We start from the raw sequence: 56743 nt of genomic DNA, 5'->3' as shown, positions 1-56743 counted from the left end.
TGCAAACTTTACACAGAGGCCACTAACGGTTCGTTTGGAGCCGTTCAGTCAGCATGAAACCGATTCAGCTGCCCTTGGGTGTGCGTCTGCGTGATGACGCCACCTTTATCAACTACTACCCAGGCGCCAATGCCGCTGCACTCGGCTATGTCGAGCGGCTCTGCGAAGCCGACGCCGGGTGGACCGAAAGCCTGATCTATCTGTGGGGCAAGCACGGCGTAGGGCGTACTCACCTGTTGCAGGCCGCGTGCCTGCGTTTCGAGCAGATGGGCGAGCCAGCGGTTTACCTGCCCCTGGCTGAGTTGATGGACCGTGGCATCGGCATCTTCGACCACCTCGAGCAATACGAGCTGGTGTGCCTGGACGATCTGCAAGCGATCGCCGGCAAGGCAGACTGGGAAGAGGCGCTGTTTCACCTGTTCAACCGCCTGCGTGACAGCGGTCGGCGTTTATTGATTGCCGCCTCGACTTCCCCACGTGAACTTCCGATCAAGCTGGCTGACCTCAAGTCGCGTCTGACCCTGGCGCTGATCTTCCAGATGCGCCCGCTGTCCGACGAGGACAAACTGCGCGCCTTGCAATTGCGCGCGTCGCGTCGCGGCCTGCATCTCACCGACGAGGTGGGGCATTTCATCCTTACCCGTGGCACACGCAGCATGAGCGCCTTATTCGATTTGCTCGAGCAACTCGATCAGGCTTCCTTGCAGGCTCAACGAAAATTGACGATCCCTTTCCTGAAAGAAACGTTGGGCTGGTAACCCATTGAATTGACGGGGTTCGGCAATTTTCAGGCGCCAGAAAACCTGCGTTTGAACCGTATTGGTCACGCATTTCAATCGATAAATGGAATTACGGCTTAGATGGCATAGTCCAAGCGGGAAGTCACATAGACCACGATTGAATTTGCAAATCGATGTGATAGAAGGCATAGTCTCGGCTTCTTTACATACCAGCCACGGTCGTGCCCATGCTAAATCGCTTCGCACCCCTCGTGCCTCTCGCACTCGTTACCCTGTTGTTTGGTTGCGCCTCCCACCCTCAACAGGTGGCAGAACAGCAAAAACCACAGGTTCAAAACCAGGCCAAATTTGTTGCTGCACAGTCTGCTTCTGTTTACGAAGAAGAGCTGGCAACTGAAAAAGAATTGGCCAATTTCTCCGGCAGCAAGCCTTACCAGCTTCCAGTTCTCGCCGACAGCATCCTCGAACGCGGCATGTCCCTGATCGGTACCCGTTACCGTTTCGGCGGTACTTCCGAAGCCGGTTTCGATTGCAGCGGTTTCATCGGCTACCTGTTTCGTGAAGAGGCGGGCATGAACCTGCCACGCTCCACTCGCGAAATGATCAACGTGAATGCACCGTTGGTCGCGCGCAACAACCTCAAGCCCGGTGATCTGCTTTTCTTTAGTACGGCTGGTCGTGGTCGCGTCAGCCATGCCGGTATCTACTTGGGCGATAACCAGTTTATCCACTCCAGCAGCCGTCGCAGTGGCGGTGTTCGAGTCGACAACCTGGGTGATAGCTACTGGAGCAAAACCTTCATCGAAGCCAAGCGCGCACTCGCCATGGCCCCGACGACGGTTACCGCTAGCAAGTAAACTTAAAGTGATACTTGAAGTTTGACGTGTAAGCGCTAGAATCCCTGGACATTGTTGTAATCCGTTCGCGCGAGCTTTGCTTGCGCGTTCTGGTTTTCAGCGTTCGGCAGCGAAAAGCCGCATCCAGACCAGGATTGTTCTGCACATGTCGACCTCGGCCCGCCTGATTCTTATTGTTTGCGCCGCGCTGCTCAGCGCCTGTGCAAGCCGCCCACCGCCGCCCGCGCCTGTCGCGGTGAAGCCTAAGCCGGTGTTCAACTATTCCACCCAGAATTTCTCGCCTGCGGCTGAAGATGTGCTCTTCCGCGCGCTGGGCCTGGTCGGCACGCCTTATCGTTGGGGCGGCAACACGCCGGACTCCGGGTTTGATTGCAGCGGTTTGATTGGTTTTGTGTTTCGCGACGCTGCCGGCATCTCATTGCCGCGTACTACGCGTGAACTGATCGTAATGCGCGCCCAGGACGTCAGCGAGCAGAACCTGCAGACCGGCGACCTGCTGTTCTTCGCCACCGGTGGTGGTTCACAGGTCAGCCACGCCGGGATCTACGTGGGGGAAGGGCGCTTTGTGCACGCGCCGCAAACGGGCGGTACGGTGAAGCTGGATACCTTGTCCAAGGCGTACTGGCAGAATGCGTACCTGAGTGCCAAGCGTGTGTTGCCGGCGAATCTGGCACGTAATCCCTAGCGGCAGCTACGAGCTGTCAGCTGCAAGAAGGCGCAATGCCTGCTTGCAGCTTCAAGCGTGAGGCTTGCTGCTCCGCTATCTAGCGGCCGACACCCGCCATACCTTATTCCCCACATCATCGGCCACCAGCAAATCCCCCTGCTGATCAATCACCACGCCCACCGGGCGGCCCATGGCTTTCTCGTCCTTATCGAGGAACCCCGTCAGCACGTCCACCGGCGGCCCTTTAGGCTGCCCACCCTCGAACGGCACGAAGATCACCTTGTAGCCACTGTGCGGCTTGCGATTCCACGAACCATGCTGGCCGATAAACGCGCCGTTACTGAACTGCGCAGGGAGTTTGCTGCCCTCGGCAAACGTCAGCCCCAGGGATGCGGTGTGCGGGCCTACCGCGTAATCCGGCGCGATCGCCTTGGCCACCAAGTCCAAATTCTGCGGATTGACCCGCACATCCACATGCTGCCCGTAGTAGCTGAACGGCCAGCCATAGAAGCCGCCATCCTTGACCGAGGTGATGTAGTCCGGCACCAGGTCGCTGCCGATTTCGTCACGCTCGTTGACTGCCGTCCACAACTTACCGCTCTGCGGCTCCCACGCCATACCGTTCGGGTTGCGCAGGCCGGAGGCGAAGATGCGGTGCTCGCCGCTGGCGCGATCGACTTCCCAGATCGCCGCCCGGCCTTCTTCCGCTTGCAGGCCGTTTTCACCGACGTTGCTATTGGAACCCACGCTCACGTACAGCTTGGTGCCGTCCTTGCTGGCCACCACGTTTTTCGTCCAGTGGTGGTTCAGAGGCCCGCCCGGCAGGTCGACGACGTTGGTGCCGGCTTGCTTGATCGCAGTGTCACCCGGTTGATAGGGGAAACGCAGCAGCTTGTCCGAGTCAGCGACGTACAGGTCGTTGCCGACCAGTGTCATGCCAAACGGCGAATTGAGATTCTCCAGGAATACCGTGCGCGTCTCCGCGACGCCGTCGTGGTCGGCGTCACGCAGTAGCGTGATGCGATTCGGGCTCGGCACCCCGGCGCCAGCGCGGCCCATGACTTTCTCCATGACCCAGCCACGAACGCCCTTGGCGTCATCCGGCTTGGGCGGCGCGTTGGTTTCCGCTACCAGCACATCGCCATTTGGTAGCACATACAGCCAGCGCGGATGGTCCAGGCCTTCGGCAAACGCCGCAACCTGGGTGCCGGCGGCGGCCGTTGGCTTCACGCCCTCGGGCCAACCGATGGCGGGGGCGATATTGACGGTGGGGATCAGGGTTTTGTTCGGTTCCGGCAACTTGGGCGAAGGCCCGGTACCGTCGGAGACCTGGAGGGTGGAGCTTTCACCGCAGGCGGCGAGGGTGCCGGCGACCAGGATGAGTAGGGCAAGTCTTGTTTTATGCATGGTGTTCTCCTTAATACCTGTAAGGGTAGAGGAGGTCGGCGGTGCGATGGTTCAAGTGCAAGGTCAGCTTTCATTGACGCTCCACCCCCAACCCACTAACCTTCGCGGCTTGTTCCAGGTGCTCTGTGACCAATGGGTCGACCGAGTGAAACAGGGAAGCCGGTGAGTGAGCGCACTTGTACACAGTGCTGCCGCGATTCCGGCGCTGCCCCCGCAACGGTAAATGAGTCAAGACGCTGCCTTTTGCCACTGTATCGCCAGCGATATGGGAAGGCGTAGCGTTGGCCTGCGCGCTCTCTATACGAGGGCAACGGCGCCACTCATGAGCCCGGAGACCGGCCTGTTACATCCAACAGCATCACGGTGGGCGATGCTTGGCTGTCTGTTTTTCTTTTTTCCTGCCCGCCGTTTTTGTCCAGCCCCAACGGAGAGCTGTCATGACCGATTCCCCCGACCGCGACGAACGCCACCTGGCGCGCATGCTGCGCAAAAAAGCCGTGATCGACGAACGCATTGCCAATTCCCCCAACGAGTGCGGCTTGCTGCTGGTGCTCACCGGCAACGGCAAAGGCAAGAGCAGCTCCGCGTTCGGCATGCTGGCCCGGGCCATGGGCCACGGCATGCAGTGCGGCGTGGTGCAGTTCATCAAGGGGCGTCACAGCACCGGTGAAGAGTTGTTCTTCCGCCGATTCCCCGAGCAAGTACGTTTCCACGTCATGGGCGAAGGCTTCACCTGGGAAACCCAGGATCGCCAACGTGACATCGCCGCGGCCGAAGCCGCCTGGGCTGTGTCCTGCGAACTGCTGCAAGACCCGAGCATCGGCATGGTCGTGCTGGATGAGCTGAACATCGCCCTCAAGCACGGCTACCTCGAACTGGACCAGGTGCTCAGTGACTTGCAGGCCCGCCCGCCGATGCAGCACGTGGTGGTCACCGGCCGTGGCGCCAAGCCTGAGTTGATCGAAATGGGTGACACCGTCACCGAAATGGGCATGCTCAAGCACGCGTTCCAGGCCGGTATCAAGGCACAGAAGGGCGTCGAACTTTGAATCAGCCCCGTCATTGCCCGGCCGTATTGATCGCCGCACCGGCGTCCGGCCAGGGCAAAACCACCGTCACCGCGGCGCTGGCCCGATTGCACCGCAACCTGGGTCGCAAGGTGCGCGTGTTCAAATGCGGCCCGGATTTCCTCGACCCGATGATCCACGAGCGCGCCAGCGGTGCGCCGGTGTATCAATTGGACATGTGGATGGTGGGCGAGCAGGAAAGTCGCCGCCTGCTGTGGGAAGCGGCGGGCGAGGCCGACTTGATCCTGATCGAAGGCGTGATGGGTTTGTTTGACGGCACCCCTTCCAGCGCCGACCTGGCGCGACACTTCGGCGTGCCGGTACTGGGCGTTATTGACGGCACGGCCATGGCCCAGACCTTTGGCGCCTTGGCCCTGGGCCTGGCGCGTTATCAGCCGGACTTGCCGTTCGCCGGGGTGCTGGCCAACCGCGTTGGCACGCTGCGTCATGCGCAATTGCTGGAAGGCAGCCTCACCGAAGGCCTGCGCTGGTACGGCGCGTTGTCCCGCGAGACCGGTATAGAGCTGCCTAGCCGTCACCTGGGCCTGGTGCAAGCCAGCGAACTGAATGACCTTGATGTGCGCCTTGACGCCGCCGCCCAAGCCTTGGGCAGCAGTTGCGAAGTGGCCTTGCCGCCGCCGGTGACCTTTGCTGCACCGGAAGTGATCGAGGCCGAGCCACTGCTCAAGGGCGTGTGTATTGCCGTGGCCCGCGACGAAGCCTTCGCTTTTACCTACGGCGCCAGTCTTGATCTGCTGCGGGCCATGGGCGCCGAGCTGAAGTTTTTCTCGCCCATTCACGATCGCGCATTGCCTGATGCCGACAGCCTCTACCTGCCCGGCGGTTACCCGGAACTGCACCACCAGGCGCTGTCGGAAAACACCCCAATGCTCGACGCGATCCGCGCTCACCATGCGGCCGGCAAACCCTTGCTCGCCGAATGCGGCGGCATGCTCTACCTGCTGGACTCGCTCACCGATGTCGACGGCACCCGCGCCGAACTGGTGGGCCTGTTGCAGGGCGATGCGGTGATGCAAAAGAAACTGGCGGCCCTGGCGCTGCAAAGCGTCGAGTTGCCGGAAGGCACACTGCGTGGTCACACCTATCACCATTCGCTGACCAGCACCGACTGGCAGCCGATTGCCAGGGGGTTGAGCCCCAATGGTGGGCGCGGGGCTGAGGCGGTTTACCGTCAGGGGCGGATGACGGCTTCTTACGTGCATTTTTATTTCCCGTCGAATCCAGCCGCTGTAGCCGCACTGTTTGCGCCAGACCGTGATGTCGCTATCGCAGGCAAGCCAGCTCCCACATCGACAGTGTTCACAGATCAAAATGTGGGAGGGGCGGTGCGACGATTCGACTTGCCCGCGAAGAGGCCATGACGGACAACGCCTTCCCCCAGGCCGACCGCGACGCCGTCTACCGCGCCATCGCCGAACGCCGTGACATGCGCCACTTCAGCGGCGGCGCTGTCGCCCCCGAATTGCTGCACCGTCTGCTCCAGGCCGCGCACCAGGCCCCCAGCGTCGGCCTGATGCAGCCCTGGCGCTTCATCCGCATCAGCGATCGCCAACTGCGTGGGCAGATTCAGCAGTTAGTAGAAGAGGAGCGCGTACGCACCGCCGAAGCCCTGGGCGAGCGCTCCGACGCGTTCATGAAGCTCAAGGTCGAAGGCATCCACGACTGCGCCGAAGTGCTGGTGGCGGCGCTGATGGATGACCGTGAGCGGCACATCTTCGGCCGTCGTACCTTGCCGGAAATGGACATGGCCTCGCTGTCCTGTGCCATCCAGAATCTGTGGCTGGCGGCTCGCGTCGAAGGCCTCGGCATGGGCTGGGTTTCGCTGTTCGAACCCCAGGCCCTGGCCGATCTGCTCGGTTTGCCGCCCGGCGCGAAACCCCTGGCCGTGTTGTGCCTGGGGCCGGTAACCGAGTTCTACCCGGCACCGATGTTGCAACTCGAAGGCTGGACCGAGCCTCGGCCGCTGAGTGACATGTTGTATGAGAATGTGTGGGGAGTGAGTCAATGAGTGTGGCCTTGCTGTGCGTCGCTGCAGTGGCGCTGGATGCGCTGCTGGGCGAACCCAGGCGCTGGCATCCGCTGGTGGCATTCGGCAATTTCGCCGGGCGCATCGAGCAACGTTTTAACTCCGGTGGCCGTGGCTGGCGCAGCCATGGCGTGACCGCTTGGTTTATCGCCGTAGTGCCGCTGACCCTGCTGGCCACGGCGTTGTCGTGGGCGCCGTATATCGGCTGGGTAGTGGAGATTCTGGCGCTGTATTGCGCCCTCGGCATGCGTAGCCTTGGCGAGCATGTGATCCCGGTGGCCCAGGCCCTGCGCAGCGATGACCTGGAGGCAGCCCGCAAGCGCGTCAGCTACTTGGTCAGCCGCCAGACCAGCGAACTGGACCGCACCGAAGTCGCCCGCGCCGCGACCGAATCGGTGCTGGAAAACGGCAGCGACGCAGTCTTCGCCGCGTTGTTCTGGTTTGTGGTGGCGGGCGTGCCGGGCGTGGTGCTTTATCGCCTGAGCAATACCCTCGACGCCATGTGGGGTTATCGCAACGAACGTTTTGAGCGCTTTGGTTGGGCCGCGGCAAAAATCGACGATGTGCTGAACTACATTCCGGCACGCTTGGTCGCCTTGACCTATGCCGTGCTCGGCAAGACCCGTCTGGCGCTCAAATGCTGGCGCACCCAAGGCCCGACCTGGGACAGCCCCAACGCCGGCCCGGTGATGGCTGCCGGTGCAGGCGCGCTGGGCGTTGAACTGGGCGGCGCGGCGATCTATCACGGTGAAGTGCACCAGCGCCCGCCGCTGGGCGAGGGCCCGGCGGCGGATGCGGACGCCATCGACCGGGGCTGGCAACTGGTGCAGCGCGGCGTATGGTTGTGGCTGCTGATCTTATGCGTCGGGGGGCAATTTTATGCTTGAGCACGGTGGCCGGCTGCGCAAGGCAGCGATTCAGTACGGAATTGCCGAAGCTGACTGGCTCGACCTGTCCAGCGGCCTGGCGCCCTGGCCCTGGGCGATCCCCGAGATCCCGCTGCGCGCCTGGGCGCGTCTGCCGGAAACCGATGACGGCCTGGAGCAGGCCGCCAGCGAGTATTACGGCGCAGCGCATCTGTTGCCAGTAGCTGGCTCCCAGGCGGCGATTCAGTTGCTGCCACGTCTGCGTCGCGCCGGCAAGGTCGGGGTATTGTCGCCGTGCTATGCCGAACACGCCGAAGCCTGGCGCCGTGCCGGTTACGTGGTGCGCGAAGTGCTGGAGCAGGAAGTCGACTTCTTTCTTGATGGCCTTGACGTGCTGGTGGTGGTCAACCCCAACAATCCCACCGGCCTGAGCCTGAACCCGCAACGCTTGTTGGACTGGCACTCGCGGCTGGCCCAGCGCGGCGGCTGGCTGGTGGTGGACGAAGCGTTCATGGACGTGACTCCGGAATTGAGCCTGGCGGGCCAGGCGCATCAGGTCGGCCTGATTGTGCTGCGCTCGTTCGGTAAATTCTTCGGCCTGGCCGGTGTGCGACTGGGCTTCGTACTGGCCGAACGCAAGCTGCTCAAGTTGCTGGCCGAGCAGGTTGGCCCTTGGGCGGTCAGCGGGCCGACGCGGGTACTGGGCCGAGTCTGCCTACGCGACACTGCCGGGCAGGCGCAGCAACGCGCGCGCTGCATCGAGGCGAGCCAGCGCTTGTTTACCGCGCTCGAGCGCCACGGCTTTCAACCTCAGGGCGGCTGCGCCTTGTTCCAGTGGCTGATCACGCCGCACGCCGAACGCATGCATGAATTCATGGCCCAGCGCGGCATCCTGCTGCGCCTGTTTGTCCATAACAGCAGCCTGCGTTTTGGCCTGCCGGATACCGACGCCGACTGGCAACGCCTGGACGAAGCCCTGGCCGCCTATAAGGACGCGACATGAGTACGTTGATGGTGCAAGGCACGACGTCCGACGCCGGCAAAAGCACCTTGGTGACGGCGCTGTGTCGCTGGTTGGTGCGCCAGGGCGTGCCAGTGGTGCCGTTCAAGCCACAGAACATGGCGCTCAACAGCGCCGTGACGGCCGAGGGCGGCGAGATCGGTCGTGCGCAAGCGGTGCAGGCCCAGGCGGCCAACCTGGCGCCGCACACCGATATGAACCCGGTGCTGCTCAAGCCCAACAGCGACACCGGTTCCCAAGTGATCATCCACGGCCGCGCTGTTACCAGCATGAACGCGGTGGCCTATCACGACTACAAAGCCATCGCGATGCAGGCGGTGCTGGCCTCCCACGCACGGTTGAGCCAAGCCTACCCCGTCGTGATGGTGGAAGGCGCTGGCTCCCCGGCGGAGATCAACCTGCGCGCCAATGACATCGCCAACATGGGCTTCGCCGAAGCAGTGGATTGCCCGGTGCTGCTGATCGCCGATATCAATCGCGGCGGGGTGTTTGCCCATCTGGTCGGCACCCTGGAACTGCTTTCGCCCAGCGAGCAGGCACGGGTCAAAGGCTTCATCATCAACCGATTTCGCGGCGACATTGCGTTGTTGCAACCGGGGCTGGACTGGCTGGAAGCGCGCACCGGCAAACCGGTGGTGGGCGTATTGCCTTACGTGATGGACCTGCATCTGGAAGCTGAGGACGGCATCGATCAGCGCCAAATCGATAAGGCTGCGCAGGTACTCAAGGTGGTGGTGCCGGTGCTGCCGCGCATCAGCAACCATACGGATTTCGACCCGTTGCGTTTGCATCCCCAGGTGGACTTGCAATTCATCGGGCCAGGCCAGCCGATCCCTGCTGCCGACCTGATTATCCTTCCAGGCTCGAAAAGCGTGCGCAGCGACCTGGCTTATCTGCGTGCCAACGGTTGGGACACCGCCGTGGCGCGGCACTTGCGCTACGGCGGCAAGGTGCTCGGCATTTGCGGCGGCTTGCAGATGCTCGGCGAGCAGGTGCATGACCCGTTGGGCCTGGAAGGGCTTGCGGGCTCCAGCGATGGCCTTGGGTTATTGGCGTTCAGCACCACCTTGGAAGAAGAGAAACAGCTGCGCAACCTACGCGGTCGCCTGTTACTGGAAGATGCCGACGTCAGCGGTTATGAGATCCATGCGGGCGTGACGTCTGGCGATGCCTTGTCGAACGCCGCTGTGCGCCTCGATGACGGCCGCAGTGATGGCGCGCAAAGTGCAGACGGGCAGATCCTCGGCACTTACCTGCATGGCTTGTTCGAAACCCCGGCCGCGTGCAGTGCGCTGCTGCGTTGGGCGGGGTTGCAGGATGTGCAGGAGGTCGACTACCACGCCTTGCGCGAGCGCGATATCGAGCGCCTGGCCGATTTGGTGGAAAACCACCTGGACACCGAGCTGTTACGCAAACTGTGTGGGATTTGATGGTGTGCACACGATCCCCCTGTGGGAGCTGGCTTGCCTGCGATGGCATCAACCGGGTCTCCCTGATACACCGAGGTGACTGCATCGCAGGCAAGCCAGCTCCCACATTTGACCGCGTTGTAAAAAAAGGTGTGACGCTATGCTCCAACTGATCCTCGGCGGCGCCCGCTCCGGCAAAAGCCGTCTTGCCGAAAAGCTCGCCATCGACAGCGCTTTGCCGGTCACTTACATCGCCACCAGCCAACCTTTGGATGGCGAGATGAATGAGCGTGTCGCCTTGCATCGTCAACGTCGCCCCGACCATTGGGGCCTGGTCGAAGAGCCTATCGAACTGGCGCGGGTGCTGCGCGAAAACGCGGCTGCCGAGCGCTGCCTGCTGGTGGATTGCCTGACCCTATGGCTGACCAATCTGCTGATGCTGGAAGACCCGGAGCGCTTGGCTTTGGAGCGCGATCAACTGCTGCAAACCCTGGCCTCGCTGCCGGGTGAACTCATTTTTGTCAGCAACGAGACCGGTCTGGGTGTCGTGCCGCTGGGCGATCTGACTCGCCGCTATGTGGATGAAGCCGGTTGGCTGCATCAAGCCTTGGCCGAGCAATGTCAGCGTGTGGTCCTGACCGTTGCCGGCCTGCCCCTGACTTTGAAAGGTACTGCGTTATGACTGACACCTGGTGGCTCAACCCGTGTAAGGCGAGCGACGCTCAAGCGTATGAACACGCCCTGGCGCGCCAGCAGCAATTGACCAAGCCGGCCGGTTCCCTCGGCCAGTTGGAAGCGCTCGCGGTGCAATTGGCCGGCTTGCAGGGCCAAGTCAAACCGTCGGTGGATCAGCTATGGATCGCCATCTTCGCCGGTGACCATGGCGTGGTCGCGGAAGGCGTGTCGGCGTTCCCACAGGAAGTCACCGGGCAGATGCTGCATAACTTTGTCACGGGTGGCGCGGCCATCAGCGTGTTGGCGCGGCAGCTGGGGGCGCAGTTGGAAGTGGTCGACCTTGGCACGGTGAATCCGTCCCTGGACCTGCCCGGTGTACGCCACCTGAATATTGGCGCGGGCACCGCAAACTTTGTCAACGGCCCTGCGATGACCGAGGTCCAGGGGCAATTGGCCCTGCAAGCCGGCCGCGACAGCGTGCATCGTGCATCGGTAAACGGTGCGCAGTTGTTTATCGGCGGCGAGATGGGCATCGGCAACACCACCGCTGCCAGTGCGCTGGCGTGTGCCTTGCTCGACTGCCAGGTCAGTGATCTCACGGGGCCGGGCACCGGATTGAATGCCCAGGGCGTCAGCCACAAGGTGGCCGTGATCGAACGTGCACTGGCGTTACACGCCGGACAGCGCGGTGATGCATTGCACACCCTGTTCAATCTCGGCGGCTTTGAGATTGCAGCCCTGGTGGGCGCGTATCTGGCGTGTGCTCAAGAGGGCATCGTGGTGCTGGTGGATGGGTTTATCTGCACTGTCGCCGCACTGGTCGCGACGCGCTTGAACCCAACTTGCCGGGAGTGGCTGATGTTCGGCCATCGTGGTGCCGAGCCAGGTCATCGTCATGTGCTGCAAAGCCTCGACGCGCAACCGCTGCTGGACCTGGGCCTGCGCCTGGGCGAAGGCAGTGGCGCAGCGCTGGCCGTGCCGTTGTTGCGCCTGGCCTGTGCGGTGCACGGGCAGATGGCGACCTTCGCCGAAGCCGCCGTGGCAGACCGCCCGGCATGACCTTGCGCCTGGACCTGCTGCGACACGGCGAAACCGAGCTAGGCGGCGGCTTGCGTGGCAGCCTGGACGACGCACTCACCGTCAAGGGCTGGGCGCAGATGCGCGCGGCGATAGTGGAGCAGGGGCCGTGGGACCGCGTGGTCAGTTCGCCGCTGCAACGGTGCGCGCGGTTTGCCGATGAATTGGGGGCTCAGCTCAATTTGCCGGTAACGCTGGAAAAGGCGTTGCAAGAGCTGCACTTTGGCGCCTGGGAAGGGCAGAGTGCGGCAGCCTTGATGGAGACCGACGCCGAAGGGCTGGGCCTGTTCTGGGCCGATCCCTACAGTTTCACGCCGCCGGAAGGGGAGCCTGTCAGTGACTTTTCCGAGCGCGTTTTGGGTGCTGTCGCACGCCTGCACCAGGCTTATGCGGGTGAGCGCGTGCTGTTGATCAGTCATGGCGGCGTGATGCGTCTGTTATTGGCACAGGCACGCGGTTTGCCCCGGGAGCAACTCTTGAATGTCGAAGTCGGCCACGGTGGGTTATTCAGCCTGCAAGTTTGCGCTGACGGCGTGCTGAAGGCGCTGGAGTGATCATGCTGCCATTCTGGATCGCCCTGCAATTTCTCAGCAGCCTGCCGATTCGTCTGCCGGGCATGCCGCAGCCTCAGGAGCTGGGACGTTCACTGCTGTTTTATCCGGTGGTGGGGCTTTTGTTCGGCGTGCTGTTGTGGGCCTTGAACACGGTATTGATGGGCGCGCCGCTGTTGCTGCATGCCGCGCTGTTGCTGACGGCCTGGGTGTTGCTCAGCGGCGGCCTGCACCTGGACGGTCTTGCGGACAGCGCCGATGCCTGGTTGGGCGGTTTCGGCGACCGCGAGCGTACGCTCACGATCATGAAGGACCCGCGCAGCGGGCCGATTGCCGTGGTCACCCTGGGGTTGGTGCTGCTGCTCAAGTTCACCGCCTTGGTGGCGTTGATCGAGCAACATGACGGTGCAGCGCTGATCCTGGCGCCGCTGATCGGACGCGCATCGATGCTGGCGCTGTTTCTGACCACACGCTATGTGCGTGCCGGAGGATTGGGCCAGGCGTTGTCGGATCATTTACCGAGGATCGTCGGCCAACAGGTACTGATCCTCAGCGGCCTGGCCTGCATCCTGATCGGCGGCTTCAGGGGTGGGCTTGCGGTATTGCTCGCTGCACTCTGCTTCATGGGCCTGCGCCAACTGATGGTCAATCGCCTGGGCGGCACCACGGGTGACACCGCTGGCGCCTTGCTGGAGCTGCTGGAAGTCGCGGTTCTGGTCGCTCTGGCGCTGTAACACTTTCTTGCATTTCCTTAATCGCGGGTATATACACGTTCCATGCTTGCCTCCCAGTGTTTATGTACCAACCTGCGACGTGCCGCCCGTGGCGTCAGCAGGCATTACGACGGCGCCCTTGATGGCTTCGGGATCAACGTCGCCCAGTATTCGTTGCTGTGCAACTTGCAGCGGCTCGATCAACCGAGCATCTCCAGCCTGGCGGAAGCCATGGGACTTGACCGCAGCACCTTGGGGCGCAACCTTCGGGTGTTGGAAGGCGAAGGCCTGGTGCAACTGGTGGAAGGCGATGACCTGCGCAATCGCCTGGTGATGCTGACGGCGGACGGTGAAGCACGACTCGCTGCAGCTTTACCCGCCTGGGAGGCGGCGCAGCAAAAATTGATCGATCAACTCGGCGCGGAAAAACGCGAAACCTTGTTGGCCTTGCTGGACGAACTCGCCTGAACGCGGGTTTTTTCGACTATAAGCGGGTATATACCCGCGAGCGGAGAATAAGAAATGACTTCCATGTGGCGCACCAGTGGCTGGATTCTTGTGGGGAGTGCGCTGATCCTGGCACTGTCGTTGGGTGTGCGGCACGGTTTCGGCCTGTTCCTGGCGCCGATGAGCAGCGAGTTCGGCTGGGGCCGTGAGACCTTCGCCTTCGCGATCGCTTTGCAGAACCTGATCTGGGGTTTGGCGCAGCCGTTTACCGGCGCCCTGGCCGATCGGTTTGGCGCCACTAAAGCGGTGTTTGTAGGCGGTATCCTGTACGCCGTGGGCCTGGTGTTGATGGGCATGTCTGATTCGGCATGGTCGTTGTCGCTCAGCGCTGGCTTGTTGATTGGTATCGGGCTGTCCGGCACCTCGTTCTCGGTGATTCTCGGCGTGGTCGGCCGCGCCGTGGCCCCGGAAAAACGCAGCATGGCGATGGGAATCGCGAGTGCTGCCGGTTCGTTCGGTCAGTTCGCCATGGTGCCGGGCACACTGGGTTTGATCAGCTGGTTGGGCTGGTCCGCCGCATTGCTTGCGCTGGGCTTGATGGTGGCACTGATTCTGCCACTGGTCGCCATGCTCAAGGACCGGCCACTGCCGGTGATGACCGGTCAGCAAACCTTGCGTGAAGCCTTGAAGGAAGCGTGCTCTCACTCCGGGTTCTGGCTGTTGGCCTTTGGCTTTTTTGTTTGCGGTTTCCAGGTGGTGTTTATCGGCGTGCACCTGCCGGCGTATCTGGTGGATCAGCACTTGCCAGCCACCACAGGCACCACGGTGCTGGCACTGATCGGGCTGTTCAATATCTTCGGTACCTACACTGCTGGCTGGCTCGGCGGGCGCATGTCCAAGCCGCGTTTGTTGACAGGGTTGTACCTGCTGCGTGCGGTGGTGATCGTGGTGTTTCTTTGGGCGCCGGTTACCGAAGTTACGGCCTACGTGTTCGGCATGGCCATGGGCTTCTTGTGGCTGTCCACTGTGCCGCTGACCAACGGCACAGTCGCGACGCTGTTTGGTGTGCGAAACCTCTCCATGCTTGGTGGGATAGTGTTCCTGTTCCACCAACTCGGTTCGTTCCTGGGGGGCTGGTTGGGTGGGGTGGTCTATGATCGAACCGGTAGCTACGATTTGATCTGGCAGGTGGCAATTCTGTTGAGCCTGCTCGCCGCGGCCTTGAATTGGCCGGTGCGTGAGCGGCCAGTGGCGCGATTGCAGGCGCAGATGGAGGCGGCATGAGCATAGCGATACGTGGTTTAGTCGTTATCGCGGGGTTGATCCTGGTGCTGCTGGCCTGGTGGGGCTGGCAGAACGGCGGTCTCGCGTTGATGCAGTTGGGTATGTCGATCTGTTAACTTCATGGTCTGATTATTTTCAAGGACACACGACATGCAGATGCGTTGGCTCGCTGTACCCGTCTTGATGGCTGTCGGCAGTGCCGCCCTGGCTGCCAGTTGCCCGCCGCTGCTGGAAGGCCAGTTGCCCAAGCTGCGCGCCAAGGAGTCCATCGACCTGTGCGAGCGGTTTGCCGGCAAACCCTTGGTCATCGTCAACACGGCGAGCTTCTGCGGGTTCGCCCCACAGTTCAAAGGTCTCGAAGCCTTGTACCAACGCTACAAGGGCGAAGGGCTGGAAGTGATCGGCGTGCCCTCCGATGACTTCAAGCAGGAAGCCAAGACCGGCGAAGAGACGGCTAAAGTCTGCTATGTGAATTACGGCGTGACCTTCACCATGACCGAACCACAGAAGGTCAAGGGGCCGGATGCGGTACATCTGTTCAAGGTGTTAGCGCAGCAGACCGACGCGCCGCCGAAGTGGAACTTCTACAAGTACGTGGTGGATCGGCAGGGCAAGGTGATTGCCAATTTCTCCAGCCTGACCAAGCCGGACAACCCGGACCTGATCAAGGCGGTGGAAGAGGCGATTGCTTCCAAGCCTTGATTGTCAGCCGTTAAAAAGCCCCGCCTCCTTTGCAGGAGAGCGGGGCTTTTTTACACCTGTCTGGATCAGAAGGTGTAGGTCATGCCCAGGCCGAAACCATTGGCACTGTTTTCGTACTTGGCGCGGTAGCTCGCCGTCGACGGTGCATCAGCGGTCTGGTTGACCTTGATGTCTTCTTCTTTCAGGTAGGAGTAAGCCAGGTCGACGGTCATGTTATCCATGACTTTGTAGCCCAGGCCAACGCTGAAAATCGTACGGTCGCCAGTCGGGATGCGCGGCGAGCGGTCAGTATTGTTGGTGGGCGACTGGTCGAACGTCAGGCCGGTACGCAGCACCACTTGCTTGGTCAACTGGTAGGAGGTACCCACCGCGTAGGCCCAAGTGTCGTGCCAGTTTTGTTCTTCGGTGATGGAAGTGAGTTGGCTTGTTGCCAAAGCGCCGCCAGCGGCTGTAACGCCTTCGTTGTTGACGGTGATTTCCTTCAGGCGGCTCCAGCGCGTCCAGGTAGCACCGCCATACAATTTCCAGGCATCGGTCAGGTCTTGAGTGACCGACAGGTCGTAGGACTCAGGCGTGTCGATTTTCAGCGAAGCATCGTAACGGTTGTTTCGCAAAAACGGTTGAGTCGCCGTAGGGCCGCTGACGGTGGTGTGGCCTTCAAGCTTGTACTTGACCTTCGAGTGGTAGGTCAGGCCGACACGGGTGGTATCGGTGGCCTGGACCAGTACGCCGACGTTGAAGCCCAGCGCGGTATCGTCACCCTTGATCTTGACGTTGGTATCGCTGACGGCAGGGTTCAGCGTCCTGTCCGATTCCAGTACACCGGAAATCCGGTTGATGGTCGGGCCAAAGCCGATGGATACGCGGTCGTTGAAGGCATAGCTGACAGTTGGCTGGAAGGTCATGACCTTCACTTCGCTCTTGCTGCCGAAGCCACGGCCCTGGAAGCCGTTTTCATAGTCGGTCACCAGGCCAAACGGTGCATATACACCGAAGCCGATGGCCCACTGATCATTGAGTTTGTTGGTGTAGAAACCGAATGGCACCGCGGTGAACGGGACCATGTCGCCTTTATTCGAGCCGCGCGAGTTGCCGCCGGTGTCGCTGATGTCAGTCGAGGCATCAATTGCTGCAACGCCACCCGTGATTTGCTGGCCATTCAGGCGAGCCATACCGGCAGGGTTACCGTAAACAGTGCTTGCATCATCGGCAGAAGAAGAGCGACCCGCGAAACCGGTACCCATCCCGCTCACGCTTTGTTCGTTCAGCGCGAAACCGCTTGCAAACAGTTGGGAGGAGGCCATGGCAACGGCGAGGCTAAGTGTGGTCTTGAGCATTACTTTTTTCATTATTAGAACTCCGAGTGATCACCGCTGCGGAAAGTATCAATAAATTTAACATCGCGCTATAGGCTGAAACGTAGGAGATAGAGCGGTTTTGTAGGACAATCAGACCAGAATTCAGGTTTATTGACGAATCTTGCAAATTGCCCGGTCAGCAAACCACGTGATTCATGGGTGAAACACAGGTTTGCCAGGCTTGAGTGAAATCGCGCAGACGTCCCTGAGGGTGAAAAATTTCTTTCCAGATACGCGCCATACCCAGCACATCACCCGGCGGGGGCAGTGCGAGAGTGTGTTGTTCGACTAAAAGCCAGGCAATGGCCGTGGCGTAGCGCAGGTTAACCGTCAGTTCGAGTTGCGGCGCGCTGAGGAACGCATGCTGGCTGGCCAGGCCGCGCACTAGGCTCGCGCGATCGGGGTCCAGCGCGAGGTAATCGTCCCACAAGGCGCGATGGCGAGGTTCGGTGATGCTGTACAGGCCGTGTCCACGCCGGTCATGCAAGGCGGAACCCAATTCCGATTGGCTGGCGGCAATGCCCAGCAGCAAGGACTCAGCCGTTTGGTTATGGCGGCCGAGGTAAAGCAAGGTCGGCCGGATCACATAACGACACAATTCGCTGGCAGCGATACCCATACACGCCTCAATCCGTGAAAGTGGTCGGCGAGTCCTGAGAAGGGGGCTTGGCAGCGTTGGATCGGGTCTCAGGCCCGCCGGAAGCGGATCAAGCCGCTTGAGTTGAAGTGTAGTGTCATATTCGTGATGTAAAGGACTGTTTTTAAAACATCTTCTGCATTTAGTTATAACGGTTATATCTATTTGAACTTAGGGCAAAAGGTTGATACTCAAATCGCAGGCAATAAAAAACCCTGCTTTTTGAGCAGGGCCTTTTGTGTTTCAGCGACTCGGGTCGATCAGGCAACCAGTGCCTGACGGGTACGCTCGATCACGGCCTGCAGCGGTTCTGCGCTGGAGTATTGATCGGGGTACAGGCGTTCGCTGTGACGTGCGATGCCGTGTTCGTTAACCAGGGTGAAGCTGAAGCAGCCTTTGCGAGCGGCCATGATCAGGCAGTTCATTGGGGCAAAAGCGTTGGTGAGGGTGCGAATGGCATCCTGAGTATGGATTTGAGCGTTCATCTTATGGGTGTTCCTACAAATGACACGGATTAAGAGCCGTGCCTTATTAAAACGTTCCAGTGACGTTGATCACTATTGATCAAACGAAGAACCCGACTGGAACAAAGCAGCCAGTTTGAAGCGCTAATAATTTAGGCGCGCTTGGGCTGGCAGGTAGGTACTTAGGAGGGCAGGCAACACAACAGGGGCAAAGGTTCTGGGCCCGGGGTGAAGATCCTGATCAATTTGCAGGCTGGTTCGGTCAGAGTATTGAAACTTCGCGACACCCTTTGCTTGTTCAAAGGCCGTGTCGTCGCAAGTGATACCTGGAAACCATCGAGGTGGTCGATCCCGTGTTGTTCAGGGGAGTTGTTCGACCAGAATTGACTTTCAGCTTGGTACTAACGCCGCGGATAGTAACGGATTGAATCAGGTAAGGGAAGTGTGTTGGCCAAAAAACTTCAATTAACCGCCCAGCAGGCCTCGATAGAACAACACGGTGATCGCCGCTGCCAGCGAGCAGCCCAGTCCGTAGGCGGCGAGCGTCAAGCGCAGGGACTGGCCGGTCTCGACCACCTTCATCACATCGGCCATGTCATTGATGCGGCCTTCGCCCAATTCAATGCACAGGCTCACGGCAGTGAAAGCCGCCGACAGCAGGATAGCGATGGCAAATAGCGCGCCATCCGGGGAGGGCAGTGCCGCATTGATTCCCAGGGAAGCGGAGCAGATGGCCAGTAGCAACACGGCGAACAACAGCATTCCTTTCATCGACTCACCCACCGTTGCGTTTTAGGGCGGGGAGTGTGGCGAGCCAGCAAAGATTTGAAAAGTCCCTGTTTTGCCCTGGCGGTAACATTATTGCGGCGAATTGCTTCAAGAAAAGCCGGCGATATAACCAGCGGATGGGTACTTGTGCACATTAGTTGCGGGGTGTGTAACCGCGCTGTCAACTGCACTGCAGAGCCACCAGTTGCCTGCAATGGAAATTTAAGTCAATGAAAAATCTGGCTTTTTTTTATTGGTGAAAAAATCGTCAGTTTGACTGCGACCCCCATGCCATGGGGCTTTGCGCGAGTTAAAGCAGGGTTGTCCACTGAGTTATCCACAGCTTCTGTGGATTGTCCCGAGCGCTTGCTCTAGAACGGGCGTACAGAGTTTTTTCAGCTTTACCTGTACGAAAAAAAGAGTAGAGTGGCGCGCCTTCCGTTCTGTCCCACAGTGCTTTATGAAGTTTCGCTCAGTATCACCTTCTGTTACCGACACTCCTCAAACTGTTACCGCTCCCAAACGCTTCTCCTTGAAAGTTGCCTTGTGGTTGCTCGACAGCCCCCGCCTGGGTCACAACACCAACGTCAAACGCTTCGCCGGGCGTTTGCTCAAGCAGCCGGCCCGTGAAGGCGTGGTTGCCGCCCAAAGCCGCCTGGGCCAACTGATGTGCCGTGAGTGCGGAAATGCCCGCGACCGCCGCATCGGCCACGACCTGCTGCGCCTGGCGGCCCGCGCCGGTGACCGCCGCGCCCAGCGTGAACTGGGCCAGGTCGAAGACTGAGCTGTCCTCAGGCCCTGTGCTCCGCTAACCTTGCTTTTTTTCGGTGATGGCAGACATGTCTATGGTTTTTGACTGGACCAGTATTGCCCTGGGCCTTGCTGGCGCAGCTGTGCCTTTATTGGCCGTGTGCTGGCAGCTTCAGCGCCGGCTGACCGCGCGCATGACCGGCTGGGAACTGCTCGAAGAGCGCCTGGCGACCGCGCAACTGGCCCAGGAAGGCCTCGCCGCACAGTTGGATGCCAGCCGCGATGAGATCAGCGATCTGAGCCAGGCCAACGCGGCCAAGCAGGCTGACTTGGCCGCTGTGCGCCGCGAAGTCGAACTGCTGCAGATCGACCGCGACAACGCGCGCGACGCCGCCCACGCCTGGAACCTCGACCGCAGCGCCAGGGAGACCGAGCTCCGCCGCCTCGATGCGTTGTCGGCCGCTTTGCGCGCAGAACTGCGTGAACAGCAGGATAGCCATCAACAACGCCTAGCCGACCTGCAAGGCTCTCGGGATGAACTGCGTGCACAGTTCGCCGAACTGGCCGGCAAGATCTTCGACGAGCGTGAACAGCGCTTCGCCGAAACCAGCCAGGAGCGCCTGGGCCAACTGCTCGACCCATTGAAAGAGCGCATCCAGTCCTTCGAAAAACGCGTGGAAGAGAGCTATCAGAGCGAGGCGCGCGAGCGTTTTTCCCTGGCCAAGGAGCTTGAGCGCCTACAGCAACTGAACCTGCGCCTGTCAGACGAGGCCACCAACCTGACCCGCGCGCTCAAGGGCCAGAAAACCCAAGGCAACTGGGGCGAACTGATCCTTGAGCGGGTGCTGGAGCATGCGGGCCTGGAGAAAGGCCGCGAGTACCAGACCCAGGTCAGCCTGAAGGGCCCGGACGGCGAGCGTTTCCAGCCCGACGTGCTGATCATGTTGCCCGGCGACAAGCAGGTGGTGGTGGATTCCAAGGTCAGCCTCACCGCGTATCAACAGTACGTGGCCGCGGATGATGATGTGATCGGCCAAGCAGCGTTGAAGCAGCACGTGCTGTCGTTGCGCAACCACGTCAAAGGATTGGCCGGTAAGGATTACAAACGCCTGGAAGGCTTGCATAGCCTGGATTTCGTGTTGCTGTTCGTGCCGATCGAAGCAGCGTTTTCCGCTGCGTTGCAGGCCGAACCGAATCTGTTCCAGGAAGCGTTCGACCGCCATATCGTGATCGTCAGCCCGACCACGTTGCTCGCTACCCTGCGCGTGATCGACAGCCTGTGGAAGCAGGAGCGCCAGAGCCAGAACGCGCGAGAAATCGCCGAGCGTGCGGGGTGGCTGTATGACAAGTTCGTGCTGTTTATCCAAGACCTGGATGAAGTAGGTAACCGCTTACAACAGCTGGATAAGGCTTACAGCTCGGCGCGAAACAAGCTGACAGATGGACGCGGAAATCTGGTCAGCCGGACCGAGCAATTGCGGTTGCTTGGTGCTCGGGCCAGCAAGAGCTTGCCGGCGGATTTGTTGGAGCGGGCGATGACCGATTCAGACGGTGTTGCCCATCTACCTGAATAAGATGCGGTTGGTGTGGGAGCTGGCTTGCCTGCGATAGCGGTCGTGAAAGATCCACCGTTATCGCAGGCAAGCGAGCTCCCACATTTGACCCAGTCGGACCGGCCTACAGCGGCAAATGCCGACTCAGCAAAGCCCGCAACGCCGCCGGCTTGACCGGTTTAGCCAAATAATCCAGCCCCGCCGCATGCACCTCGGCCATCATCTCCGGGCGGCCGTCGGCACTGATCACCACGCCGGGAATCGGCTCCGCCAATTGCGCGCGCAGCCATCCCATCAACTCAGTACCGGTTTCGCCATGGTCCAGGTGGTAGTCCACCAGGGCCAGTTGCGGGCGCACGCCATCCGCCAGCAACGCCGCGCATTGCGCCTGGTCCGTCGCGGTCCACACTTCACACCCCCACCGCGTCAACAGGCTGCGCATGCCGATCAGAATGCTCTCTTCGTTATCCACGCACAGCACCTGAGCACCGCTCAGCGGCAGGCCGGTTTCCTGTGGTGTCTTGACCTGCGGGCTGGCCTGGTTGCGCGCCAGTGGCACGCGCACACTGAATACGCTGCCTTTGCCAGGCCATGAGCGCACGCTCAGGCGATGGCCCAGCACACGGCACAGGCCGTCTGCGATGGCCAGGCCAAGCCCCAGGCCTTTCTCCGCGCGGGTCTGGTGGCTGTCCAAACGCTTGAATTCTTCAAAGATCACTTGCTGTTTATCCAACGGTATCCCGGGGCCACGGTCCCACACTTCCAGGCACAGTTCGCCCTTGCGTCGACGTACGCCCAGCAGCACCGGGCCGTCGGCATAACGGAAGGCGTTGGTGAGAAAATTCTGCAGGATTCGCCGCAGTAACTTGATGTCGCTGTCGACACGCACTCGACTGCCGCGCAGGCGGAAGCGCAGACCCTGCTCCTGGGCCAGCGCCTTGAACTCTGCCCCCAAAGTGTCGAACAGCTCGTTGAGTACAAAAGGCTGGCGCTGCGGATTGATCTTGCCGTTTTCCAGGCGTGAGATATCCAGCAGGTCGCTGATCAGGTCTTCGGCGGAGCGCAGCGAGCTGTCCAGGTGCTGCACCAATTGCCGGGCTTCGCCGGACAGGCCTTCGTTCTGGTGCGAGAGGGCGGCGGAGAACAGGCGTGCAGCGTTCAAGGGCTGCATCAGGTCATGGCTGACCGCCGCCAGGAAGCGCGTCTTCGACTGGCTGGCGGACTCGGCCACGCCCTTGGCGTCGGTGAGCGCTACGTTGAGCTGCGACAGCTCATGGGTGCGCTCGGTCACCCGTCGTTCCAGGCCTTCGTTGGCCTCCGTGAGTGCCTGCTCGGCTTCGCGGAAGGCGGTAATGTCAGTGAAACTCATGACGAAACCGCCGCCGGGCATCGGGTTGCCGATCAGCTCGATCACCCGCCCATTGGGGAATAAACGTTCAGAGGTGTGCGCACGGCCCTGGCGCATCCAGTGCAGGCGGCGCGCCACGTGAACCTCGGCTTCGCCCGGCCCGCACAGGCCGCGTTCGGCGTTGTAGCGGATGATGTCGGCAATCGGCCGACCGACGCTGATCAGCCCGTCCGGGTAGTTGAACAACTCCAGGTAACGCCGGTTCCAGGCCACCAATTTGAGGGACTGATCGACCACGCTGATGCCCTGGGTGATGTTCTCAATAGCACCTTGCAGCAATGCGCGGTTGAACTGCAGCACTTCCGACGCTTCATCGGCGATGCGTACTACGTCCTCCAGCTGCATCTCGCGCCCTTCGATGGCGGCTTTCACCACCGCCCGGGTCGACGATGCGCCGAGTACACCCGCCAGCAACCGCTCCGTGTGGGCGATCCACTCGTTGTCTGCGTTCTGATTGGGGTTGAAGCCTTTACCCTGGCGATAGGCAAAGCGGATGAAGCTTTGCTGTGCCCGTTCCTCACCCACGAAGCGTGCGGCCAGGCTGAGCAAGTCGCTGATCTGCACCGACAGCATCGAGCGTGCGGTGGCGCGCTGGCTGATTTCCTGGCCGATAAACCGCCCGGCTTGCCAATGCTCGGAAACCCGCGTGCGGGACAGCATCGACACCCACACAAACAGCGTAAAGTTACCCGCCAGGGAGAACACCGTGCCCAAGGTCAATGAGGTGACGGACAGACCCAGCGGGTGCGAATGCATCCACGTCAGTCCTGGGAAAAGGCTAAGGGACCAACCCAGGCTTTTCGCCGTAACCGGTAGGACCAAGGTGTAGAACCACAGGAAAGTGCCCGCAGCGAGCCCCGCGAATACACCGCGTCGGTTGGCTTGCTTCCAATACAGTGCGCCGAGCATCGCCGGCGCCAGTTGGGTGACGGCGGCAAAGGCGATCTGGCCGATGGTCGCCAGGCTCGCGGTTGAGCCCAACAGGCGATAGCTCACGTAGGCCAACAGCAGGATGATCACGATGCTGACCCGGCGTACCGACAGCATCCAGTGGCGGAACACTTCGAACGGTCGCTCGGCGCCGGAACGGCGCAGCAGCCAGGGCAGCAGCATGTCGTTGGACACCATGGTCGACAAGGCAATGCTCGCCACGATCACCATGCCGGTGGCCGCTGAAGCGCCGCCGATAAACGCCAGTACGGCGAGTGCGGGATGGGCTTCGGCCATCGGCAGGCTGATCACGTAGGAGTCGGGCATTACCGAGCTGGGCAGCATCATCTTGCCGCCCAAGGCGATCGGTACTACAAACAGCGCGGCAAGAATCAGATACGCGGGAAACACCCATTTGGCCAGGCGCAGATCCTGAGGGTCGATGTTCTCCACCACCGTGACATGGAACTGCCGAGGCAGGCAGATGATCGCCATCATCGCGACACCGGTCTGCACCACCATGGACGGCCAGTTGACGGTCTCTTTCCAGTATTCATCCAGGCGGGGGGCGAGCATCGCTTGGCTGAACAGGTCGCCGAATCCGTCGTACAAGCCGTAGGTCACAAACGCGCCGACCGCGAGAAACGCGAACAGCTTGACGAGGGATTCAAACGCAATCGCCAGCACCATACCGCGGTGGTGCTCCGTGGCGTCGAGGTTGCGTGTACCGAAGACAATCGTGAACAGCGCCAACACCAGTGACACGATCAGCGCGGTGTCTTGAGCACGAGTGCCGGTGGTGTCGGCGCCAGCGCCGATCAGCAGATTGACGCCCAGCACGATGCCTTTGAGTTGCAGCGCGATGTAGGGCAGTACCCCCACCAGGCAGATCAACGCGACCACCACCGCCAACGATTGGGATTTACCGTAGCGCGCGGCGATAAAGTCGGCGATGGACGTGATGTTTTCCTGCTTGCTGATCAAGATCATCTTTTGCAGGACCCAGGGTGCCAACACCAGCAACAGCACCGGTCCCAGGTAGATCGGTAAAAATGCCCACAACTGTTCGGCGGCCTGACCTACAGCACCGAAGAAGGTCCAACTGGTGCAATACACGGCCAGCGACAGGCTATACACCCAGGCACGCATGCGCGGCGGCAGTGGCGCACGGCGACGGTCACCATAGAAGGCGATGGCAAACATTATGGCCATATAGGCCAGGGCAACGGCGGCGATCAGCCCGCTGGACAGCGTCATGGTAACTCCGAGCATGGGAACACCCGGGCATTCCAGGCCCGGTTGGACAGTCTCGCATGATGCTCGGGGTTAGTCAGTGTCGACCAAGGTCGGGTGAGTGGTTCGTGTGGGCGCCCGCGGTGCGACGCCACGACTTGCCCGCAACGCAGCGACGCGTTCTCTGAATGAACCTGCGGTGTATCTACACATTTTCAATGTCATAGCACGTAGCAGCTGTCGAGCCCCGGCGAGGCTGCGTTGGCGGCTTGTCTGACACACCGCTGACGCAGCCTCGCCGAGGCTCGACATCTGCTACGCAGAGGACTTGCTCGCAGGCAAGCCAGGCGCCGCCGTTATCGAGGCGGCAGGGTCTTTTGGCGCAGGATGTAGATCGTCACCAGCACGGCACTGGTCAACATGAAGCCACGTGCCCACGGCAATGGCACCAGGTAGCAGGACACACTGATGCTCAACCACATCAAGCCGATGGCGTAGACCTTGCCTTTAAGAGGGATACCGTCGCCGTCCAGGTAGTCGCGGATCCACGGACCCAGGCGCGGGTGTTGCACCAGCCAATGGTAGAAGCGTGGGGAGCTTCGGGCGAAGCAAGCGGCGGCGAGCAGCAGGAAGGGCGTAGTCGGCAAGACCGGTAGGAAAATGCCGATCACCCCCAGCGCTACGCTCAACCAGCCGATGGCCAGCAGCACGTAGCGCAGGAGCAGCGAACGATTGCCCATGGGTGTCACGGGCAAGCGACTCAGTGGTGACGTGGCTTGAGGATCGCCGGTTTTTCGTCAGGGGCGTTGCACAGCAGGTACAGCGCGGTGAGGGCTTCCGGGATCTGTACGATCATGTCGTCCATCAGGTTGGCGTCGGCGGCGATATCGGCGAACTCCGGCTGGTCGTCGAACAGGCCCGAGCCCACCATGATCGGCAGCAACATTTCGCTCACTTCTTCCTCGGCAGTTTCGAACCAGGCGGCTTCGCGCAGGAACACGCCTTCCATGAAGCCGATGCACCAGCCGCGCAGGTCGGAGTCGTCCGGCTCTTCGCCCAGGTCCAGTTCGCATGGCAGCTCGAATTCTTCGTCCGACGCCAGTTGGCGACCGATGTGGGCCTTGAGGGCCAACAGGGTGGATTCGATTTCTTCGCGTTGCGCGTCGTCGGCGTAGTGCGGCTCTTCGGCGAACAGGGCGTCGATCCATTCACGGTCGGGTACGACCTCGGCGCAGATCGACAGGGCGGTCAGATAGCCGTGGGCGGCCACGTAGTCCAGCGCCTCGTCATGCAGCTCATCGGCGTCGAGGAAGGCTTGCAGGCGGGTTAGTTGCTCAGCGAAGGACATTGAAGGACTACCTTGGAAATAAACGATGCTGAATTCTAGGCTTTCTTGAGCGCCCAGGCCAGCCGCCATGCAGATTTGCCCGCTTTTAGAGACGGGCTGCAATTCGTCAGTGGCGCCCTTTGCCGGGTATCGCTCGGGTATACTGCCGCGTTTTGTGATGCCCTTGCAGGCCAAACCCAGCGCGCGAAAACTTCGCTTACGGATTATTTCCCGTGAGACCGGGTTTTTTCGACCAGCCTGTACAGAGGGATTTCCGCACTATTTTGGAGTTTTACATGCTCGAGCAGGCTCAACGCGTCCTCAAGGACATCTTCGGCTACGACAGTTTTCGTGGCCGCCAGGGTGCGATCATTGAGCGCGTGGCCAGTGGTGGTGACGCACTGGTCTTGATGCCTACCGGGGGCGGCAAGTCGTTGTGCTTCCAGGTGCCGGCGCTGTTGCGCAATGGCCTGGCGGTGGTGGTGTCGCCGCTGATCGCACTGATGGACGACCAGGTGGCAACCCTGGAAGAGCTCGGCGTCGCTGCGGCGGCCTTGAACTCTACCCTCAGTGCCGAGCAACAGCGCGACCTGGCGGCCCGCATCAAGCGCGGTGAAGTAAAAATGCTTTACCTGGCCCCTGAGCGCTTGGTGCAGCCGCGCATGCTGGCCTTTCTACAGAGCCTGGAAATCGCCCTGTTCGCCATCGACGAAGCCCACTGTGTATCGCAATGGGGCCACGATTTCCGTCGCGAATACCTGCAACTGGGGCAATTGGCTGAGTTGTTCCCCGACGTTCCGCGGATTGCCCTGACGGCCACCGCCGACAAGCGCACCCGCGAAGAAATCGTCGAGCGGCTGCACCTGCAGAACGCCGAGCGCTTTCTGTCGAGCTTTGACCGGCCGAATATTTTCTACCGCATTGTGCCCAAGGAGCAGCCACGCAAGCAGTTGCTCGCGTTCCTGTCCGAGCGGCGCAGCGACGCGGGCATCGTTTACTGCCTGTCGCGTAAAAAAGTTGATGAAGTCGCCGCGTTCCTCTGCGAGCAAGGTTATCCGGCCTTGCCTTATCACGCCGGCCTGCCCAACGAAACGCGCTCTGCTCACCAGAAGCGCTTCCTCAATGAGGAGGGGCTGATCATGGTAGCCACCATCGCGTTCGGCATGGGCATCGACAAATCCAACGTGCGCTTTGTCGCGCACATGGACCTGCCTAAATCCCTCGAGGCGTACTACCAGGAAACCGGTCGCGCCGGCCGTGATGGCCTGCCGGCGGATGCCTGGATGGTCTACGGCCTGCAAGACGTGGTGATGCTCAAGCAGATGCTGCAGAACTCCGAAGGCGACGAGCGTCACAAACGCCTGGAGCAGCACAAGCTCGACGCGATGCTCTCGCTGTGTGAAGAGACCCGTTGCCGTCGCCAGACCTTGCTGGCGTATTTTGACGAAGACATGCCTGAGCCTTGCGGCCATTGCGACAACTGCATTGATGGCGTGCAGACCTGGGACGCCACGGAGCCGGCGCGTCAGGCTCTGTCCGCTATTTATCGCACGGGCCAGCGTTATGGCGTCGGTCATTTGGTGGACGTGTTGCTGGGCAAGGACAACGAGAAAGTGCGCAGCTTCGGCCACGAGAAACTTTCGGTCTACGGCGTCGGCAAGGCCCGCGCCGAGGGCGAGTGGCGCTCACTGTTCCGGCAGATGGTTGCGCGGGGCTTGGTAGACATCGATATCGAGGGCTTTGGCGGCCTGCGCCTGAACGACAGCTGCCGACCGTTGCTCAAGGGCGAAGTGAGCCTGGAGCTGCGCCGCGACCTCAAGCCGCAGACCACCGCCAAGAGCAGCACCAGCCAGGCCAGTCAGTTGGTGCGTGGCGAAGAGCGCGAGCAGTGGGAGGCCTTGCGCACCCTGCGCCGCAAACTGGCGCAGGAACACAGCGTGCCGCCGTACGTTATTTTTCCCGATTCCACCCTGCTGGAGATGTTGCGCGAGCAACCCACCAGCATGGCCGAGATGGCGCGCGTCAGTGGCGTGGGCGCACGCAAGCTGGAGCGCTACGGCCAGGCCTTCCTTGAAGTGCTCGGCGGCCAGGCCGAAGCGCCGAAGGAAGTCGCCGATATCCGCCACGAACTGATCAGCCTGGCACGCGCCGGCATGACCCCGATCCAGATCGCCGGCCAACTGCAATGCTCGGAAAAGAACGTCTACACCTTGCTGGCGGAATCCATCGGCAAGCAGCAGTTGTCGTTGGAGCAGGCGCTTGATTTGCCAGAGGATCTGCTCGGCGAAATCCAGGATGCGTTTCTCGACGGAGAGGGCGAATTGCCACCTGTGGCGGAGATCGCGCCGCTGTTTACCGGCCGTGTTCCTGAGGGTGTTTTGTACTGCGTGCGGGCGGCTTTGCAGTCTGAATTCGAGATTTAGTGCGCCAATTACGACAATGTAATAGATCAGTACATAGCAACTCTTGCCTACTGGCAAAGCTCATGCTTAGCTGACTAATAATTAGCCACACTTTATTTTCAGTCTAAAACAAGAGTTTTTTATGCCGTTAACCGATCAACACCGATTTGGCATGCAACTGGCGCAGATGTCTCGTGGTTGGCGCGCCGAGCTGGACCGCCGTTTGGCGGGGCTTGGCTTGTCCCAAGCTCGCTGGCTGGTGCTGCTGCACCTTGCCCGTTTCGAAGAAGCGCCCACCCAGCGTGAGTTGGCGCAAAGCGTTGGCGTGGAAGGGCCGACACTGGCCCGGCTGCTGGACAGCCTTGAAGGCCAAGGCCTGGTGCAACGCCAGGCGGTGGTGGAAGACCGTCGTGCCAAGCGCATCCTGCTGTGTGATACCGCCCGGCCACTGATCGAGCAGATCGAGACGATCGCCACGGCGTTGCGTCATGAGTTGTTTGTAGGGGTGGATGAAGCCGATTTGAGTGTGTGCATGCGCGTGCACGGGCACATCCTGGCGAACCTGGAAAAGTCCTGATACGGCGGATTGATAATGGGGCTTGCTGTGGCGAAAGAGCTTGCTCCCGCTGGGCTGCGCAGCAACCCCATGGCAGACCCCGGTCTATCTGAAAAAACGAGTTAATCTTTTTAGGGCCGCTTCGCGCCCCAGCGGGAGCAAGCTCCCTCGCCACAACAAGCCCACACATTCGTGCTGTGGCAGCCCTAGAACGTCTGCCCCAGGTTCAGATACACCGCCTTCTGATTGTCATCGTTGAACCCATAGCTGAAGTTCAGCGGCCCCAACGGTGTATCAAAGCCCAGGAAAATACTCGCCGCGTTGATATAGCCGCTGTCGAACTCATTGTCGTTGTTCCACGCCCGGCCGCGTTCCAGTGACGCCCCCAGGTACAACGGGAAATCCAGCGGCAGGTACGAGCGTGGCGTCAGCCGGCGGTAGTACACCGCCCGCATCAAGCTGATGTTCTGGCCCGAGATCGCATCCTGGCGGAAGCCCGACAACTGCCGCGCGCCCCCCAGCAGGAAGCTGGAAATCACCACATCCGAATCATCCAGTGTGCGCCCATAGCGCCCGCCCAGCACAAGTGTGTCCGGGCCGTGGCTCATGGCCTTGTCCAGCTTGAACTCCCATTGGCGGTAGCGCTGGTCTGAGCCCAGCCCCGGTTCGAATTCGCGGTAGGCCAGGCCGATGTCTTCGCCGGTGTGGGGGAAGTACACATTGTCCAGGGTGTCGAAGGAGTACTTCAGCTCATAGAAGCCCTCGCTGAAACTCACGCTGGGCAGGTCGCGGTCGCCGATGCGCACGTCCGCCTTGCCCCAGGCTTCACCGACGCCGAAGCGGATCTCGCCACTGTTGCCAATCTGGCGCCCTACGTTCAAGCCGAAACCGTAGCGTTCCAGGCGGTATTCGGAGATGGGGTCGTTGTCCAGGATCAGTTCGACGTTCTGCGCCTGGGCGCTGATATAAGGGGCGACAAAGTAACGCGAGCCAGTGTCCATCGGCTGGTAGAACTCGCTGTACAGCTCTTGTCGATCACCGATCTGCACCCGTGTCAGCCATTCGGCGCCGAGGCGGTTGATACCGTTCACGCGGTAGCTCGCGCCAAGGTTGAAGGCGCTATCGCCGCGCATGTCATCCGACAGGTTCAGGCCCAGGCGCAGGTAATCGGTGCCGCTGCGCTTGCCGCGCGCGCTGATCACCAAGGTGTTTTCCTTGCCTTTCTTGATCACGCGGTATTGCACTTGCTCGAAGTAATCCAGGCCATACAGGGTGCCCATGTCCGTTTGCAGGCGGCCCAGGTCCAGCGGCTCGCCCAGGTTCTGGCGGATGTAGTAGCGGATCACGTCGTCGCTGACTTTCGAGTCGTTTTCCACGCTGATGGCGGTGATTGTCGGCGTGCGTTCTCCTGGGGTACGGGCCGCCATCAATTGCGGGTCGATTGGCTCGACGGGGCGCAGATGGGCGAGGCGGGCATCGAGGGCGCGGGTAGCGCGGTAGCCGGCGTCGATCATGTCCTTGGCGCGGCCAAAGTCGGTCACGCCATAGGCAGCGAGCGGCGGCTGGATCAGCACGTCCTTGGGGTGCAGGTCCTTGAGTTGCTCTTCGGAGTTGCGCCGGGTCATCAGGGTGATGGATTGGTTAAGCACGTCCACCACCGTGGCCAGTTGCTTGCGCGAGCGCAGCGGGGTGCCGATGTCCACGACAATGGCGATATCCACGCCCATTTCCCGTGCCACATCCAGCGGGATGTTGTCGGTCATGCCGCCGTCCACCAGCAGTCTTCCGTCCAACTCCACTGGCGCGAACACGGCCGGGATCGACATGCTGGCGCGGATCACCTGGGGCAAGTGGCCCTTGCTGAATACCACCTTTTCGCCCGTGGTGATATCGGTGGCAACGGCTCTGAAGGGGATTGGCAGCTTGTCGAAGTTACGCGTGTTGCTGCTGTGGGCGAACATGCTTTCCAGCAGCAGTGCCAGGTTCTGGCCCTGGATCACGCCCAGTGGCAAGCCGAGGCTGCCGTCATCGCGGAAGCTGAGTTTCTGTTTGACCAGGAAATCCCGGTCATCCTGCTTGCGCCGGAACGGTACGTCTTCCCGAGGCGGTGCGTCAGACAGCGCCTGTTGCCAGTCGATACTCAGCGCAAGTTTTTCCAGCTCATCGATCTTGTACCCCGACGCGTACAGCCCGCCGATCACCGCGCCCATGCTGGTGCCGGCAATCGCATCGATCTGAATGCCTTGCTCCTCTAGCGCCTTGAGTACGCCGATATGCGCCAGCCCACGGGCGGCGCCACCGGACAGCACCAGGCCGATTTTCGGGCGTGGCGTTTCAACGGCATCGGCAACAAGGGGAAGCAAGCACAGAAACAGGCAGGACAGCAGGCGGCGCATCATGAATCTCAAGGCTGGACGATAAAGGCCGGTATTATAGCCACTCGATCCGCCAAGCCCGTTACGCCTGGAGCTTCTCAAATTATGTCTTCGATCAAACCCGAGATCGTTATCACCTATTGCACCCAGTGCCAGTGGCTACTGCGCGCCGCCTGGCTGGCGCAGGAATTGTTGAGCACGTTTGCCGATGACCTGGGCAAAGTGTCACTGGCGCCCGCCACCGGCGGCGCGTTTCGCATCACCTGCGATGGCGTGCAGATCTGGGAGCGTAAGGCCGACGGCGGCTTCCCTGAAGCCAAGGTGCTCAAGCAGCGCGTGCGCGACCAGATCGACCCGCAACGTGACCTGGGGCACAACGACCGCACGCAGTAAGTTTTAGAGATCAGGCCGTTGCCGCAGGCTGTTTGGCCTGGCTGGCGCCGCCCATCAAGCCCGACAACACGATCGCGACGATGATCAGCACACCGCCGAGCAGCATGCGCAGCGTCGGGGTTTCGGCAAATAGCAGCCAGGCTGCGGTGATGCCGTAGACCGGCTCCATGGCAAACACCACCGAAGCCGTGCGCGCCTTGATCACCGCGAGGCTGGCGACAAACAAGCTGTGGGCCAGGCCCGTGCAGAACACGCCGAGCAAGCCGATCCACAGCCAGTCAATCGCCCGCACGTCCGCCAGCCCAGGTGCTGCCACGGGCAACAGGCACGCTGCAACCACCACGTTCTGGCACAGCGCCGCCTGCACCGCAGGGATGCGCCCGGAACTGGCGCGATTGTTCAGTGACAGCAGGGAAAACAGCAGCCCCGAAGCGATCCCCCAGAGCAACCCGCCGGTGGCTTCGCTGGCGAGGTTGAAGTCCGGCGTGACCAGCACCAGGCCGATGCTGACCAGTACCACCAACAGCACTTCATTGGCGCGAATGCGCTCGCGGAAAATCAGTCCCTCAAGGATCACGGTAAAGGCCGGGAACGCGGTAAACCCCAGGGTCGCGACGGCCACGCCGGCCACCTTGACGGCAATAAAGAACGTTACCCAATGCGCGGCCAGCAATACGCCGCTGACCAGCAGCCGGCGCCAGTCGCGCAGCTCCAGCTTTTTCCAGGCAGTGTTGCTCGCGAACCGTGCAAATAGTGCCAGGGCAACCACGGCAAACACAGCGCGGCCAAAGACGATGATGGCGGGCGAGGCGGCCGCCAGTTTGCCGAATACACCGGTGAGGCCAAACATCAATGCGCCGATGTGCAGGGCGCCGAGGGCTGAGCGGGGAGTCATTGTGATCCTTGAATCAAGCGGGTGACAGAAGCGCAGTCTAGTGGGTCTGTCGTGCAGGCGTCTGTCGTCCGGCTCGCGATTTTTATTGCGAGACTCTTCCTACGCGTTGCGTCGCAATGCGCCCGGCGAGGCGCCAAACTCACGCAGCATCGCGGCCGCAAATGCGCTCTGCGAGGTATAGCCGACGCGATCGGCGATTTCACCAATGGGTAACGGCGTTTTGCGCAGCAGGTCCAAGGCCATGTGCAGGCGCCGGCGGCGGATATAGTCCATCGGCGTCTGCCCACATTCCGCCATGAACCGCGCGTGCAAGCGCGCCACCGACAGGTCTGCGATGCGCGCCAGGTCGGCTACCTGCAGTGGGTGCGCAACGTGGCGCTCGATATGCGCATTGAATGCCTCGTACGGCAGGCGCCGGCCCGGCAGCGGTTGAGCCAGCGGGTGATTGAGGCTGGCCAACAACAGCACCGCGCCTTGCTGGACGATCAGCGGATCATCCACCGGGCTCTGCGCCAGCCATTGCACCAGTTGGCTTTGCCGCGAATCCAGGGCGAGTCGCGTGGGTTGATCAAGCAGGCGGCGACTGGCATCGGCATGTTCGCCCAACGATTGCAGCACCCAATGCTCGGTGGGCACATCCAGCACCAGGCAGCGGCTGCCATCGCGGCTGCCGCAGGCATGATGCGCGGAGAAGGGCAGCACCATCACGCTGCTTTCGCGCACCTGGCTGCCACGGCCGTCCACTTCGAAATCCAGGTGCCCGGACAGGCCGAACACCAATTGCGCATGGTCATGGCTGTGGGCGATGGGCGTGTCGAGGTAGTGGCGTAGCGTGAGAGTGGGGCTCATCGCGGTCTCCTAGGCTGCATGTTCCTGGATAGCCAAGCCAGTCTACAACGCTTCGTCGCCGGCCGGCGCTGTCATCAGACTGACGCACAGCTGTCATGGGCTATTAACCGCCAAGGCGCAAGCTCGCCAAAACAGCGTCGAGGGATGCCCATGACCAGTGCCGAGTTCGTCAAGCCCAGCCGTAAGCAACGGGTTCGTACCTTGTGGATTTCCGACGTGCACCTGGGCACCCGGGATTGCCAGGCCGAACATCTATCGCAGTTCCTCAAGGGCTACCACGCCGATAAGGTTTACCTGGTAGGCGACATCATCGACGGCTGGAAAATGCGCGGCGGCATGTATTGGCCCCAGGCCCACACCAACGTGATCCGCCGCTTGCTGACCATGGCCAAGCGCGGCACCGAGGTAATCTACGTCACCGGCAACCACGATGAATTCCTGCGCCGCTACTCCAAGCTGATCCTGGGCAATATCCAACTGGTGGATGAGGCGGTGCATGTGACTGCTGATGGCCGTCATCTGTTGGTGATCCATGGCGATCAGTTCGACGTGATCACCCGCTATCACCGTTGGTTGGCGTTTCTCGGCGACTCGGCCTATGAGTTCACTCTTACGCTGAACCGCTGGCTGAACCATTGGCGTGCACGGTATGGCTATGGCTATTGGTCGCTGTCGGCGTACCTCAAGCACAAGGTCAAGACGGCGGTGAGTTTCATCAGCGATTTCGAAGAAGCGATCGCCCACGAAGTGACCAAGCGCGGGTTGCATGGCGTGGTGTGCGGGCATATCCACCATGCGGAGATTCGTAAGGTGGGCGAGGTGGATTACCTCAACTGCGGGGATTGGGTGGAGTCGTGCACGGCGTTGATCGAGCACTGGGATGGGAGTATCGAGTTGTATCGGTTGGCGGATGCGCAGGCGAAAGAGGCACTGCTGAAGGCTGAACTGGTCACAAGTTAAAGGCTTCACACGGTCAAAAATGTGGGAGCTGGCTTGCCTGCGATAGAGGTGTGTCAGCCCCACATTTTTTGTTGATAGACCGCCATCGCAGGCAAGCCAGCTCCCACAGTTCTGATTCGGTTTCGTCAGTTGGAGACGTCGGCGATGGCTTGAGCCAGCAACGTCAACCGCGTCGCATCAATCCCCGCCACGTTAGCCCGCCCCGAACTCACCATGTACACGCTGTGCTTCTCCCGCAGTTGCTTGACCTGCTCGGCACTCAAGCCGGTATAGGAAAACATCCCGCGCTGCGCCCCAATATGGGCAAACCGCTCCGATAAACCGTGGGGCGCCAACGCCTCCACCAGCCCGGATCGCAGGTGGGCGATCCGCGAGCGCATGGCTTCGACTTCATTGCTCCATCGCTTTTTCAGCTCGGCATCGCCCAGAATCGTGGCCACCACGGCTGCGCCGTGATCCGGCGGCGTCGACCACAGATTGCGTGCCGTGTTAGCAAGCTGGCTGCGCACATCCGTCAACTTCTCGGCATCCGCCGCACACACGATCAACGCGCCCACACGGTCGCTGTACAGGCCAAAATTCTTCGAGCAGGAACTGGTGACCAACACTTCCGGCAGCTCGGCCGCAAATAGGCGCACGGCCCAGGCGTCCTGCTCCAGGCCATCGCCAAAGCCCTGATAGGCGAAGTCGATCAGCGGCAGCAACTGGCGCTCACGCACAATCTGCAGCACCTGGCGCCAATCATCCTGGGTCAAGTCGAAACCGGTCGGGTTGTGGCAGCAGGCATGCAACAGCACCACATCGCCCTCTGGCACGCTGGACAGGGTAGTGAGCATCGCCGCCACATCCAGGCGGTTGTCTGCACCCACGTATGGGTAATGGCTGACCTTAATCCCGGCCTTGGCGAAAATGGTTTCGTGGATCGGCCAGGTCGGGTTGCTCAGCCATACGCCACGGCCGGGCAGATTGTGCGCGATGAAGTCGGCGCTCAGGCGCAGGGCGCCGGTGCCGCCTGGGGTCTGGGTGGCGCCGGCGCGGCGTTCACGGATCAGCGCCGACTCTGCGCCGAGCACCAGTTCGCTGATCAGCGAGCCGAACGCAGCATTACCGTGGCCGCCGATGTAGGTCTTGGTGGTTTGCGTGTCCACCAGGCGCTGCTCGGCCAACTTCACCGAGTGTGGAATCGGCGTCAGTCCCTGGTCATCCTTGTAGACGCCCACGCCCAGGTCGAATTTGTTCGGGTTGGTGTCCTGGGCATACAGGTCCATCAGCCCGAGGATCGGGTCGCCGGGCACGCGGCCAATGGCATCGAAATGCATTACTTGCGGCCCTCGGCGTCCTTGGCCACTTCGTCCGTGCGTGCGGCCATGATGAAGTCGTTGCGGTGCAGGCCCTTGATGGAGTGGCTCCACCAGGTCACGGTGACTTTGCCCCACTCGGTGAGCAGGCCTGGGTGATGGCCTTCGGCTTCGGAGATTTCACCCATGGCGTTGGTGAAGGCCAGGGCAAATTTGAAGTTCTTGAACAGGAAAACCTTTTCCAGCTGCATCACGCCGTCGCGGACTTCGATGTTCCAGTCGGGGATCTGCTTGAGCAGCACCGGCAGTTCTTCATCGCTGACTTGCGGGGCATCGGCGCGGCAGGCTTCGCAGTGGGCTTGGTTCAAGGTGGTCATGGAGGTGTCCTGAATTCGAATGTTTGAAGGTCAGTAGCGTTACCCTAAAGCAACGCGGGGCCAGGGAACAGACTCACCTGGCCTTAAGATGTAGGGTTCAAGCAGCCTTGGGCTTCGGGGGGACTGCCTTTGGGGTGAAGAGCGGGGCATGCAGCCCCAGCTGCATCCCGCGTTCAACCATGCCCATGATGTCTTCCTGCGCGACTTCGAACAGGCGCTTGAGGTTTGGCAGCACGAAGTACAGCGGTTGCAGGATATCGATGCGATACGGCGTGCGCATGGCCTCCAGCGGATCGAAGGCTTGGTGTTCAGGCTCGGAAGACAGGCTGTACACCGTTTCCTTGGGCGACGACAGAATACCGCCACCGTAGATGCGCCGACCTTCGGGTGTATCCACCAGGCCAAACTCGATGGTCATCCAGTACAAGCGCGCCAGGTACACCCGTTGCTCCTTGGTGGCCGCCAGGCCGAGCTTACCGTAGGTATGGGTGAATTCGGCAAACCAGGGGTTGGTCAGCAGCGGGCAATGGCCAAAGATCTCGTGGAAAATGTCCGGCTCTTGCAGGTAATCCAGTTCTTCGCGGGTGCGAATAAAGGTCGCCACCGGAAACTGCTTGTTGGCGAGCAATTCGAAGAACGTCTGGAAGGGAATCAGCGCAGGCACGCGGGCGACTTGCCAGCCGGTGGTTTCGGCCAGCACCTTGTTTATCTCGCCCAATTGCGGGATTCGGTCCAGGGGCAGGCCGAGCTTGTCGATGCCGTCCAGGTATTCCTGGCAGGCGCGCCCTTCAATCACTTTCAATTGACGAGTGATCAGGGTGTTCCACACCGCGTGTTCTTCTGGCGGGTAATGGATAAAACCTTGCGCATCGGGCTCGCGGGCCACGTACTGCGTCTGCTTCATACGGCTCTCCTGCTAGGCATTCGTTCTTGTTATGTCCTGCGTTGAGCCTATTGATAACCCGCGCGCGCCGGGATTCCATCTGTTTAAAACGCCTCTGAGTAGGAAAGTTTACCGTTTTTCGTAAAGTATTCGTTACGGATGTCGAGTTTGCTGCTGTGTTGGGCTGGGAAAACCCCCAAAGCTGTCACATAATCTTGACGACTATCTGCGCCCAGCGACAAAAAGACGCGGCGCTTACCCAACTTTCGGGCCTTTTCATGCGTATCAAAGTGCACTGCCAGAACCGCATCGGCATCCTGCGGGACATCCTCAACCTGTTGGTGGAGTACGGTGTCAACGTCGCCAAGGGCGAGGTCGGCGGTGAGCATGGCAATGCCATTTACCTGTACTGCCCGAACCTGGTGAACATGCAGTTCCAGGCGCTGCGCCCGCAGTTCGAGGCGATTGCCGGCGTGTTTGGGGTGAAAAGGGTAGGGCTGATGCCCAGCGAGCGCCGGCACATGGAACTCAATGCGCTGCTCGGCGCCCTGGAGTTTCCGGTGCTGTCGATCGACATGGGCGGTTCCATCGTCGCCGCCAACCGTGCGGCGGCCCAGTTGCTCGGGGTGCGGGTGGATGAAGTGCCGGGGATTCCGCTGTCACGGTATGCCGAGGACTTCGACTTACCGGAGCTGGTGCGTGCGAGTAAATCGCGGATCAACGGCCTGCGGGTCAAGGTCAAGGGTGACGTGTTCCTGGCGGACATCGCGCCACTGCAATCGTCCGAACATGATGACAGCGAGGCCATGGCCGGCGCCGTGCTGACGTTGCACCGCGCCGACCGCGTCGGTGAACGCATCTACAACGTGCGCAAGCAGGAGCTGCGCGGCTTTGACAGCATCTTCCAGAGTTCCAAGGTCATGGCCGCCGTGGTTCGCGAAGCGCGACGCATGGCGCCGCTGGATGCGCCTCTATTAATAGAAGGCGAAACCGGCACTGGCAAAGAACTGCTGGCCCGTGCCTGTCACCTGGCCAGCCCGCGTGGTCAATCGCCGTTGATGGCGCTTAACTGCGCCGGCCTGCCGGAGTCCATGGCCGAGACCGAGCTGTTCGGCTACGGCCCCGGCGCGTTCGAAGGCGCACGCGCCGAAGGCAAGCTGGGGCTGCTGGAGCTGACGGCGGGCGGTACGCTGTTTCTCGACGGCGTGGGGGAAATGAGCGCGCGCTTGCAGGTGAAGTTGCTGCGCTTTTTGCAGGACGGTTGCTTCCGCCGCGTAGGCAGCGATGAAGAGGTGTACCTGGATGTGCGGGTGATCTGTGCTACCCAAGTGGACTTGTCTGAACTGTGCGCCCGTGGCGAATTCCGGCAGGACCTTTATCACCGCCTCAACGTGCTGTCCCTGCACATCCCGCCGCTGCGCGAATGCCTCGATGGGCTGGCGCCCTTGGTGGATCACTTCCTTGACCAGGCGAGCCGGCAGATCGGCTGCCCATTGCCCAAACTGGCGCCCGCCGCGATGGATCGCCTGAGCCACTACCACTGGCCGGGCAACGTACGGCAATTGGAAAACGTGCTGTTCCAGGCGGTGTCGTTGTGCGAGGGCGGGATGGTCAAGGCGGAGCATATTCGGTTGCCGGATTACGGGGTGCGTCAGCCGCTTGGCGATTTTTCCCTGGAGGGCGGCTTGGAAGACATCGTCGGGCGGTTTGAGAAGGCGGTATTGGAAAGTTTGTACGCCGAGCACCCGAGCAGTCGGCAGTTGGGCAAGCGGTTGGGGGTATCGCACACCACCATCGCCAATAAATTGCGTGATTACGAAATCCTCAAGGCTGAGCGCGGTTAAAACCTGTGGGAGCTGGCTTGCCTGCGATTGCGGTCCTTCAGTCACTGATGAGCAAAAGGACACTCCGCTATCGCAGGCAAGCCAGCTCCCACATTTGATCTGTGTCGCCAATAAGACGGCTCCTTGCCGCAGGCGGCAGTAGTCCGCCGTTTTTTCGACTCGCGCTCGACCCTGAAATCCTCGCGCCTTGCCGCAAACCCCCGCCCCGCCTGCACTTGAGCCTCTTTTCAAAAGTTGGTTCGCAAATTGCTTAAGCCTCATCAGTACAGCGGTGGGCGGCAAGCGTCCGTCAGAAAGAGGAAAGAGCGTGGACAAGTACCTTTATGTGGCAATGACCGGCGCCAGCCAGAATGCTCTGGCGCAGAAGGCCCATGCCAACAACCTGGCGAACATTTCCACCAATGGTTTCCAGCGTGACCTGGAGCAGGCGCGTTCGATGCCGGTGTTCGGTGACAGCTTTCCGGCGCGGGCGTTTGCCTTGACCGAGCGCCCAGGCATCGACTTCTCCCCTGGCGCGATGATTGAGACCGGCCGAGACCTGGACGTTGCCGTCAGCGGCGATGGCTGGATGGCCGTGCAAACCCCGGATGGCGGCGAAGCCTACGTGCGCAGTGCCAGCATGAACGTCGATGCACTGGGCGTGCTGCGGGCCGGCAACGGCATGCCGATCATGGGCAACGGTGGCCCGATTGCCGTGCCACCCCAGCAGAAAATCGAAGTGGGTGCCGACGGCACCATCAGCATCCGCGCCATGGGTGAAGGCCCGCGTGTGATGGCTGAAGTGGACCGCATCAAGCTGGTCCAGCCGGACCTGAAGAACATGAGCAAAGGCCTGGACGGCACCATCCACACCAAGGATGGCCAGCCGGCTCAAGCCGACGCGAGGGTCACGCTGACCTCGGGCTTCCTGCAGGCGAGCAACGTCAATGCCGTAGAAGAAATGACAGCGGTGTTGGCGCTTTCCAAGCAGTTCGAGCTGCACATCAAGATGATGAACAGCGCTAAAGAAGACGATCAGGCCATGACTCGCGTCATGCAGATGAGCTGATAGCCCCTAATTAATTTGCAACGCAGCGCCAACAAACAGGCGCACGAAGGAGAACAGCATGCTTCCGGCTCTATGGGTTGCCAAAACAGGTCTGTCCGCCCAGGACACCAACCTGACCACCATTTCCAACAACTTGGCCAACGTGTCGACCACGGGTTTCAAACGTGACCGTGCCGAGTTCCAGGACTTGCTCTATCAGATCAAGAAGCAGCCAGGCGCCCAATCGACCCAGGACAGCGAACTGCCGTCGGGCCTGCAACTGGGTACCGGTGTGCAGATCGTCGGCACCCAGAAGAACTTCAGCGCCGGCAATCTGCAGCAGACCGGCCAGCCGCTGGACATGGCCATCAACGGCCGTGGTTTCTTCCAGATACTGCAACCGGACGGCACCACTTCCTACACCCGAGACGGTACTTTCCACCTGGATTCCAACGGCCAGATCGTGACGGCCAACGGTTTCTCCCTGGAGCCAGCCGTTGTCGTACCGGCTGATGCCAAGACGTTCACTGTCGGCAACGACGGCACCGTGTCCATCACCGTCGCCGGTAACCCGGCTTCGCAAGTGATCGGCAACCTGCAAACCGCCGACTTCATCAACCCGGCCGGCCTGCAGGCCATGGGTAACAACCTGTTCCTGGAAACCGCCGCCAGCGGCGCGCCGCAAATCGGCACCCCTGGCCTGAACGGTTTCGGCACCACGCTGCAAAGCACCCTGGAAACGTCCAACGTGAGCACGGTTGAGGAGATGGTCAACATGATCACCACCCAGCGCGCCTACGAGATGAACTCCAAGGTGATCTCCACCGCCGACCAGATGCTTTCGTTCGTAACGCAGAATCTGTAATCAAGTCTATGGGGCGTTCTTGAGAGCGCCTGCAACACCGTGAGGTAAGGGTCATGAATCGCTATGTTTCTGTTCTGGCATTGAGTGGGATTGCCGTGCTCGCGGGCTGTGTCGCCCCGACGCCAAAACCCAATGACCCGTACTACGCGCCGGTGTTGCCACGCACGCCGTTGCCGGCGGCTGCCAACAATGGCTCGATTTATCAGGCTGGCTTCGAACAGAACCTGTACAGCGACCGCAAGGCATTCCGGGTCGGTGACATCATCACCATCACCCTGAACGAGCGCACCCAGGCCAGCAAGAACGCCAACTCTCAAGTCGGCAAGACCAGTAAGGCTGGCATCGGCCTGACGTCGTTGTTCGGCGCCGTGCCCAACGTCAACAACCCATTGGGTGATGGCGACCTGAGCCTCAGCGCCGGCTACAGCGGCGACCGTGCCACCAACGGCAAGAGCGCGGCGGGGCAGGGCAATAGCCTGACCGGTTCGATCACCGTGACTGTGGCCGATGTACTGCCCAACGGCATCATCGCCGTACGCGGTGAAAAGTGGATGACCCTCAACACCGGCGACGAGCTGGTGCGCATTGCCGGCATGGTCCGTGCCGATGATATCTCCACCGACAACACCGTGCCGTCCACGCGGATTGCCGATGCACGCATCACGTATTCCGGCACGGGCGCCTTTGCCGATGCGAGCCAGCCGGGCTGGTTCGACCGTTTCTTCCTTAGCCCGCTGTTCCCTTTCTAGGTGGCCACTTTGAACTTCAAACAGCTGATGGCGGCCGCGCTCCTGCTTTGCTTAAGCGCTGTCGCCCAGGCCGAACGCCTGAAGGACATCGCGAGCATTTCCGGTGTGCGTTCCAACCAGTTGATCGGCTACGGCCTGGTGGTGGGGCTCAGTGGTACGGGTGACCAGACCACCCAGACCCCGTTCACCCTGCAGACCTTCAACAACATGCTCTCGCAGTTCGGCATCAAGGTGCCGGCGGGTTCGGGCAACGTACAACTGAAAAACGTCGCGGCGGTGTCGATCAGTGCGGACTTGCCGGCGTTCTCCAAGCCGGGCCAGGTGGTGGACATTACGGTGTCGTCCATCGGTAACTCGAAAAGCCTGCGCGGCGGCACCTTGCTGATGACGCCTTTGAAAGGTATCGACGGCAACGTCTACGCCATCGCCCAGGGCAACCTGGTGGTGGGCGGGTTTGATGCTGAAGGTCGCGACGGTTCGAAGATTACCGTCAACGTGCCATCGGCCGGTCGTATTCCGGGCGGCGCCACGGTTGAACGCACCGTGCCGAGCGGTTTCAACCAGGGCAACAGCCTGACCCTGAACCTCAACCGCTCCGACTTCACCACCGCCAAGCGCGTGGTCGACAAGATCAACGACATGCTCGGCCCTGGCGTCGCCCAGGCCATCGACGGCGGCTCGATCCGCGTCACCGCGCCGCTGGACCCAAGCCAACGCGTGGATTACCTGTCGATCCTGGAAAACCTCGAAGTGGACCCAGGGCAGGCGGTGGCCAAAGTCATCATCAACTCGCGGACCGGTACCATCGTGATCGGCCAGAACGTCAAGGTGTCTCCGGCAGCGGTGACCCACGGCAGCCTGACCGTGACCATCACCGAAGACCCTATCGTCAGCCAGCCTGGGCCTTTGTCCAACGGCCAGACGGCGGTGGTGCCACGCTCACGCGTCAACGCCCAGCAAGAAGCCAAGCCGATGTTCAAGTTCGGCCCCGGCACCACCCTGGATGAGATTGTCCGTGCGGTGAACCAGGTGGGCGCGGCGCCGGGCGACTTGATGGCGATCCTTGAAGCACTGAAACAGGCCGGCGCCCTGCAAGCCGACCTGATCGTGATCTGAGGCCATGGTCATGGACATGCGCAAGAGCGGTATCAGCAGCACGGCGGACTCGGGGTCTTACTCCGACTTGAACCGGCTTAACCAGCTCAAGGTCGGCGACGACAAGAACAGCGAAGGCAACATGCGCAAGGTCGCGCAGGAGTTTGAGTCGCTGTTTTTGAGCGAGATGCTCAAGTCCATGCGTTCGGCCACCGAGGCGTTGGGTAAGGACAACCCGCTGAACACGCCGGCCGCCAAGCAATACCAGGAAATGTACGACCAGCAACTGGCGGTCTCGATGTCCCGCGAAGGCGGGGGTATCGGCCTGGCCGATGTGCTGATGCGCCAGATGCAGAAGAACAAACCGGTGGAGGCCCAGGCCGCCACCCTGCAGGGCCCGGCGGCGGCTGAGGCTGCCAAGAAGGTCAACGTGCCGACGGAAATTGCCGCCGGCACCCAGGCCGAAGGTCCGTTGGGGCGTTCCAACGGCCAGCGTCCGCTGTGGGCTTACCGCGTGGCTGAGCCACAGGCTGGCGCTGCTGCATCGCACAGTAATGACATGGAATTGATGAACCAGCGCCGGATTGCCTTGCCGAGCAAGCTGACTGATCGCTTGCTCGCCGGCATTGTGCCGAACGCGCCGGTTGCTATTGATGCCAAAAGCGCGCCACTGCGTAACAGCGCGGCCGATGACAACGTGGTGAACAGCACGGCGCGCACGTTCGCGGTGCCCGGCGACCGCATGCAGGTCTACGGCCGTGCCGTGGCCCAGCCACCGTTGGCGCCGGCGAAGAAGGCCTTCAGTTCGCAGGATGAATTTGTCGCGACCATGTTGCCAATGGCCAAGGCGGCCGCCGCGCGCATTGGTGTCGATCCGAAGTACCTGGTGGCCCAGGCCGCCCTGGAAACCGGTTGGGGTAAATCGGTGATGCGCGCCGAAGATGGCAGCAGCAGCCATAACCTGTTCGGCATCAAGGCTGGCCAGAGTTGGCAGGGCGGCCAGGCGCGTGCGATCACCAGTGAGTTCCGTGATGGGGCAATGGTCAAGGAAACGGCGCAGTTCCGTTCCTACAACTCTTACCAGGACAGCTTCCATGACCTGGTGACATTGCTGCAAAGCAATGATCGCTATAAAGAAGTTGTGAAGTCGGCCGACAACCCGGAACAGTTTGTACGCGAGTTGCAAAAAGCCGGTTACGCAACTGACCCGGCCTACGCCAGCAAGATTTCGCAGATCGCCAAAACGATGGACAGTTACCAGAACTACGCTGCCGCTGGCGCAACCACACATTTATAAGGTCTGAACCATGAGTTTGCTCAATATCGGGATGTCGGGGCTTAACGCTGCTCAAGGATCGTTGTCGGTCTTGAGTAACAACATTGCCAACGCCAACACGGCGGGCTATTCGCGTCAGCAGACTACCCAGAGCGCGAATGCGTCGAACCAGTATGGCGGCGTATTCATCGGCAGCGGCACGACCCTGGCCGACGTGCGCCGGGTGTACAACGAATACCTGGACACGGCGTACCAGAACAGCACCTCGCTCAACAGCGATGCCAAGGCTTACCTGGATCAAGTGAGCGCCGTGGACAAGACGTTGTCGGATAAGACGACGGGCATGTCGTCCGTACTCAGCTCGTTCTTTGCCGCTGTTCAGACCGCCTCGGCCAACCCGAGCGATACCTCGGCTCGCCAAATACTGCTGACGAGCGCCCAGACATTGAGCAACCGCTTCAACTCGATCTCCAGCCAGTTGAGCCAGCAGAAAGAAACCATTAACAGCCAGCTGACCTCCCTGACCGATCAGGTCAACCAGCTGACTTCGTCGATTGCTTCGCTCAACAAGCAGATCACCCAGGTGCAGGGGTCTTCGAACACCACCCCGGCCAACCTGCTGGACGCGCGCGCCGAAGCCGTACGTTCGCTCAATGAGTTGATCGGCGTGAACGCCAGCGAGAAGAACGGTGTGTTCAGCGTCAGCACCGGTACTGGCCAGTCCCTGGTGCTGGGCGATCGGTCCAACACCCTTTCCGCCGTACCGAGCAAGAGCGACACCAGCCAGTACACGATTCAGATGAATGCGTCTGGCGGGACGGCGATGGACCTGGGCAATGTGATCAGTGGTGGCAGCATCGGCGGCTTGCTGCGCTATCGCAGCGATGTGTTGATGCCGGCCATCAATGACCTGGGTCGCATTGCTATCGTCACTGCCGATACGATCAACAGCCAGCTGGGCCAGGGCATCGACCTGAACGGCGAATTCGGCTCGTCGATGTTCAAGGACATCAACAGCGCTGCGTCTGTCGCGCTGCGTAGCCTTTCCGCTCAAGGCAATCAGGGCGTTGGTAGCCTGGGTGTTACGATCAAGGACACCAGCAAGCTGACCAACTTCGATTACAAGGTCACCTTCAGCGACCCTGCCGATCTCAACAAAATCACCGTCGAGCGCTCTGATGGCAAAGCCATGGGCACGTTTGATATCACGGCCACACCGCCCTCGGTGATCGATGGTTTTACCCTGGAACTCAAGAACGGACCGATGCAGGCGGGTGACAGCTTTAAAGTCAGCCCGACCGCCAGTGGCGCCCAGGATATCGGTACTGTCCTCAACGACCCGAGCAAGATTGCGTTTGCCGCGCCGCTGAAAGGGGAGGCCAGCAAAACCAACCAGGGCACCGGTAGCTTCACACCGCCGACCCTGACCCTGCCCTTGGACATCCAGGGTGGCGCCACTACCGCGCAACTGCGCGTTGGCATTGAAAATTCGATGCCGGTGAAGATGGTGTTCGGCAAGCCGGCGGCTGATGGCACTCAGAGCTATACCCTTAACGACGCCAAGGGCGATCCTATCGGTTCGGGGACCATCATTCCGGGGCAGGCCAATAAAATCACCGTCAACGTGCCGATGCGTGATGCCAGCGGTGCCCTGGTTGTGCCGGCCAAGAGTTTTGGCTTTGACACCACGGTTGCGGGCTCGCCAACCGATGGCGACAGCACCACCTTTTCGTTTAACGCCACGGGCGTATCCGACAACCGCAATGCCCAGCAACTGCTGAATCTGCAAACCAAGGCCACCGTGGGCGTGGCGACAGATGGCACCGGCGGCACCAGCCTGGTCGGGGCCAACAGTAAGTTGGTGTCCACCGTTGGCGCCAAGGCCGCTGCGGCCAGCACTGACACTAGCGCCACCAATGCGTTGTTGACGGCTAACAAGAATGCGCGCAACTCCGTGTCCCAGGTCAACCTGGACGAAGAGGCGGGCGACATGATCAAGTTCCAGCAGTACTACACAGCGTCGTCGCAGATCATCAAGGCTGCGCAAGAAACCTTCAGCACGCTGATTAATAGTCTTTAAGGGAGTCTGGGACGATGCGCATTTCTACACAGCAGTATTTCGACACCAGTGCGAGCAAGTATCAGAACAATTATTCCAGCGTGGTTAAGGCCCAGGAGCAGGCGAGTTCCGGCGTGCGTGTACAGACCGCTGGGGATGATCCGGTGGCCGCGCAGCGTTTGCTGATGTTGCAGCAGCAGAAAGATATGCTGGCGCAGTCCAGCGGCAATATCAGCTCCCTGAAAAGTTCGCTGACCAACGAGCAGAGCATCCTGGATGCGCTCGACAAGGCGATGCAGGCTGGCAAGCAACTGGCCCTGCGGGCTGGCGGTGTGACCAGCGATGCTGATCGCAAGTCCATCTCGGTCGAAGTGGGGGCCCTGGAAGAGCAGGTATTGGGTTTGCTCAACAGCAAGGACGCGGCGGGCAATTACTTGTTCTCCGGCTCCAAGACCCAAACACCACCGTATTCGCGCAACAGCGATGGCACCTACAGCTACCAGGGCGACGAAAACGAACTGAGCCTGCAGGTTTCCGAGACGCTCACTGTGCGCACGGGCGATACCGGCAAAACCATTCTGGAAGGCGCGGCCAACAGCAGCCGCACCCAATCTACCTACATTGCACCTGCGACCGCGCCGCTGCCGCCAGCGATTTCTCCGCCGCTGGTCGATGACAAGAAGGTAGCGATCTCGGCCGGCCTGGTGACCTCGGGCGTCGATTACACCAAGCAGTTTGCCGACGGCCAGCCGTATAAGCTCACCTTCACCAGCAGCACCCAGTACACGGTGACGGACAAGGACAACAATGACATTACCTCAGAGATTGCGGGTAATGGCACGTTCGATTCCACCAAGGAAGGCAGCGGCAGCGTGAACCTTCGCGGGGTTAAGTTCGACATCACCATCGACCTTACCGACACTGCCACCGGGCCGAATGCCGATGCGTTGGTCAAGGGCCGCGAGTTCAGCCTGGCTGCCAAACCGGATACGTTCAGCGTTTCGCGTACCGCAAGCAACCAGTCGATGGCACAACTGACTAATGGCAACGTCAGCAGTGCGACAGACTATGCCAGTACCTTTCCCGGCAATAGCGGGGTGCTGATCAAGTTCAGTGACACCGACCCTACGGCCTTCCAGGTATTTGCGCAGCCGTATAGCACGAACAGCAAGGCGATTGACTCGGGCGTGATAGACACGACGACCACACCGAATTCGATCACCGCAGCGGGTGTTACCTTCGGTCTGAGCAGTGCGCCTGCGGTCGGTGACCAGTTTTCAGCCGGTGCCAGCACTCAAAAAACCCAGAACGCCCTCGACACGTTGAGTCAGCTGCGCCAAGCGCTGGAAAAACCGGCTGACGGTATTCCGGGCGCGCGCGTGAAGCTTCAGGATGCGCTGAACGCCGCAGTCAGTAACCTGGATAACTCGACTACCCAACTGGGCAATGTGATCGGCTCGATTGGTGCGCGCGAAAACGCGCTCGATGTGCAATCCGACGCAAACGCCAGTATCGGCCTGGCCAACACCACCACCATGAGTGCACTGGCCAATATCGACATGGGCGAAGCCGCGATCAACCTGACCCTGCAGCAAACCATGCTGGAAGCCTCACAGCTGGCGTTTGTAAAAGTCTCGCAGTTGAGCCTCTTCAACAAGATGTAAGTGGCGTAACGCCAAGCGGCCCGCTCTGGAAACAGGGCGGGCCGTTGTCGTTTATGGGGTTTAATTGTTTGAAGGTTTTGCACAAAGCACACAAAATTGAGTGACCTGTGAGTCATAAAGCGCATCTTCACTGTATCGTGTGAAAAGGATAAGTCGTCACAGGGTCCTTGCGGGGCGGCTTTCAGCGAGATTTTTATGGGGTTATCCCCTTTATTGTCAGCACTCCGGGCGCAGTCCCAGGGGTGTTCTCCAGCTATTTAGTATTGGGAAGCCACAATGATTGGCATAAAAAGCATCGCCAGTTACGTGCCGGCAGACGGGATCGATAACTACGCCCAGGGTGCCAAATTCGCCAAGGATGAAGAGTTCATCATTGGCAAGATCGGTTCGGCGTTTTTGCCGCGCAAGGATGCCGCGCAGGAAACGTCTGACCTGTGTGTCGAAGCGGTCAACGCTTTGTTTGCCAACAACCCGGATTTGAAGCGCGAGTCCATCGACGCACTGATCGTCGTGACCCAGAACGGTGATGAAGAGGGCTTGCCCCACACCGCCGCCATCGTCCAGGACAAACTCGGCCTGCCGACTCACGTCGCGGCGTTCGATATTTCCCTGGGCTGCTCCGGCTACGTGTATGGCATCTATGCGATGAAAGGCTTCATGGAAGCCACGGGCCTGAAAAACGGCCTGCTGATCACCGCCGACCCGTACTCGAAGATCGTCGACCCGGAAGACCGCAACACCACCATGCTGTTCGGCGATGCTGCCACCGCCACCTGGATGGGCGAAGACGCGCCGTGGTTGCTCGGCAAGTCCAAGTTCGGCACCGACGGTTCCGGCGCACCGCACCTTAAGGTCAGCGACGGCGTGTTCTTTATGAATGGCCGCCAGGTGTTCAACTTCGCGCTGCTTAAAGTGCCGGCGCATTTGCACGAGCTGCTCAACGAGTCGGACCTCAAGGCTGACGAGATTGATGCCTTCTGCATTCACCAGGGCAGTGCGGCCATTGTCGACGCCGTGGCGCGCCGTTTTGAAGACGCCCCGGTGGACAAGTTCATCAAGGACATGGTCGAGACCGGCAACACCGTTTCATCGAGCATTCCGTTGCTGCTGGAAAAACACGTGATGGACGCCACCTGGAAGCGCGTGGCCATCAGTGGTTTTGGTGTGGGCCTGTCGTGGGGTTCGGCGATTCTTTATCGCCCTTGATGCTTTAATCGCTTCAATAAAAAAACGCCGATGATCGAAAGATCATCGGCGTTTTTTATTTGGCGCCAGAAAACCTAATGAAATCTGGGTTTCGAGCCTGCGTAAACCCTTGAATTACAAGGGGTGGCACGACGCCAGTAAATAATTTCAAAAAAATCCTCAAGCATCCGGCTACCACGACGATAACTATTACGTAGGTTCTCAGGCCACACCCGGCGGTTGCCAGGGCCGGAAGCCGCAGTATCCATCCAACGAGGATTTCGTCATGGCTTTAACAGTAAACACCAACATTGCTTCGATCACTACTCAGGGCAACCTGAACAAAGCCGGCGGCGCCCTGGCCACTTCCATGCAGCGCCTGTCTTCCGGCCTGCGTATCAACAGCGCTAAAGACGACGCTGCCGGCCTGCAGATCGCTAACCGCCTGACCAGCCAAATCAACGGCCTGGGCCAAGCAGTCAAGAACGTGAACGACGGTATCTCGATCGCTCAGACCGCTGAAGGCGCGATGCAGGCTTCGACCGACATCCTGCAAAAAATGCGTACCCTGGCTCTGTCCTCGGCAACTGGTTCCCTCAGCCCTGACGACCGTAAGTCGAACAACGACGAATACCAGGCTCTGACTTCGGAACTGACCCGTATCTCCACTACTACCACCTTCGGTGGCCAGAAGTTGCTGGACGGTTCGTACGGTACCAAAGCCATCCAGGTTGGCGCAAACGCTAACGAAACCATCAACCTGAGCCTGGAAAACGTTTCGGCCAACAACATCGGCTCCCAGCAGCTGAAAAGCGTTGCCATCGCTCCAGGTACCGGTACTGTTGCCGGCGCGATCAACGTCACTGGTAACGGCCAGACCGGTACCTACACTGCCGGTGCCGGCGACTCGGCTAAAACCATCGCCAGCAACCTGAACGGCCTCATCGGTGGCCTGACTGCAACTGCCAGCACCGAAGCCAAGTTCACTGTAGACGAAGCGGCTGCCACTACTACTCCTGCTTCGTTCACCCTGACCGTTGGCGGCGCTGCCGTTGAGTTCAAGGGCGTTACCACCCAAGCCGGCCTGGCCGACCAGCTGAAATCCAACGCCGCCAAACTGGGTATCAGCGTCAGCTTCGACGAAACCAAAAAGACTCTGGAAGTCAAGTCCGACACCGGTGAGAACATCGTGGTCAGCGGTTCGACTGCTCCAGGTTCGGTGACTGTTGCTGCTAAAGATGGTGCTGGTGCTTACGGTACTGCAGTTGCCTTGGCGGACGCCCTGATCGTTACCGGTCAAGTGTCGCTGGACTCCGCCAAAGGCTACTCCCTGAGTGGTGCTGGTGTTGCTGGTCTGTTCGCGGCCGGTGCTGCTACCGAAGCAGCTGCGACCAAGACCACCGTTGCTCAAACCGACGTGACCGACGCCACCAAGGCCCAGAACGCCCTGGCTGTCATCGACAAAGCCATCGGCACCATCGACGGTGTTCGTTCGGGCCTGGGTGCTACCCAGAACCGTCTGACTACTACTGCAGACAACCTGCAGAACATTCAGAAGAACTCCACCGCTGCACGCTCCACCGTTCAGGACGTCGACTTCGCTTCCGAAACCGCCGAGCTGACCAAGCAACAAACCCTGCAATCGGCTTCCACCGCGATTCTGTCGCAGGCTAACCAGCTGCCATCCGCTGTACTGAAGCTGCTTCAGTAACTCCAGCGCTTGGTCACTAACGGAAGGGCGCGCTAAGTGCCCTTCCGTTTTTTCGGTTTAGAGGAGATTGGACATGGACATGAGTGTAAAGCTGAACCAGTCTTATCCGCCGGTTGCCCCTCAAGGCGCACCTGTGCAGGTGGCCGCCGACAAGAGCGTCACTAAAGTCCAGGAAACCCCGGCAACAGGCAAAGAGCCTGAGCGTGCGGACCTGGAAAAAGCAGTTACCGATATTCGCGAATTCGTACAAGCGTCCGAGCGCAAGCTGGACTTTTCAATTGATGACTCCACCCATCGTGTGGTGGTCAAGGTGATCGCCACCGACAGCGGTGAAGTGATCCGTCAGATTCCGTCGGAAACGGCGCTGAAGCTGGCACAGAACCTTTCCAGCGCAAGCCACCTGTTGTTTGACGACAAGGCCTGAGCTGGCATGAAACTTGTTGCTGTCGTGTCTTGAGGTGTAATAAGTCAAGATAACGGCAGCCACCGAACAGGAGATAGATGATGGCGGGTTCAACGGTAAGTGGTATCGGTTCGAACATCGATACGCAAGCGATCGTGAAGTCCTTGGTGGACGCCGAAAAGGTGCCCAAGCAGACGCAGATCAATACCGCGTCCCAGAAGGCGACCACCACGCTGTCTTCGATCGGCAAGATTCAGGCAGCGCTGGATGCGTTTCGTGGTGCCCTGGACACTATGTCCACCGGCAACAGCTTCACCGGCTTGACGGGTTCATCCTCGGATGAAAAGGTCGCCACCATGACGGCGAGCAATACGGCGTCCAACGGTAGTTTCCGTTTGATCGTGAGTCAGTTGGCCCAGGCGTCCAAGTTGTCCAGTACAACGTTCTCCGCGGGTGCCAATGCGGTGGTAAACGCTACTGATAAGCCGACGAAGTTAACTATCACGCAGTCGGGCAAGGGCTACGACCTGAGCGTCCCGGCTGGTGCGACCCTGCAGCAGGTGCGTGACTCGATCAATACCCAATTCGGTACTTCGGGGTTGAGTGCGAACATCCAGACCGACGCCAATGGTTCGCGGTTGATCCTGACCTCGACCACCATGGGGACGGGCTCGGACCTGACGCTGTCGGGGACTTCGGGATTGGATGTCGGCGCTACGGTCGTTGATAAACCGTTGGATGCTCTATACAGCATTGATGGGGTCAATTCCGTTTCCAAGTCCAACAGCATCGAAGGCGCCCTGAGTGGGGTGAACATCAAGCTGGTCTCGGTCTCGGCTACCGTGACGGCTGGTGACGATTCCGAAAATGCGCCGAGGAACGCCACGCTGATCACGGTCAGCACAAACAACGCGGCCCTCAAATCCGGGGTCAAGGGCTTTGTCGATACTTACAACGCCTTGATGACTGCGATGACCGCCGAGACCAAGGTCACTACCAACCTCGATGGCAGCACTACGGCGGCGGCTCTGACGGGCGACTCCAGCATGCGTGCGCTGCAGAACGCTATCCGCAACGAGTTCAACAAGCTGTCTGGCACCGGTACGTTCAAGTCCCTGGCTCAATTCGGCGTGGGTACGAGTTCGACGACCGGCATGCTGGCGCTGGACGATAAAAAGTGGGACGCGGCGGTCAAGACCAACGCAGCCGACATCAGCAGCATGTTTTCCGGCAAAACCGGCATGCTGGCGCGGATGAAAAGTGCGACGGATGATTACGCCAGGGCAAGCACGGGCGTACTGGCTACGCGCACGGCTTCTTTGTCGAACACGTTGAAAGATCTGTCCAAGGATCAGGCAACGCTCGATGAGCGCATGACCCTGCTCACCAGCAGCCTCTCTGCCAAATACAACGCCATGGACACCCTGGTCGCCCAATTGCGCCAGCAAAGCACCAGCGTCATGACCACGCTCAATGCGTTGAACAATCCAAAAACCAATAATTGATTCCAAGTAAATAAAGAAGGCCAGGCAAACTGCCTGGCCTTTTTGTATCAGACGACGACTCGCGCTAAAGCTTTTTGCGAGCCAGTCGACATATTGGTTACTGAAATCCTTTCCGCTGTCGCCTGTCACGAGGTAGAAACATGAATCCCATGAGAGCCCTTCGCCAATACCAGAAGGTCAATTCCCATGCTCAGATCTCCGAAGCCAGCCCACATCGCCTGGTGCAGATGCTGATGGAGGGCGGTCTGGACCGCATGGCGCAGGCCAAAGGCGCGCTGGCGCGTGGCGACATCGCGGCCAAGGGCCTGATGCTCGGCAAGGCGATTGATATCGTGATCGGCCTGCGTGACGGCCTGGATGCAGCAAAGAGTGATAACCCGGCTTACGTCCAGCAGTTGGAAAGTTTGTATGCATATATGACCAACCGACTGATGGAAGCGAACCTGCATAACGACGCCGACATGATCGACGAAGTGGCGCGTTTGCTGATCACCGTAAAAGAAGGCTGGGACGCTATCGCGGCGCCACAGGCAGCAGCAGAATAAGGCCATCGGCCTTGAGGAACACGTCATGAGCCAAGCACTGCAACGCATTGATGAAACCCGTGAGGCGCTGATGGGCGCGCTGGCGGACCGTAACTGGGACGCCATCGGCGAACTGGACCTGGGCTGCCGTCACGTGATCGATGAGGTGCTCAACGAAGCGCCGGTAGATGAGGATGCGTTGCGCGAAAAGCTTGAGAGCCTACTGGCGGTGTACCAGCAATTGCTCGAGGTGACGACTGGCGAGCGCCAGGCGATTTTCGAAGAGATGTCGCAGATCAACCAAGCGAAAAACGCGTCAAAGGTTTACCATCTGTTCGGCTGAACAGGCGCAGTTAATCCGATTCGGCGCGTCATAAATTTGACCGTGCCAGCTTTTTTGACTTAACTAGTGCTGTTTTCAGATTTCAGACGTCTATAGAGTAAGAAGTCCTACAGCCGTCTCGATTGCCCTCACACCGGGCAGGAAGTTTTACTAGGGAAGTTGCTATTGCATGTGGCGTGAAACCAAAATTCTGCTGATCGATGACGATAGCGTCCGCCGCCGCGACTTGGCGGTGATTTTAAATTTTCTCGGTGAAGAAAATTTGCCCTGCGGCAGCCATGACTGGCAGCAGGTGGTCAGCTCATTGTCGTCGAGCCGTGAAGTCATATGCGTGCTGATCGGGACGGTAAACGCTCCTGGCGCTGTTTTGGGCTTGTTAAAGACACTGTCCACATGGGATGAGTTCCTTCCTGTGTTGCTAATGGGCGATATTTCTTCTGTCGATCTGCCAGAAGACCAACGCCGCCGCGTGCTTTCCACCCTGGAAATGCCGCCCAGCTACAGCAAATTGCTGGACTCCCTGCACCGTGCCCAGGTTTATCGTGAGATGTACGACCAGGCGCGCGAGCGCGGTCGCCATCGCGAACCCAACCTGTTCCGCAGCCTGGTCGGCACCAGCCGTGCCATCCAGCATGTGCGCCAAATGATGCAGCAAGTGGCCGATACCGACGCCAGCGTGTTGATCCTCGGCGAGTCGGGCACTGGCAAGGAGGTGGTCGCGCGCAACCTGCACTATCACTCCAAACGCCGCGACGGGCCTTTTGTGCCGGTCAACTGCGGGGCGATCCCGGCAGAGTTGCTTGAAAGCGAACTGTTCGGCCACGAGAAGGGTGCCTTTACCGGGGCGATCACCAGCCGTGCCGGGCGTTTCGAGCTGGCCAACGGCGGCACCCTGTTCCTTGATGAAATCGGCGATATGCCGCTGCCGATGCAGGTCAAGCTGCTGCGCGTGTTGCAGGAGCGCACCTTCGAGCGCGTGGGCAGCAACAAGACCCAGAGCGTCGACGTGCGCATCATCGCGGCCACCCACAAGAACCTCGAAAGCATGATCGAGGTCGGCAGTTTCCGCGAAGACCTGTACTACCGCCTCAACGTATTCCCCATCGAGATGGCTCCGCTGCGTGAGCGCGTGGAAGACATCCCGTTGCTGATGAACGAACTGATCTCGCGCATGGAGCACGAAAAGCGCGGCTCGATCCGGTTCAACTCCGCTGCAATCATGTCCCTGTGCCGCCACGGCTGGCCGGGTAACGTGCGCGAGCTGGCCAACCTGGTGGAGCGCATGGCGATCATGCACCCCTACGGTGTGATCGGCGTGGTCGAGTTGCCGAAGAAATTCCGCTACGTCGACGACGAAGACGAGCAACTGGTCGACAGCCTGCGCAGCGACATGGAAGAGCGCGTAGCCATCAACGGCCATACTCCGGACTTCGGTTCCACCGCCATGTTGCCGCCTGAAGGTCTGGACCTGAAGGACTACCTCGGCAACCTGGAACAAGGCTTGATTCAACAAGCCCTGGACGATGCCAACGGCATCGTCGCCCGCGCCGCTGAGCGCCTGCGTATCCGTCGAACCACGCTGGTGGAGAAGATGCGCAAGTACGGTATGAGCCGCAAAGAAGGTGATGAACAGGCGGATGATTGACGCCTGTTTTTCAAGCCGCTGATTTTGGGTGTCCGGCCTCGCCAATACTGTTCCGTTTTTGACGGCGTCTGTTGCCGTCATACTGCGTTGCAGCTCCTCCCCATAGCCAGCTATGAGTCGTCGCTGCGCCTTGTCTGACGGCAACAGCCACTCGTCAAAACGAAACTGTATTGGCGAGGCCGGGCACCTTGGTTTTTTTTCGGCACAAGTATTGCTACAGCCCTCGCAACGTTCCGTTTAACTGACGGTCAGCCAAGCGAGAGAGCATGATGCCCCACGCCGCCCAACTATCTACGGCCCCTGCCATCCAGGGGCTGGTCCCGCCTGTAGAACCGCCGACCCGGCAGGGTCTTGAACAGGCGTTCTCGCAGTTCAACCAGATGTCGAGCCAACTGACCGATTCCTACAGCCTGCTCGAAGCCCGGGTTTCCGAGCTCAAGGGCGAGTTGGCGGTGGTCAGTGCCCAGCGCATGGAAGAGCTGGCCGAGAAAGAGCGCTTGGCCAACCGTCTGCAAAACCTGCTGTCGCTGTTGCCCGGTGGCGTGATCGTCATCGACGAGGAAGGCCGCGTACGCGAAGCCAACCCGGCCGCCTGCGACATGCTCGGGCTGCCGCTCGAAGGTGAGCTGTGGCGCCACGTCATCACCCGCTGTTTTGCGCCGCGTGAAGACGACGGCCACGAGATCTCGCTCAAGGATGGCCGCCGGTTGTCCATCGCTACCCGTTCCCTGGACGCGGAGCCGGGCCAACTGGTGCTGCTCAACGACCTGACCGAAACCCGTCACTTGCAAGATCAACTGGCCCGCCACGAGCGTTTGTCCTCGCTGGGGCGCATGGTCGCTTCTCTGGCGCATCAGATCCGCACGCCATTGTCGGCAGCGTTGATCTACGCCAGTCATTTGACTGATGAGCAATTGCCCGCCGCCACCCACCAGCGCTTTGCCGGACGCCTCAAGGAGCGTCTGCATGAGTTGGAACACCAAGTGCGCGACATGCTGGTGTTTGCCCGCGGTGAACTGCCGCTGACCGACCGCATCACGCCATCCGAGTTGATGCAGGCCCTGCAAGCGGCGGCCGCCACGCATATTCAAGACGTCCAGGTGCGCTGGCAGTGCGACAGCCACCTCGGTGAGCTGTTGTGCAACCGCGACACCCTTGTCGGTTCACTGCTCAACCTGATCGAAAACGCCACCCAAGCCAGCGGCCCTGGCGCGCGGCTCAAGGTGCACCTGTACAACCGCGAGCAAACCCTGCGCCTGTGCATCAGTGACAGCGGCAGCGGTATCGAACCCGCCGTGTTGCAGCGTTTGGGCGAACCCTTTTTCACCACCAAGACCAACGGTACAGGCCTGGGCCTGACCGTGGTCAAGGCAGTGGCGCGTGCTCATCAGGGAGAATTGCAGCTGCATTCCCGTCTGGGGCGTGGCACTTGTGCATTGATGACCTTGCCGCTGTTTTCATGCGCGGCAAGCGCGGAGTAGAGAGGATATGGCTATCAAGGTTCTGTTGGTGGAAGACGATCGCGCCCTGCGTGAAGCATTGGCTGACACGCTACTGCTGGCGGGCCACGACTACCGGGCGGTCGGTTCTGCCGAGGAAGCCTTGGCGGCAGTGGAACAGGAGTCCTTCAGCCTGGTGGTCAGTGATGTGAATATGCCCGGCATGGACGGCCACCAGTTGCTCAGCCTGCTGCGTGCACGCCAGCCGCAGTTGCCGGTGTTGCTGATGACCGCCCATGGCGCCGTTGAGCGCGCGGTCGACGCGATGCGCCAGGGCGCGGCAGATTACCTGGTCAAGCCCTTCGAGCCTAAAGCACTGATTGAGCTGGTCGCGCGGCATGCCCTCGGTGTGATCTCGGCCAGCGAAAGCGAGGGCCCGATTGCCTTCGAGCCGGCCAGTGCT

Annotated in this window: 53 protein-coding genes and 1 riboswitch (1 of these 54 running past the window's edge); of the genes, 39 read left to right on the top strand and 14 right to left on the bottom strand. The window is 60.5% G+C overall.

Annotated features, from left to right (window positions below; all coding sequences use genetic code 11):
* Nucleotides 1–53: 53 nt before the first annotated feature.
* From hda to AB4O35_RS26440, 3 genes are all read left to right on the top strand, one after another.
* The gene (hda, locus tag AB4O35_RS26450) at nt 54–758 is read left to right on the top strand and encodes a DnaA regulatory inactivator Hda (protein WP_025855817.1); all 705 of its coding nucleotides are present in this window, start codon (nt 54–56) and stop codon (nt 756–758) included.
* 209 nt (nt 759–967) lie between these two features.
* Nucleotides 968–1597, top strand: a complete 630-nt coding sequence (locus tag AB4O35_RS26445) for a C40 family peptidase (RefSeq protein WP_065873789.1) — start codon at nt 968–970, stop codon at nt 1595–1597.
* A gap of 145 nt (nt 1598–1742) precedes the next feature.
* Entirely contained in the window at nt 1743–2282 is a 540-nt protein-coding gene (locus AB4O35_RS26440) for a C40 family peptidase (RefSeq protein WP_046036011.1), read from the top strand.
* Nucleotides 2283–2357: 75 nt separating this feature from the next.
* On the opposite strand, the gene AB4O35_RS26435 is transcribed toward AB4O35_RS26440, so the two are convergent.
* Complete coding sequence (locus AB4O35_RS26435) at nt 2358–3671, bottom strand: PQQ-dependent sugar dehydrogenase (RefSeq protein WP_065873788.1); 1314 nt, start codon at nt 3669–3671, stop codon at nt 2358–2360.
* A 99-nt stretch (nt 3672–3770) separates the two neighbouring features.
* A riboswitch (cobalamin riboswitch) is annotated at nt 3771–4029 on the top strand.
* A gap of 79 nt (nt 4030–4108) precedes the next feature.
* Here AB4O35_RS26435 and cobO point away from each other — a divergent pair.
* From cobO to AB4O35_RS26370, 13 genes are all read left to right on the top strand, one after another.
* On the top strand, nt 4109–4720 hold the full coding sequence (gene cobO, locus AB4O35_RS26430; protein WP_065873787.1) for a cob(I)yrinic acid a,c-diamide adenosyltransferase: 612 nt from the start codon (nt 4109–4111) through the stop codon (nt 4718–4720).
* On the top strand, nt 4717–6120 hold the full coding sequence (locus tag AB4O35_RS26425) for a cobyrinate a,c-diamide synthase (RefSeq protein WP_065873786.1): 1404 nt from the start codon (nt 4717–4719) through the stop codon (nt 6118–6120). Before cobO ends, AB4O35_RS26425 begins: the two co-directional genes overlap by 4 nt.
* Nucleotides 6117–6767: a 5,6-dimethylbenzimidazole synthase gene (bluB, locus tag AB4O35_RS26420; RefSeq protein ID WP_065946221.1), complete on the top strand. Its 651-nt coding sequence runs from the start codon at nt 6117–6119 to the stop codon at nt 6765–6767. Before AB4O35_RS26425 ends, bluB begins: the two co-directional genes overlap by 4 nt.
* Entirely contained in the window at nt 6764–7672 is a 909-nt protein-coding gene (gene cbiB / locus AB4O35_RS26415) for an adenosylcobinamide-phosphate synthase CbiB (RefSeq protein WP_065873784.1), read from the top strand. Before bluB ends, cbiB begins: the two co-directional genes overlap by 4 nt.
* The gene (gene cobD / locus AB4O35_RS26410; RefSeq protein ID WP_065881191.1) at nt 7665–8654 is read left to right on the top strand and encodes a threonine-phosphate decarboxylase CobD; all 990 of its coding nucleotides are present in this window, start codon (nt 7665–7667) and stop codon (nt 8652–8654) included. Before cbiB ends, cobD begins: the two co-directional genes overlap by 8 nt.
* Nucleotides 8651–10102, top strand: coding sequence for a cobyric acid synthase (locus tag AB4O35_RS26405; RefSeq protein WP_460149375.1), 1452 nt, complete (start codon nt 8651–8653; stop codon nt 10100–10102). The genes cobD and AB4O35_RS26405 overlap by 4 nt, the downstream gene beginning before the upstream one ends.
* 139 nt (nt 10103–10241) lie before the next feature.
* Nucleotides 10242–10763, top strand: coding sequence for a bifunctional adenosylcobinamide kinase/adenosylcobinamide-phosphate guanylyltransferase (cobU, locus tag AB4O35_RS26400; RefSeq protein ID WP_065873781.1), 522 nt, complete (start codon nt 10242–10244; stop codon nt 10761–10763).
* Entirely contained in the window at nt 10760–11815 is a 1056-nt protein-coding gene (gene cobT, locus AB4O35_RS26395; RefSeq protein ID WP_460149374.1) for a nicotinate-nucleotide--dimethylbenzimidazole phosphoribosyltransferase, read from the top strand. Before cobU ends, cobT begins: the two co-directional genes overlap by 4 nt.
* Complete coding sequence (cobC, locus tag AB4O35_RS26390) at nt 11812–12387, top strand: alpha-ribazole phosphatase family protein (protein WP_065873779.1); 576 nt, start codon at nt 11812–11814, stop codon at nt 12385–12387. The genes cobT and cobC overlap by 4 nt, the downstream gene beginning before the upstream one ends.
* Nucleotides 12388–12389: 2 nt before the next feature.
* The gene (locus AB4O35_RS26385; protein WP_065881184.1) at nt 12390–13118 is read left to right on the top strand and encodes an adenosylcobinamide-GDP ribazoletransferase; all 729 of its coding nucleotides are present in this window, start codon (nt 12390–12392) and stop codon (nt 13116–13118) included.
* A 42-nt stretch (nt 13119–13160) separates the two neighbouring features.
* The gene (locus tag AB4O35_RS26380) at nt 13161–13565 is read left to right on the top strand and encodes a MarR family winged helix-turn-helix transcriptional regulator (RefSeq protein WP_065873777.1); all 405 of its coding nucleotides are present in this window, start codon (nt 13161–13163) and stop codon (nt 13563–13565) included.
* Nucleotides 13566–13628: 63 nt separating this feature from the next.
* Nucleotides 13629–14828, top strand: coding sequence for an MFS transporter (locus tag AB4O35_RS26375; RefSeq protein ID WP_175402989.1), 1200 nt, complete (start codon nt 13629–13631; stop codon nt 14826–14828).
* Nucleotides 14829–14978: 150 nt separating this feature from the next.
* On the top strand, nt 14979–15530 hold the full coding sequence (locus AB4O35_RS26370; RefSeq protein ID WP_065873775.1) for a glutathione peroxidase: 552 nt from the start codon (nt 14979–14981) through the stop codon (nt 15528–15530).
* Between the two features lie 65 nt (nt 15531–15595).
* Here the strand turns inward: AB4O35_RS26370 and AB4O35_RS26365 are convergent, their stop codons facing one another.
* The 4 genes from AB4O35_RS26365 to AB4O35_RS26350 form a co-directional block, all read right to left on the bottom strand.
* Entirely contained in the window at nt 15596–16879 is a 1284-nt protein-coding gene (locus AB4O35_RS26365) for an OmpP1/FadL family transporter (protein WP_065873774.1), read from the bottom strand.
* A 145-nt stretch (nt 16880–17024) separates the two neighbouring features.
* Nucleotides 17025–17507 carry a hypothetical protein gene (locus tag AB4O35_RS26360; protein WP_065873773.1) on the bottom strand — a complete coding sequence of 161 codons (483 nt, stop codon included), beginning with the start codon at nt 17505–17507 and terminating at the stop codon, nt 17025–17027.
* 278 nt (nt 17508–17785) lie between these two features.
* The gene (locus tag AB4O35_RS26355) at nt 17786–18010 is read right to left on the bottom strand and encodes a hypothetical protein (protein ID WP_003175353.1); all 225 of its coding nucleotides are present in this window, start codon (nt 18008–18010) and stop codon (nt 17786–17788) included.
* Between the two features lie 444 nt (nt 18011–18454).
* A complete protein-coding gene (locus AB4O35_RS26350) occupies nt 18455–18760 on the bottom strand; it encodes a hypothetical protein (protein WP_065881181.1) in 306 nt (101 codons plus the stop codon).
* A gap of 457 nt (nt 18761–19217) precedes the next feature.
* On the opposite strand from AB4O35_RS26350, the gene AB4O35_RS26345 reads away from it, so the two are divergent.
* On the top strand, nt 19218–19541 hold the full coding sequence (locus AB4O35_RS26345; RefSeq protein WP_065881179.1) for an SEL1-like repeat protein: 324 nt from the start codon (nt 19218–19220) through the stop codon (nt 19539–19541).
* Nucleotides 19542–19716: 175 nt separating this feature from the next.
* A complete protein-coding gene (locus tag AB4O35_RS26340; RefSeq protein ID WP_175402990.1) occupies nt 19717–21081 on the top strand; it encodes a DNA recombination protein RmuC in 1365 nt (454 codons plus the stop codon).
* Nucleotides 21082–21184: 103 nt separating this feature from the next.
* On the opposite strand, the gene AB4O35_RS26335 is transcribed toward AB4O35_RS26340, so the two are convergent.
* The 3 genes from AB4O35_RS26335 to AB4O35_RS26325 form a co-directional block, all read right to left on the bottom strand.
* The gene (locus AB4O35_RS26335; protein WP_065873770.1) at nt 21185–24655 is read right to left on the bottom strand and encodes a hybrid sensor histidine kinase/response regulator; all 3471 of its coding nucleotides are present in this window, start codon (nt 24653–24655) and stop codon (nt 21185–21187) included.
* Nucleotides 24656–24987: 332 nt separating this feature from the next.
* Nucleotides 24988–25371 (bottom strand): YbaN family protein, encoded by a 384-nt coding sequence (locus AB4O35_RS26330; RefSeq protein ID WP_065945448.1) that lies wholly within the window; start codon nt 25369–25371, stop codon nt 24988–24990.
* 20 nt (nt 25372–25391) lie between these two features.
* Entirely contained in the window at nt 25392–25979 is a 588-nt protein-coding gene (locus AB4O35_RS26325; protein ID WP_049712128.1) for a UPF0149 family protein, read from the bottom strand.
* Nucleotides 25980–26254: 275 nt separating this feature from the next.
* On the opposite strand from AB4O35_RS26325, the gene recQ reads away from it, so the two are divergent.
* Nucleotides 26255–28381, top strand: coding sequence for a DNA helicase RecQ (gene recQ, locus AB4O35_RS26320; RefSeq protein WP_065881174.1), 2127 nt, complete (start codon nt 26255–26257; stop codon nt 28379–28381).
* 121 nt (nt 28382–28502) lie between these two features.
* A complete protein-coding gene (locus AB4O35_RS26315; protein ID WP_028617350.1) occupies nt 28503–28937 on the top strand; it encodes a MarR family transcriptional regulator in 435 nt (144 codons plus the stop codon).
* A gap of 185 nt (nt 28938–29122) precedes the next feature.
* On the opposite strand, the gene AB4O35_RS26310 is transcribed toward AB4O35_RS26315, so the two are convergent.
* The gene (locus AB4O35_RS26310) at nt 29123–31312 is read right to left on the bottom strand and encodes a patatin-like phospholipase family protein (RefSeq protein WP_065881172.1); all 2190 of its coding nucleotides are present in this window, start codon (nt 31310–31312) and stop codon (nt 29123–29125) included.
* Nucleotides 31313–31396: 84 nt separating this feature from the next.
* Here AB4O35_RS26310 and AB4O35_RS26305 point away from each other — a divergent pair, with 84 nt between their 5' ends.
* A complete protein-coding gene (locus AB4O35_RS26305; protein WP_065873766.1) occupies nt 31397–31684 on the top strand; it encodes an Rdx family protein in 288 nt (95 codons plus the stop codon).
* A 10-nt stretch (nt 31685–31694) separates the two neighbouring features.
* Here AB4O35_RS26305 and AB4O35_RS26300 read toward each other — a convergent pair whose 3' ends face one another.
* Complete coding sequence (locus tag AB4O35_RS26300) at nt 31695–32579, bottom strand: DMT family transporter (RefSeq protein WP_065881170.1); 885 nt, start codon at nt 32577–32579, stop codon at nt 31695–31697.
* 99 nt (nt 32580–32678) lie between these two features.
* Nucleotides 32679–33428, bottom strand: a complete 750-nt coding sequence (locus tag AB4O35_RS26295; protein WP_065945449.1) for an AraC family transcriptional regulator — start codon at nt 33426–33428, stop codon at nt 32679–32681.
* Nucleotides 33429–33578: 150 nt separating this feature from the next.
* Between AB4O35_RS26295 and AB4O35_RS26290 the strand changes: the two genes are divergently transcribed.
* A complete protein-coding gene (locus AB4O35_RS26290) occupies nt 33579–34388 on the top strand; it encodes a UDP-2,3-diacylglucosamine diphosphatase (protein ID WP_049712134.1) in 810 nt (269 codons plus the stop codon).
* A gap of 125 nt (nt 34389–34513) precedes the next feature.
* Here the strand turns inward: AB4O35_RS26290 and AB4O35_RS26285 are convergent, their stop codons facing one another.
* The 3 genes from AB4O35_RS26285 to phhA all read right to left on the bottom strand — a co-directional run bounded on the left by AB4O35_RS26285 (nt 34514) and on the right by phhA (nt 36967).
* Nucleotides 34514–35707, bottom strand: coding sequence for an amino acid aminotransferase (locus AB4O35_RS26285; RefSeq protein WP_065873763.1), 1194 nt, complete (start codon nt 35705–35707; stop codon nt 34514–34516).
* Complete coding sequence (locus AB4O35_RS26280) at nt 35707–36063, bottom strand: 4a-hydroxytetrahydrobiopterin dehydratase (protein WP_010208721.1); 357 nt, start codon at nt 36061–36063, stop codon at nt 35707–35709. The genes AB4O35_RS26285 and AB4O35_RS26280 overlap by 1 nt, the downstream gene beginning before the upstream one ends.
* 97 nt (nt 36064–36160) lie before the next feature.
* Nucleotides 36161–36967 carry a phenylalanine 4-monooxygenase gene (gene phhA / locus AB4O35_RS26275; RefSeq protein ID WP_065945450.1) on the bottom strand — a complete coding sequence of 269 codons (807 nt, stop codon included), beginning with the start codon at nt 36965–36967 and terminating at the stop codon, nt 36161–36163.
* Nucleotides 36968–37224: 257 nt separating this feature from the next.
* On the opposite strand from phhA, the gene AB4O35_RS26270 reads away from it, so the two are divergent.
* From AB4O35_RS26270 to AB4O35_RS26190, 17 genes are all read left to right on the top strand, one after another.
* The gene (locus tag AB4O35_RS26270; RefSeq protein ID WP_065945451.1) at nt 37225–38790 is read left to right on the top strand and encodes a sigma-54-dependent transcriptional regulator; all 1566 of its coding nucleotides are present in this window, start codon (nt 37225–37227) and stop codon (nt 38788–38790) included.
* A 307-nt stretch (nt 38791–39097) separates the two neighbouring features.
* Nucleotides 39098–39838 (top strand): flagellar basal body rod protein FlgF, encoded by a 741-nt coding sequence (locus AB4O35_RS26265; RefSeq protein ID WP_065945452.1) that lies wholly within the window; start codon nt 39098–39100, stop codon nt 39836–39838.
* A 58-nt stretch (nt 39839–39896) separates the two neighbouring features.
* On the top strand, nt 39897–40682 hold the full coding sequence (gene flgG / locus AB4O35_RS26260; RefSeq protein ID WP_065873759.1) for a flagellar basal-body rod protein FlgG: 786 nt from the start codon (nt 39897–39899) through the stop codon (nt 40680–40682).
* 53 nt (nt 40683–40735) lie between these two features.
* Nucleotides 40736–41431: a flagellar basal body L-ring protein FlgH gene (flgH, locus tag AB4O35_RS26255; RefSeq protein WP_010208725.1), complete on the top strand. Its 696-nt coding sequence runs from the start codon at nt 40736–40738 to the stop codon at nt 41429–41431.
* A 27-nt stretch (nt 41432–41458) separates the two neighbouring features.
* Nucleotides 41459–42547 (top strand): flagellar basal body P-ring protein FlgI, encoded by a 1089-nt coding sequence (locus AB4O35_RS26250; RefSeq protein ID WP_175402991.1) that lies wholly within the window; start codon nt 41459–41461, stop codon nt 42545–42547.
* 4 nt (nt 42548–42551) lie between these two features.
* Complete coding sequence (gene flgJ, locus AB4O35_RS26245; protein WP_065881165.1) at nt 42552–43823, top strand: flagellar assembly peptidoglycan hydrolase FlgJ; 1272 nt, start codon at nt 42552–42554, stop codon at nt 43821–43823.
* A 10-nt stretch (nt 43824–43833) separates the two neighbouring features.
* On the top strand, nt 43834–45882 hold the full coding sequence (flgK, locus tag AB4O35_RS26240) for a flagellar hook-associated protein FlgK (RefSeq protein WP_065881163.1): 2049 nt from the start codon (nt 43834–43836) through the stop codon (nt 45880–45882).
* 14 nt (nt 45883–45896) lie between these two features.
* A complete protein-coding gene (locus tag AB4O35_RS26235; RefSeq protein WP_065873755.1) occupies nt 45897–47525 on the top strand; it encodes a flagellar hook-associated protein 3 in 1629 nt (542 codons plus the stop codon).
* Between the two features lie 276 nt (nt 47526–47801).
* On the top strand, nt 47802–48731 hold the full coding sequence (locus tag AB4O35_RS26230) for a ketoacyl-ACP synthase III (RefSeq protein ID WP_015885203.1): 930 nt from the start codon (nt 47802–47804) through the stop codon (nt 48729–48731).
* A 265-nt stretch (nt 48732–48996) separates the two neighbouring features.
* Nucleotides 48997–50421, top strand: coding sequence for a flagellin N-terminal helical domain-containing protein (locus AB4O35_RS26225; protein WP_065873754.1), 1425 nt, complete (start codon nt 48997–48999; stop codon nt 50419–50421).
* 73 nt (nt 50422–50494) lie between these two features.
* Nucleotides 50495–50845, top strand: a complete 351-nt coding sequence (locus AB4O35_RS26220; protein ID WP_049712143.1) for a flagellar protein FlaG — start codon at nt 50495–50497, stop codon at nt 50843–50845.
* Nucleotides 50846–50925: 80 nt separating this feature from the next.
* Complete coding sequence (fliD, locus tag AB4O35_RS26215; protein WP_065873753.1) at nt 50926–52329, top strand: flagellar filament capping protein FliD; 1404 nt, start codon at nt 50926–50928, stop codon at nt 52327–52329.
* A gap of 140 nt (nt 52330–52469) precedes the next feature.
* A complete protein-coding gene (fliS, locus tag AB4O35_RS26210; protein WP_065873752.1) occupies nt 52470–52874 on the top strand; it encodes a flagellar export chaperone FliS in 405 nt (134 codons plus the stop codon).
* 25 nt (nt 52875–52899) lie between these two features.
* Nucleotides 52900–53196 carry a flagellar assembly protein FliT gene (locus AB4O35_RS26205; RefSeq protein ID WP_065873751.1) on the top strand — a complete coding sequence of 99 codons (297 nt, stop codon included), beginning with the start codon at nt 52900–52902 and terminating at the stop codon, nt 53194–53196.
* A gap of 169 nt (nt 53197–53365) precedes the next feature.
* Complete coding sequence (locus AB4O35_RS26200; protein WP_049712146.1) at nt 53366–54841, top strand: sigma-54 dependent transcriptional regulator; 1476 nt, start codon at nt 53366–53368, stop codon at nt 54839–54841.
* A gap of 269 nt (nt 54842–55110) precedes the next feature.
* Nucleotides 55111–56322, top strand: coding sequence for a sensor histidine kinase (locus tag AB4O35_RS26195; RefSeq protein WP_065874015.1), 1212 nt, complete (start codon nt 55111–55113; stop codon nt 56320–56322).
* A gap of 7 nt (nt 56323–56329) precedes the next feature.
* On the top strand, nt 56330–56743 hold the 5' end (the start) of the coding sequence (locus AB4O35_RS26190) for a sigma-54-dependent transcriptional regulator (protein WP_065873750.1). The gene runs 963 nt beyond the window's last position; the window shows 414 of its 1377 coding nt (coding positions 1–414); the start codon lies at nt 56330–56332; its stop codon lies beyond the right edge, outside the window.

It is taken from the genome of Pseudomonas sp. H1_A03 (genome assembly GCF_054685145.1).
The sequence above is the reverse complement of the archived record's forward strand: the minus strand, read 5'-3'. Positions and strand labels throughout refer to the sequence as shown.

Excerpts from the sequence above, each read along its gene's own strand:
- AB4O35_RS26440 (WP_046036011.1), top strand. The coding sequence starts at position 1,743 with ATGTCGACCTCGGCCCGCCTGATTCTTATTGTTTGCGCCGCGCTGCTC.
- AB4O35_RS26325 (WP_049712128.1), bottom strand. The coding sequence starts at position 25,979 with ATGTCCTTCGCTGAGCAACTAACCCGCCTGCAAGCCTTCCTCGACGCC.
- AB4O35_RS26300 (WP_065881170.1), bottom strand. The coding sequence starts at position 32,579 with ATGACTCCCCGCTCAGCCCTCGGCGCCCTGCACATCGGCGCATTGATG.
- AB4O35_RS26380 (WP_065873777.1), top strand. The coding sequence starts at position 13,161 with ATGCTTGCCTCCCAGTGTTTATGTACCAACCTGCGACGTGCCGCCCGT.
- AB4O35_RS26235 (WP_065873755.1), top strand. The coding sequence starts at position 45,897 with ATGCGCATTTCTACACAGCAGTATTTCGACACCAGTGCGAGCAAGTAT.
- AB4O35_RS26290 (WP_049712134.1), top strand. The coding sequence starts at position 33,579 with ATGACCAGTGCCGAGTTCGTCAAGCCCAGCCGTAAGCAACGGGTTCGT.
- AB4O35_RS26360 (WP_065873773.1), bottom strand. The coding sequence starts at position 17,507 with ATGGGTATCGCTGCCAGCGAATTGTGTCGTTATGTGATCCGGCCGACC.
- AB4O35_RS26435 (WP_065873788.1), bottom strand. The coding sequence starts at position 3,671 with ATGCATAAAACAAGACTTGCCCTACTCATCCTGGTCGCCGGCACCCTC.
- AB4O35_RS26295 (WP_065945449.1), bottom strand. The coding sequence starts at position 33,428 with ATGAGCCCCACTCTCACGCTACGCCACTACCTCGACACGCCCATCGCC.
- AB4O35_RS26345 (WP_065881179.1), top strand. The coding sequence starts at position 19,218 with ATGAAGTTTCGCTCAGTATCACCTTCTGTTACCGACACTCCTCAAACT.
- cobT (WP_460149374.1), top strand. The coding sequence starts at position 10,760 with ATGACTGACACCTGGTGGCTCAACCCGTGTAAGGCGAGCGACGCTCAA.
- cbiB (WP_065873784.1), top strand. The coding sequence starts at position 6,764 with ATGAGTGTGGCCTTGCTGTGCGTCGCTGCAGTGGCGCTGGATGCGCTG.
- recQ (WP_065881174.1), top strand. The coding sequence starts at position 26,255 with ATGCTCGAGCAGGCTCAACGCGTCCTCAAGGACATCTTCGGCTACGAC.
- AB4O35_RS26225 (WP_065873754.1), top strand. The coding sequence starts at position 48,997 with ATGGCTTTAACAGTAAACACCAACATTGCTTCGATCACTACTCAGGGC.
- AB4O35_RS26370 (WP_065873775.1), top strand. The coding sequence starts at position 14,979 with ATGCAGATGCGTTGGCTCGCTGTACCCGTCTTGATGGCTGTCGGCAGT.
- flgH (WP_010208725.1), top strand. The coding sequence starts at position 40,736 with ATGAATCGCTATGTTTCTGTTCTGGCATTGAGTGGGATTGCCGTGCTC.
- phhA (WP_065945450.1), bottom strand. The coding sequence starts at position 36,967 with ATGAAGCAGACGCAGTACGTGGCCCGCGAGCCCGATGCGCAAGGTTTT.
- AB4O35_RS26270 (WP_065945451.1), top strand. The coding sequence starts at position 37,225 with ATGCGTATCAAAGTGCACTGCCAGAACCGCATCGGCATCCTGCGGGAC.
- AB4O35_RS26375 (WP_175402989.1), top strand. The coding sequence starts at position 13,629 with ATGTGGCGCACCAGTGGCTGGATTCTTGTGGGGAGTGCGCTGATCCTG.
- cobU (WP_065873781.1), top strand. The coding sequence starts at position 10,242 with ATGCTCCAACTGATCCTCGGCGGCGCCCGCTCCGGCAAAAGCCGTCTT.
- cobO (WP_065873787.1), top strand. The coding sequence starts at position 4,109 with ATGACCGATTCCCCCGACCGCGACGAACGCCACCTGGCGCGCATGCTG.
- AB4O35_RS26405 (WP_460149375.1), top strand. The coding sequence starts at position 8,651 with ATGAGTACGTTGATGGTGCAAGGCACGACGTCCGACGCCGGCAAAAGC.
- AB4O35_RS26250 (WP_175402991.1), top strand. The coding sequence starts at position 41,459 with ATGGCGGCCGCGCTCCTGCTTTGCTTAAGCGCTGTCGCCCAGGCCGAA.
- hda (WP_025855817.1), top strand. The coding sequence starts at position 54 with ATGAAACCGATTCAGCTGCCCTTGGGTGTGCGTCTGCGTGATGACGCC.
- AB4O35_RS26445 (WP_065873789.1), top strand. The coding sequence starts at position 968 with ATGCTAAATCGCTTCGCACCCCTCGTGCCTCTCGCACTCGTTACCCTG.
- AB4O35_RS26205 (WP_065873751.1), top strand. The coding sequence starts at position 52,900 with ATGAGCCAAGCACTGCAACGCATTGATGAAACCCGTGAGGCGCTGATG.
- flgK (WP_065881163.1), top strand. The coding sequence starts at position 43,834 with ATGAGTTTGCTCAATATCGGGATGTCGGGGCTTAACGCTGCTCAAGGA.
- AB4O35_RS26335 (WP_065873770.1), bottom strand. The coding sequence starts at position 24,655 with ATGACGCTGTCCAGCGGGCTGATCGCCGCCGTTGCCCTGGCCTATATG.
- AB4O35_RS26365 (WP_065873774.1), bottom strand. The coding sequence starts at position 16,879 with ATGAAAAAAGTAATGCTCAAGACCACACTTAGCCTCGCCGTTGCCATG.
- AB4O35_RS26280 (WP_010208721.1), bottom strand. The coding sequence starts at position 36,063 with ATGACCACCTTGAACCAAGCCCACTGCGAAGCCTGCCGCGCCGATGCC.
- fliS (WP_065873752.1), top strand. The coding sequence starts at position 52,470 with ATGAATCCCATGAGAGCCCTTCGCCAATACCAGAAGGTCAATTCCCAT.
- flgG (WP_065873759.1), top strand. The coding sequence starts at position 39,897 with ATGCTTCCGGCTCTATGGGTTGCCAAAACAGGTCTGTCCGCCCAGGAC.
- AB4O35_RS26310 (WP_065881172.1), bottom strand. The coding sequence starts at position 31,312 with ATGCGCCGCCTGCTGTCCTGCCTGTTTCTGTGCTTGCTTCCCCTTGTT.
- AB4O35_RS26195 (WP_065874015.1), top strand. The coding sequence starts at position 55,111 with ATGCCCCACGCCGCCCAACTATCTACGGCCCCTGCCATCCAGGGGCTG.
- flgJ (WP_065881165.1), top strand. The coding sequence starts at position 42,552 with ATGGTCATGGACATGCGCAAGAGCGGTATCAGCAGCACGGCGGACTCG.
- AB4O35_RS26305 (WP_065873766.1), top strand. The coding sequence starts at position 31,397 with ATGTCTTCGATCAAACCCGAGATCGTTATCACCTATTGCACCCAGTGC.
- AB4O35_RS26220 (WP_049712143.1), top strand. The coding sequence starts at position 50,495 with ATGGACATGAGTGTAAAGCTGAACCAGTCTTATCCGCCGGTTGCCCCT.
- AB4O35_RS26355 (WP_003175353.1), bottom strand. The coding sequence starts at position 18,010 with ATGAACGCTCAAATCCATACTCAGGATGCCATTCGCACCCTCACCAAC.
- cobC (WP_065873779.1), top strand. The coding sequence starts at position 11,812 with ATGACCTTGCGCCTGGACCTGCTGCGACACGGCGAAACCGAGCTAGGC.
- bluB (WP_065946221.1), top strand. The coding sequence starts at position 6,117 with ATGACGGACAACGCCTTCCCCCAGGCCGACCGCGACGCCGTCTACCGC.
- AB4O35_RS26330 (WP_065945448.1), bottom strand. The coding sequence starts at position 25,371 with ATGGGCAATCGTTCGCTGCTCCTGCGCTACGTGCTGCTGGCCATCGGC.
- AB4O35_RS26285 (WP_065873763.1), bottom strand. The coding sequence starts at position 35,707 with ATGCATTTCGATGCCATTGGCCGCGTGCCCGGCGACCCGATCCTCGGG.
- fliD (WP_065873753.1), top strand. The coding sequence starts at position 50,926 with ATGGCGGGTTCAACGGTAAGTGGTATCGGTTCGAACATCGATACGCAA.
- AB4O35_RS26385 (WP_065881184.1), top strand. The coding sequence starts at position 12,390 with ATGCTGCCATTCTGGATCGCCCTGCAATTTCTCAGCAGCCTGCCGATT.
- AB4O35_RS26315 (WP_028617350.1), top strand. The coding sequence starts at position 28,503 with ATGCCGTTAACCGATCAACACCGATTTGGCATGCAACTGGCGCAGATG.
- AB4O35_RS26200 (WP_049712146.1), top strand. The coding sequence starts at position 53,366 with ATGTGGCGTGAAACCAAAATTCTGCTGATCGATGACGATAGCGTCCGC.
- AB4O35_RS26230 (WP_015885203.1), top strand. The coding sequence starts at position 47,802 with ATGATTGGCATAAAAAGCATCGCCAGTTACGTGCCGGCAGACGGGATC.
- cobD (WP_065881191.1), top strand. The coding sequence starts at position 7,665 with ATGCTTGAGCACGGTGGCCGGCTGCGCAAGGCAGCGATTCAGTACGGA.
- AB4O35_RS26350 (WP_065881181.1), bottom strand. The coding sequence starts at position 18,760 with ATGAAAGGAATGCTGTTGTTCGCCGTGTTGCTACTGGCCATCTGCTCC.